This window comes from Luteibacter sp. 329MFSha, assembly GCF_900111665.1.
Classification (GTDB): domain Bacteria; phylum Pseudomonadota; class Gammaproteobacteria; order Xanthomonadales; family Rhodanobacteraceae; genus Luteibacter.
Map to the genome: position 1 here is coordinate 397,089 of NZ_FOJE01000002.1, position 54,789 is coordinate 451,877.

The following is a 54,789-nucleotide window of genomic DNA, read 5'->3' on the forward strand; positions in this document are numbered from 1 at the left end:
CCGGTGGCGCGCGCGCTCCCACGCCCAGCGCGCATGGCGCAGGAAGCGGGCGCGCTCGCCGCGCGGAAGGTCGCGCCACAGCGCCTGCGTGTGCGGTCGAAGGCCGTCGATCACGGTGCGCCAGTCCTCGGCGTGTGCCGTGGCATCGCGCAGGCGCCGCAGCCAGGCGCGCACGTTCGGATCGTCGCGCATCGCATCGACGAGTTCGCCGCCGTCGTCGGCCGGCGCGGAGGCGGCGGCGAGATGCGGCTCGGGGAGTTTGCCGTGGCGCGACAGCGCGTCGAAACGCGCGTTCGGCCAGCGCCTGGAGAGTTCGAGAAGCACGTCGACGGCGGTGAGGCCGAGGCCGATCACCAGCACCCGCAACGGACGGTCGTCATCGACGGCGCCGGCGAGGAACGGCCACGGATCCACCACGTAGCGGCCACTCGCGATCGCGGCGTCCTCCACGCCCGGCAGCGGGCGCGGCGGCAGCGAGCCGATCGCGAGCACGGCCGCGTCGGCGCGCGCTTCGTTGTCGCCGTAGCCGATCGTCACGCCGTCGGAGGAGGGCACGAGCGATTCCGCGGACAACGGGAGGATGTTGATGTCGTGGCCGAGCGCGGGCGCGTTGCGGATCGCCTGCGCCACGCGGGACTGCAGAAAATCGCCGTACAGGCGACGCGGCAGGAAGTCGGATCCTTTGACCGACGGGTCGCGTTCCTGCGCGTATTCGAGGAATCCGCCGGGCTTGCTCACGAACATGCCCATCGACGCCGCGCGGACGTTGAGCAGGTGCTCGCCCGAGGGCGTGCCATAGGCGATGCCGCGCCCCGGCTCCGGGGCGCCCGCATACCAGTCGAGATGGAGCGGGGGCTTCGTGCCTCGCTCGAGGAGTTCGCTCACCAGCGTCGCCGCTGCCGCGCCACCGCCGATGATGGCGACCTTATGAAACATGCGTTGGTCCTTCGCCCTGGGCGTGGGGTGGAGGGCCGTGAGACCGTCAGGCCGTCAGGCGTCCCGCGATGATCGATTGCCGCGGTCGTGCGATCCAGTGTTTCGACGGACCGGGCTGCTCATACGCGAGGTACTGTGCCAGATCGCCACCGTACACGTGAAGCGTGAGCGCGGTCTCGTGCCGCGACAAATTGCGGCAGCGATGGGTATGCGATTCCGATGCGTCGAACCACGTGGCATCGCCCGGACCCAGCCACGTGCGACCGGTGCTGCGCAGGCTGTGGTCGACATCGTCCTTTTCGAACGACTCGACTTCCAGCGCGCCCGCGATGGTGGCCTCGAGGCCCCAGAGTCCGCCGTGATCGTGCACCGGCGTCGAATAGCCCGGCGGCCACGCCATGACCAGCACGCTCACGGGCGGCCGCGAGCGTTCCGCGAGCATCCAGCGCTCGAATCCGCGGCGGCGTTCGCGCAGCGGACCGAGCATCTCGGCCAGTTCGGCCGTTCGCCCGTGCAGCACGCGACCGACCTCGCGCCCCATGGAGGCGAGGTCCGGGTGCGGGGCGTCCGACAGATCGAACGCGATGTCCCGCAAGGTCCTGATGATGGAAGTACGCTTACCCATGGAAGGGCGGCCCTGCTAATGACTCTACTGGCCGCGAGTGGACCATGGGGACCGTTAAGGCGCCGTAACCCCGGCCTCTTAAACCGTTTCGCGCGGAGCCGCATCCAAGCTGGCGACCGTCCCGGAGACGGTCACACCGGACCGGAGTACCTGACCATGATCGTCCTCACCTCGCTCGTCGTCCTCGCCATCGGCTTCTGGGTTGCGTTCGCGCTGCTCGGCGCGGTCCTGAAGCTGGCCTTCGGCATCATCGGTGGCGTCTTCAGCATCGTCGGCGCCGTCCTCGGTGCCGTCATCGGCGGCGTGGCCATGCTCGCCATCGCACCCGTGGTGGTGCTGGCGCTCCTTCCCGTGTTGCTGCCCGTCGCCCTGCTCGCGATCGTCGTCTGGGCCATCGCCCGGGCCACGCGCAAGCCCGACGTGGTGGTCGTGCCGCGCTGAGCCGCGGCACGACCGTTCCGGCGACCCGCGTTCAGATATCCCGCAAGTCGAAACTCACCGGGATCCGGGCCCACGCCTTGACCGCCTGGCCGTTCGCGGTCGCCGGCCGGAACCGCCATGCCGCGAGCACCTGGTCGCGGGCCGCCTTGTCGAGCACCGCGTGTCCGCTGCTCGTTTCGATCAGCACGTCAATGGGCTTGCCCGTCTCGTCCACCAGCACGCGTAGCGTGACCGTGCCCTGCATGCGCGAGGCCTTCGCGATGCGCGGATACGCGGGTGCGGGCGCGGCGACGTAAGCCAGCGTCGCCTCGACCGGCGCGGTGGGCTGGCTGGCCGGGGCGATCGTCACGGGCGTGACCGGCGGCGCGGGCGTCGTGCCTTCATCGGTCGTCGCGGCCGGTGACACCGGTGGCGGTGCGTCGACGGCCCTGGGCTGTGCCCGGGCGGGCGCCCGTTTCACCGGCAGCGGCTTCAGGTCGATGGGAGGCGGCGGCACGACGACGGGCTCGACCGGATGATCGATGAGGCGGATGGTCGGCGCCGGCGGTGGATCGAGCGACAGCGTGGCCACCATCGGCCGCATGACGGCGATGAGGGCGGCGGCGTTGAGGGCGATCGCCGCGCTCATCGCGACGATGCGGACGGTATCCGGATGGACTCCGGCGGGGGACTGCGGACGAGCGAACGACATGGGCCACCTCCTGCAACGTGGGGGAAGGTGATGCGCGGTCGGGAACACGGCCGGTGGGGCCGGCGGGGATCGTGTTCGGGTCCGGTTGCAGATTAGGCGGCGGTCGCGGGAACTTGCAATAGGGCCGTATGGACGGCCAGACGGTCAGTGCGCGACGAGCATCGGCACGTCGGACTGCATGAAGAGGAATCGCGTGGTCCCGCCCAGCACCATTTCGGAGAGCCGCGACCGGCCCCAGGCGCCCATGACGATGAGGTCCGCGTTTTCGGCATGCGCGATGTCGAGCAGCGCCGGCCCCGGGGAGGCGCGCGACGCCTCGTCGAGACGTCGCACCTCGGCCTTCACGCCGTGGGTATCGAGCCAGCCGCAGATGTTGGTATCGGGCAGCGCGCAGGTACCGATGTCCTCGTCGACGCTGCCGTCGATCACGGTGACCCGCGAGGCCTTGCGCAGCATCGGCAGCGACGAGCGAACGGCGAGCGCCGACTCGCGGCTTCCGCTCCAGGCCACGAGTACGTGCTCGCCCAGCGTGTCGACCGTCGCCGCCTCCGGCACCACCAGCACGCCGCGGCTCGACGCGAAGACCGTGCGGGAGACCACGCCGAAACCCACGGGTGCGTCGCCGCGCATGGTCGACGAGCGCTCCATCACCACGAGATCGTAGCCCGCCGACGCGTGCGCGAGCAGCGTCACGGTGTCGCCGTTGCCGACGCGCCAGTTGCCGCGAAGGCCGCGCGAGGCGAGCAGTTCCGCCCAGTCGCCGGCGACGGCTCTGGCATCCGTCGATCGCTGGCGCACCGCATCGAGCTGCATCGGCACCGCCTCGGGAACGGTGAAGGCCGCGGCCGGCAGGTCGACGACATGCATCGCGTCGAGGCGTGCGCCGAGGCGCGACGCCATGGCGAGCGCGGCGCGAAGGCCCGCGCCCTGGGGCGGCAGACGGCCGATGTGCACGAGCAGTTCGAGTGTCATGGGTCCATGGAACAACGTCGGCGTGCCGCGGTCAATGTGTCGCCGCACCGGTTCGGTTACCCTCGACCGGTCCCCGTACCCGAATTCCGGAGCAGTCATGGTCATCGACAGCACGCAGCCGCGTTATCCCCTGGGCGAAGAAGTCGCCAGCAGCGTCATCCACGGGATCGGCCTCGTGCTCAGCATCGCGGGCCTGGCGGTGCTCGTCGCGTTTTCGGCGATGTATGGCGGCGCGCGCGCGGTGGTGGCGAGCTCCGTCTTCGGCACCACGCTCATCCTGCTGTACACGGCGTCGACGCTGTACCACTCGATTCCCGGCGCCATGGCGAAGCGCGTCCTGCGAACGCTCGATCACATCGCCATCTTCCTGCTCATCGCCGGCACGTATACGCCGTTCACGTTGCTCGCGCTCCCGGGTGCGTGGGGCTGGGGCCTGTTCGCGACGATCTGGACGCTCGCGATCGTCGGCAGCGCGGCCGAGCTCGGCCTGCTCAAGCGCTATCGCAAGGCGGCCGTGGCGATGTACGTGGCGATGGGCTGGGTGGCCGTAGTGGCGATCGAACCGTTGCGCGACAACGTGCCCACGGGCGGCCTGCTCCTGCTGTTCGGCGGCGGCGTGGCGTACACGGCCGGCGTGCCCTTCTACATGGCGCGACGCCTGCCGTACCACCACGCGATCTGGCACTTCTTCGTGCTCGCGGGCAGCGTGCTGCATTACCTCGCGGTGTTGCTCTACGTGATTCCGGGCGCGCAGGGCGCCTGACATCGCCGCTACGATCGGCTCCCACCTTCGCCAGGGTGGGAGCCGGCCGCATCCGTGACCCGCGCCTGATCAGCGCGCCGAGATCTTCTTCTCCTGCTCCGGCACGAAACGCGTGCGCACCGCTTCCGCCAGCAGGTCGGGCGGCAGCAGGCCCTGGCTGATCAGGAAATCGTTGAACGCCTTGCGGTCGAACTTCGGACCGAGCTTCGTCTGCGTCTCGGCGCGCAGCTGCAGGATGCGCAGGTAGCCGTAGAAATACGCGGTGGCCTGGCCCGGCGAGTTCAGGGTGTAACGGTCCAGTTCCTGGCGCGCCATCGGCTCGGACAGGCCGACGTCGTGCACGAGGATGTCGTGCGCGCGATCGCGGGTGATCATGCCGAGGTTGAGCATGGGATCGAGGAACGCGCGGGCCGCGCGCAGCAGGCGGAACTGCAACGCGATGAACTGGCCCGCGGGTGGCTCGTACGGAACCATCTCGGCCTCCGCGTAAAGCGCCCACCCTTCGACGTTCACGCTGTTGAAGGCGAACAGGCTACGCGTGAGCGAGACGCCTTGCTCCACCATCGCGGCGAACTGGAGCTCGTGGCCGGGTCGGCCTTCGTGCGCGGTGAGCGTCCATGCGGCGGCCTCGAAGGTGAAGTCGTCGTACGTCTGCGTCTTGTCGCCATCCGCGGGCGGGTTGCCCGTGGTCAGCACGAAGGTGCCGCGCTGGCCCGTGTTGCCGATGAACGGCGGCGGGTCCATGTGCGGGGCCGGCGTGCGCGCGTTCTCCGCTTCCGAGGCGAGGCGCATCGCCATCTTGCGCTTCGGGAGCTCCACGACACGCTGCTTGCGGATGATGTCCTCGATCCTGACGATCACCTCGTGGTACGTCGGCTCGACCTTGTCCTTCGCCAGCTGCTTCTTCTTCAGCGCCTTCAGGACGTCGCGGTAGTCGCCGTCCGGGAGGCCTTCGGCCTTCGCGACCACCGGGGCGAGCATCTGCAGCGCGTAGGTCGTCTCCATGAACTCGAGTTCGGCGCGATCGATCAGGTCGCGCGGCGCGATGTCGAGGCCGACCTGTTCGAGGTTGTACGCGTACAGCGGTTCCGGGAGGCGGAAGTCGGTGCGTGCGCGCGGCAGCACGGTCTTCTTCACCCAGGCGTTGTAATCCTTCAGCTGCTGGTCGAGCTTCGCCATCGCCTCGTCGGCACCGGCGATCTTGTGCTCGGCGAACAGCTTGCGGATGCCGTCGACGTAGCGCTGCGTGTTGCCGAGCTTCTGCTCGACGTCCGCCTTGACCGGACCGAGGAGGCTCTTGTCGCCGAGCTTTTCCGTCGTGCGCGCACGTGCCTGATCGACCAGGGGCGTGCAGCCCGCGGTCATGCCCACGTAGCACTTGAGGCGCCCGAGGGCCGCCTTGTTCTGCTCGGGCGTGCTTTCGGCGTTGAGCAGCGAGAACTCGCCGCCGAAAACGATCTCGCCGGCGTCGTACCAGGGCAGCAGGTACTTCGCGTTGAGGTCGATGCCCTTGATGCTGCCGTCGATCTGCTTGAGCAGGATCTGAAGATCCTGCTTCACGTTCGGATCCTTTTCTTCGGCCAGACGCTTGTTCACCGTCTCGCGCACCTGCACGAGCGCGGCGCGCTGGCGCTTGTCCGTGTCGGGACCGAGGTCGGCCGTCTTCTCGTCGTACCCCTTCACGCCGATCTCGGTGGCGGATTCCGGGCTGAACTTCGCGGTCATGTCGAGCAGCGGCTGCGCGTCGGCGTTGCTGCGTGCGATCCAGGCGGGCTGCGCGGCGCTCTGCGCGTGGAGGCTGCCCACCGCGAGCGTCACGGCGGCGGCGAGGGCGATTCGTCGGAACATGCGTGTCTCCCCATATGGTCAGGCGAGACTAGCGGGTGAGGGCGCTCCCGCCAATGTGACCAATGGTCGGGTCAGGCGAACAGCAGCGCGAGCCCCGCCATGCCGATCATCAGGAACGAGATCACGACCTTGGCGAGGATGCCAATGAGCATGCCGATCCACGTGCTGACGCCGACGTGCGCCGATCGCAGCACGCTCTCGCCCGACCACAACTCGCCCGCCACGGCGCCGGCGAACGGCCCGATGACGAGGCCCGGGATGCCGAAGAACATGCCGATCACGGTGCCGACGCCCGCGCCCCACAGTGCGCGCGGACTCGCGCCGATCTTCTTGGCGCCGATCGAGGCCGAAACGAAATCGAGCGCGATGCCGGCCGCGGCGACGATGCCGATCGCGACGAGCCAGGCCCAGCCGAGGTGGCGGTATTCATCGACGGCGGCGGCGAGCCAAATGCCGCCGAAGATCATGGGGATGCCCGGCAGCACCGGCAGGATCGCGCCCGCCACGCCGCCGACGATCAGCGCGGCCGAGAGCAGGTAGAGGAAGAACTCCATCAGTGGAACGCCTCGCGGTATTCCGGCTTCAGGAAGGACGCGAAGGCCTCGCTCGGTACGTCGATCGCCTGGGGACCCGCGGCATACGACGCCACCTGGTACGGCGGAAAGATGAAGGTGAGACCGTGCACCTTGTTGTCCGGGCCCGTGAGCAGGCTGAACACCCGGTAGTGGCCCTTGCCGGGTTCGGTACCCAGGTCGATCTGCTCGCTGTCGGAGGCCAGCGGCGTGTCCTGGTCGTCGAGCGCGGTGAAGAGCTGGCGCCGCGCCTCGGCCGCGAAGGCGCTTTCGGCGGCATGCGGATCGGCGAACAGTTCGCCGATGCCGACCACGCGCCCTTGCTCCATGTCGTAGGTGAAGCTGTCGACGATGGGCGCGGGATGGGCACCGCCCGTGAAGGCGGACCCGTCGACCTGCACGTTGATGAAGCGGTCCGTGCGCGAGGCCACCGCGATGTCCAGGTTGAGGTCCCAGGGCAGTTCGCGCGCCCTCGCGCGGGCGGCGGGCGTGCCGAGACTGGCCAGGAAGTCGCGCTTCTGCCGTTCCACGTAGCGGTCGATCAGGTCGCGCAACGGCGCCGCGCGCGGCGGCAGGTCGGGCAGCGACAGTTCCATCGTGTAGAGGCCATCGTCGCCGGATTCGGTATCCTTGGCGGCGCTCGCCCGTGCCGGCGGCGGCTTGTCCCCGTCGTTCGCGCGGTCGGCGCCATCGCGGCAGGCGACGAGCCCGGCCGTGGCGAAGACCAGCGACAGGATGTGTCGCACCAGCATCTTGCGTTATCTCCCTGCGAGAACGGGCATCTTAGCCTTTCCCGTCGCGGAGGGCGCGTCAACGAACCGAAGGAGAGGCGTGCATAACGCGATGACGGAATCCGTCACCCTGCTCAAGGCCGACGAACTCGGGCGCATCGAACGCGTCGAGCGCGACGGCGTGCTGCTGATCCGCCGCGACATCGCCGCCGCCCGCTGGTGGGCGCGCTGGTTCGCGCGCCGTGCCGCCGCACGCGAGGCGCGGGCGCTGTCCCGGCTCGACGGTCTCGACGGCGTGCCTCGCCTGCTCGCCTGGGACGGTCGCGTGCTCGAGCGCAGCTACATGGCCGGTCAGCCGATGCAGGTCGGCAAACCGCTCGACGAGGCCTATTACAGGGATGCCCTGCGGCTGCTCGCACGGCTCCATCGGCGCGGCATCGTGCACAACGATCTCGCCAAGGAACCCAACTGGCTGGTGCGCGAGGACGGCTCGCCGGGCCTCGTCGATTTCCAGATCGCCTGGACGCGCGGACGGCGCGGCACGCTGTTCCGCCTGCTGGCGCGCGAGGACCTCCGCCATCTGCTCAAGCACAAGCGGACGTACGCGCCGGAGGCCCTGTCGTCGCGGCAGCGCGCGATCCTCGCCCGTCCGGCGCCGCATTCGCGGCTGTGGCGGGCGACGGGAAAGCGCCTGTACAAGCTGATCGCGCGACGGATCTTCGGCTACTGGGACAACGAAGGGCAGGGCCGCGTCCGCAAGGAGTGAGGCGGTTACTTCTCGACGAACGCCCGCTCGATCACGTAATCGCCCGGCTCGCGCGTGCGCGGCGACGCTTCGAAGCCCTCGCCGTCCAGCAGGACGCAGATGTCTTCCAGCATCGACGGGCTGCCGCAGAGCATCACGCGGTCCTCGGCCGGATTCAGCTGCGGCAGGCCCGTCGCCCGGGCCAGTTCGCCGTCGGCGATGGCGTCGGTGATGCGGCCGCGGTTGCGGAACGGTTCGCGCGTCACCGTGGGGTAGTAGATGAGCTTCTCGCGCACCAGGTCGCCCAGGTATTCGTGCTTCGGCAGCTCGTTCTCGATGTAGTCGGAATAGGCGAGGTCGTCCACGTGGCGGACGCCGTGCGCGAGGACGATCCGGTCGAAGCGCTCGTAGGTGTCCGGGTCGCGGATGATCGACAGGAAGGGCGCGAGGCCCGTGCCGGTGCCGAACAGGTACAGGCGCTTGCCCGGCTTCAGGTCGTTGAGCACCAGCGTGCCGGTCGGCTTGCGGCTGACGATGACGGGATCGCCCGGTTTCAGGTGCTGCAGGCGCGAGGTGAGGGGGCCGTCCTGCACCTTGATGCTGAAGAATTCCAGGTGCTCTTCGTAATGGGCGCTCGCGATCGAGTAGGCGCGCATCAGCGGGCGCCCGTCGACTTCGAGGCCGATCATCACGAAATGCCCGCTCTCGAAGCGGAAACCCGGGTCGCGCGTGGTGCGGAAGCTGAAAAGGCTGTCGTTCCAGTGGTGCACGTCGATGACGTGCTCGGTCGCCAATGCCACCATGGTCTTATCTAACCTCGAAACATGAAGGGACGTGCCGCGAGCGCCGTGCGCGGGCGGATGCCATGGCTGGGGAAGCGGCCGCCGGCCGCGCTGCCTCGCGCAAGCGCCGGACCCCGGAGGGCGCGCTCATGGGCGCAAGTTTAAGCCATATCGCCCCGGGACGTCCGGCAGGCGCCCGCCGGCCCCGGCTGCACTAAGATGCGGGGCCTTGTGAAGCGGGAGGAAGCACCGGTGAAACCCGATTATGCCGTGGGACAGTCCTGGACCTATCGCACCCGTCCGGGCGAGGAGGCGTCCCGCGTCGCCATCCGCCGAATCGAGCGTGAGCCCGAGGACGGCGATGTCTTCCATGTCTCGATCCTCGGCGTGAAGCTGCGCAACCACCGCGTGCCGGGCGGCCTGCAGCCGGCGATGAATCACGCCGCCGTCTCGCGCGGCACCCTGGACGCGAGCCTGCTGGCCCACGACGGCGATGCCGACGGCGACGAAAGCTGGAAGGACGGCTACGCCGTCTGGCGCCAGGCGTACGACAACGGCGATGCCGGCATCTTCGAGATCCCGATCCAGGAGATCCTCGGCTACATCGAGATGGTCGTCGCCGCCTCGGGCGAGGTTCGCTAGGACACCGGGCAAAAAAAGAGCGCCCGGTCCCCGTAAACCGGCTGGGGAGGAGCCGGCTTACGGAGAGGGGCGCAAGTGTCACACAGGGATCTTCAGATCGGCGTCGGTCCTCAGAAGTCGTAGCTGACGGCCAGGCGCGCGTAACGCGGGTCCTGGGTGATGAGCGGTACGCGATAGATCGGGTGCGGCGTGCCGCGCGACTCGTACTGGGTCGGGTAGCGGAACGTCGCGCGCTGCTGGTTGAGCACGTTGAACACGTTCGCGGAGAACGCGAGCTTCGAGCCCGCCCATTCCGGACGGTACGTCACGCCGAGATCCAGCTGGAACGTCCACGGCAGGCGACCCTTGTCGCCCGGCGGCGAACGCTTGCCGTCGCACCAGTGGTAGGAGCTGTTGTAGTGCGCGGGATCCTGCTGGTCGGGGCCGAAGTATCCGAGGCACACTTCCGGGGCGCCAGAGATGGCCTGGAGGTTGCCGGATACCTGCCACTCGGGCGCGAACTGCCAATAGCCGTATGCCTTGAACACATGCGTGTGGTCGTTGCCCAGCGGACCATTGGCGCCGTCCATCACGTAACGGTTGTCCCAATCCACGCTGCCCGCGGCGCCCGACTGACGGGTATCGGTACGCGCCTGGCCTTCGGTGTTGCCGTACGAACGCGAGAACACGTAGTCGAACTTGCCGTACCAGGTGCCGTCGAACTGGTGCTCGGCGTAGAACTCGGCGCTGTAGTACTTGCGCTTCGTCCGGGGCATGCCCATTTCTTCGCGGCTCAGCGGCACGACGAACGGGTTGCCCGCCTGGTCGATCAGCGTGAACTTGTTCGAATGGCCGCCGTTGACGAGGTAGCAGCTGTTCGTGGAACCGACCGTGTAGCCCAGCGCCGTGGCCTTGTTCGTCACGACGTCGAGGTCGCAGAAGTCGTCGATGACCGCATTGAGCTTGCGCTGGGTCAGCTTGACGCCGTAGGTCCAGTTCTCGTTCCACGACTTGTCGAAGCCGAGGATGTACTCGTCCTGGTTCTCCGACTTCAGGTCCTTCGCGGCGACCGTGCGCGGGTCGGGCGGGATGCCGTAGGAGTTGTTGCCCGATACCACGTTGCTGAACTGCGTGAGGCCCGTCGGCGTGCCGTCCACCGGGTTGATGCCGGAGTACGTGAAGTACTGCTGCGTCGCGGTGTAACCCGCGGCGGCGCCCGTGGCCGGGTTCAGCGGCAGGCCGAGGTAGTAACGGCCCGCGTTGGCGTAGACCTTGAAGCTGCCGTCGCCATTCACGTCCCACGAGGCGCCGAGGCGTGGTGCCCACTGCGGACGCGTCTGCTTGATGAACGGCTGGCTGAACTGGTTGTAGTCGGTGAACTGGTCATTGCGAAGACCGATTGAAAGCAGCACGCGATCGTTGATCTGCCACTTGTCCTCGATGTACTGCGCCCTCTGGTCGGAACGCACGTTGACCAGGTTGCTCACGACGCTGCGCTGAACCCAGTAGCCCTGCTGACCGTTGGGGAAGGCGCCCGGCGCCGGGACGAAGTTGCGTCCCGGGGTATCGTCGATCGGTTCGTTGGGATCGGCCGACTGCCCGTAGCTCCAGGTATAGCCGGGACCGGGGCTGGCGGTACCGAAGTCGAGGACGCGGGATCGGACATTGTCGATACCGGCGGAAAGCGTGTGGTCGCCGGCGACGTACTGCACGTCGAAACGCAGGTTGGTCGACTTGTTGCCGCGGCCCGGCGAGCTGATGTCGCCGACCTGGCTGTTCTGGATCGGGGTGCCGCCGTTGAGCGCCGGGTTCTGGCGAACCGGGTTGTCGACGCGGACGAGGTTCGGATCGTAGTTGGTCGGCTGCTCGTAGTTCTTGCTCGACATCTTGCCGTAGGTGGCGCTCACGGTCAGGTCGTCGGTGATGTAGCTGGTGTACTTGCCGATCCACAGATCGCCGCCGGTCTTGGTGTCGTTCACGTCACCGAGGCGGACCGTGCGGGAGAGGTCGCGGTAGTTGTAGCCGTAGCGCGTCCCCGAACCCTCGCGCTTGTCGCCGACGCTGGTCACCTCGAGGATGTTGCTGTCGTTGATGTTCCAGTCGAGCTTGGCGTACCAGCGCGGATTCTCGTACGTGTTCGTCGAGGCGGGCGTGCTGCTGCCGACGGAGTTGACGTTACGCGCGCCCGATTTTTCGAACTCGCCCGCCAGGAAGAAGAACAGCTTGTCCTTGATCAGCGGGCCGCCCGCGTAGGCGCTGACCGTGGTCGTCCATTTGTCGTTCTGGCTCTTCGGCTGGTACAGGTCGCCGGCCGGGGCGGACGCGGGAGTGTTCGCGTAATGCAGGTTCGGACCAGAGGCGCGGGCCCAGTTCGGCTCCCAGATGATCTGGGCGCCGTAATGCCACTGGTTGGTGCCGCGCTTGCCGACCTGGCTGATCACGCCGCCGTCGGAACGCCCGTACTGGGCGCTGTAACCGCCCGTATAGACTTCCTGCTGGTCGATCGCGCCATACGGCAGCTGCAGGCCGCCGAGCGCATTGAGCGGATCGGTGGTGTTGAAGCCGTTGATGTAATACGCGTTCTCGTTGGCCGCGGCGCCGCCGAAGCTGACGACCGACTTGCCGGTATCGCTGGCGAAGCCGCCGCCGTTGTTGACCACGCCCGGCGCGAGGCGCGCGATGGCTTCGGCGGAACGGCCCAGCGGCATGCGGGCGAGCTGCTCGGAAGTGATGACCGTGCGGGAGTCGACCGCGGTGACGTCGATGCTGGGAAGCGCGGTGCCGGTGACCGTCACGCCTTCGAGGCTTTCCGCGTTGCCGGCGGCCGCCGGTGCGGCGAACGAGACGTCGGTGCTCGCGCCGACGCGCAGGGTGACGTTCTTGCGCGAATCGACGGGTGCGCCGTCGCGCATCAGGGTGACGCTGTACGTGCCCAGCGGCAGCTGCGTCGCGCTGTAACGCCCGTTCGCGTCGACCCCGACCTCACGACGGAAACCCGTGCCGCTTTCGAGGACGATCGTCTGGTTGCCACCTGCCGGCACCGTACCGTTGAGGCCGCCGGTAGTGGACTGCGCATACGCGCCTGAAACGCCGCCCAGGCAGGTACAGACCGCCAGTGCGAGTGCGCTCCTGCGAAGAAAATACTTGTTCATGCCTTCCCCGAAATGTAATGCCCCGAAATAACGACGAAGCACGGGGCCGTGGCGCCGGACCCCCGTCCGGTAGCACACGATGGAGCCTCGATGCCCCCGCCCGCGCTCCATCGCCACACCATCCATTTATCACGATCCAAATGGATAAGACGAACGGTTTACAGCACGGGATCGCGGTTGTCCAGCAGGACATTGCGTGTCGCGAACGGCCGTCCAGCCGTCCAAACGACATGCCGCGTCGCAGCAGAAAACGATGTAACTATGGGTTTTTGTGGACTTTCGTGCATGGGCATGCGGCTGCCGAAAACGTGCATATCGTTGGCCACTCCGGTCGCAAAAATTCATGCCCCGCCGGGTTCGTGCGGACGCGATCTCAGGTCGGTTTAGATCGAGGCAAATGTCATGCCAACGGCCACTGCTACGTTTTCACGCCATCACCGGGCGTCGACCGCCGCTCCCGGAAAGTCGCCGCATGAAGATCGCGACGTACAACGTCAACGGCATCCGCTCGCGCCTGCCCCACCTGCTCGAATGGCTGGAACGCGAGGCGCCGGACATCGCCTGCCTCCAGGAACTGAAGGCGACCGACGCCGGCTTCCCCATCGACGCCATCCACGACGCGGGTTACGGCGCCCTGTGGGCCGGACAGTCGTCGTGGAACGGCGTGGCGATCCTGGCGAAGGGCGTCGATCCGGTGGAGAGCCGCCGCGGCCTGCCCGGCGATCCGAAAGACTCGCAGAGCCGATATCTCGAAGCCGCGGCCCATGGGGTGCTGGTAGGGTGCCTCTACCTGCCCAACGGCAATCCCTGGCCGGGACCGAAGTTCGACTACAAGCTCGCCTGGTTCGAGCGGCTGATCAAGCACGCGAAGGGTCTCATCGTGTCCGGCCACCCCGTGGTGCTCGCGGGTGACTACAACGTCGTGCCCACGGACGAGGACATCTACGATCCGAAGCACTGGCGTCGTGACGCGCTCCTGCAACCCGAAAGCCGCGACGCGTACGCGCGCCTGCTGGCGCAGGGCTGGACCGACGCCCTGCGCGCGAGGCATCCGGACGAGCGCATCTACACGTTCTGGGATTACTTCCGCCAGCACTGGCCGCGCAACCGCGGCCTGCGGATCGATCACCTGCTGCTCTCGCCCGACCTCGCCGCGCGCCTCGAGGACGCCGATGTGGATCGCTGGGTCCGCGACCAGCCCAAGGCCAGCGACCACGCCCCGACCTGGGTGCGCCTTGGCAAGGCGGCGGGTCGCCGGAAGGCCACGAAGAAAGCGGCGGTGGCGAAATCGCCGACCGCGGCGAAGAAATCCACCCGTGCCAGGAAGGCGTCCGGTTGATCCGCAGGGCAGGTGTCCCAACGGAGTAAACGTTTTCGGCACGAGTTCTTACTGCGACCGCACTTGCCAGCACGGGCAGAGTTCATAGACTAGGCGGGTATCGGGGGAGTCGGACCAGGCACGCATGAAGATCGATGGCGGTAGCGGCAAGCGCGCCGGGCCAGTGATGCTCAGCGACGTCGCCGAGCGTCTGCGCAACCCGCGCATCGACCGCATCGTGGCGAGCTTCCGCGAATACCACGTCTCGCTGATGCGCACCGTCATCCTCGGCTTCATCGTCGTGTGGAGCGCCGCGTGGCTGCATGGCCCCGTGAAGATGGCCGTCGAAGCGAACCGCGTCGTCCCGGTGGCCGTGTCGCTCTTCGTCCTCAGCACGTTCTGGATGCTCGGCGTCCGTGCGGGCTCGCTGAGGCAGAGCAGCGCGATCGACGCCGTCGGCAGCATCGCGAACTTCGCGATGGTCGCGGTGCTGCTCAAGGTCGGCTTCATGCTGGTCATCACGCTGACCGCCGTGCTGCCCTTCCTTTCGGTCGCGCTCGGCGTGCGCTACAGCCGCCGCGTGTTCATCGCGGGCGTGGTGGCGTCCGTGGGCGTGCTGCTCGTGGTCGCACCCGATGGCTACTGGATCGCGCGCCCGGCCTATGCGCTGTATGCGCTGGCGCTCGTGATCGTGCTGCCGATGACGCTCTACCGCGTGATGGACGCGCTGCGCGAAGTGTCGGCGGAAGCGATCGCCTCGCGCGAAGCGCAGCACCGCTTCATCTCGATGATGAGCCACGAGATGCGCACGCCGCTCAGCACAGTGATCCACTCGGCCTCGCTGATCGACACCTCGGCGATGTCCGACGACCAGCGGCGTCTGGTCGCGTTGCTCTCGACGAATGCGAACGCGCTGCTGCACCGGGTGAACGCCGTCCTCGACGTGGCATCGTTCGCGGGAGGAAGCTTCACGCTGCGCCACCAGCCTTTCGCGTTCGACGAAGTACTCGCCACCGTCGGCGCCGTGTGCCGCTCGTTCGCGGCGGAGAAGCGCGTCGCCTTCAGCCTGGCGCGCGACGCGACCGTCGACGGCATCTTCGCCGGCGATCCGGGACGCATCGAGCAGGTGCTGTCGAACCTCGCCTCGAACGCGGTGAAGTTCACGCCGCCCGGCGGCGCGGTCGACGTGCGCATCGAACTGCTCGCGGGCATCGGCGGCCGGGATCCGACGATCGTCTGCACGGTCACCGACACCGGCATCGGCATCCCCGACGACGACAAGCAGCGCATCTTCGATCCGTTCCACCAGCTAAGCGCCGGCGAGGGACGGCGCCAGGAAGGCGTGGGGCTGGGCCTCTACATCGTGCGCAACGTGTCCGAGCAGATGGGCGGCACGCTGGAGGTCACGGACAACCCGATGGGCGGCTCCGTGTTCACCTGGCGCTTCTCGCTTCCCCACGCAGCGCCCGGTGCGCGCAGCGTCGCGGATACGCCGCTCGTGGAACTGCTGGACGATCATCGCGGGCGCGTCGCGTCGCAGCGTTGCCTCGTCGTCGACGACAACGCGGCAAATCGCGAGATCGTCGGACGCATCCTCGAACGCGCCGGCCACGTCGCGGTGTTCAGCGCGAGCGGCGACGAAGCCCTCGCCCGTCTGGCCGACGAACGTTTCGACATCATCTTCATGGACCTGCACATGCCCGGCAGCTCGGGCTGGGACGTGCTGGGCCGCATCGAGGGCGCGCGGCGCATCGGGGCCGTGCCGCCGATCGTGATGCTGAGCGCGGATTCGAGCCACGATGCGGTGCGCATCGCCTTCCGCGCCGGTGCGCGTGCCTACCTGACCAAGCCCATCGCCGCGCAGCGGCTGCTCGACGTCATCGAGTCGGTCGCCGACGAGCGCCGCCTCGACCATGCCGCGCGACGCTGGCAGGGGAATGCCGAGGCGGGCGACGAGCGGGACGCGAAGACGCCGCTGGACGACATGCGCGCCCTGACGAGCCCCGCGGAATTCGTCGGCTTCGTCGACTTGTGCGCGCGTACGGCCGACGACTACCTCGCCAGCCTGCGCGCCTCGGCCCTGGCGCACGACGTGGCGGTCGCGTCGGAATCGCTGCATTCGCTGCGCAACGTGCTCGGCAACCTCGGCGTTCCCGGCGCAGCGCACGTCTGCGACGACATCGGCGTGCTCATCGAGGCTGGCGGCGACATGCGCGCCGCGGTGCCTGAAGTGGACGCGCTCACGCGTTCCGTGCGCCGGTTCGTCGAAAGCCAGCGCGAAGTCACCCGGTCCGCCGTCGACGCATGACGGCACGCACGGAACTCGACGGTCTCGCCACGCGCATCGCCACCGGCGAGCTCGCCGTTCCGGGTCTGAAGCCCGACAACGAGGCGAGGATCGTTTTCCGGGGCGCGGCGCCGCACGAACGCCGCCCCTTGTCGGTGGTGTACCTGCACGGGTTCACGGCGAGCCAGGCGGAAGGCGCGCCGGCGCATCGCGCCATCGCGGACGCCTGCGACGCGCATCTCTTCCTCAACCGGCTGACGGGACACGGCAGCGCCCTTCCGGACGCGATGGCGGGCATCACGCCCGAGCGCTGGCGTGCCGATGCCGACGCGGCGCTCGACATCGGACTCGCGCTGGGCGAGCGCGTCGTGCTGGTCGCGACGTCCATGGGTGCGTCGCTGGCGCTCGACGTCGCCGCGCGGCGGCCGGAGGCGGTCGCCGCCGTCGTGGCGTGGTCGCCCGGCATCCGCGTGCACGACGCGGCGCAGCTGCGCGCGGCCGTGCTCCTCGAAGGTCCCGTCGAACCACCGGGCGAGCGCTCGCCGTTCCAGCGCCGCTACTGGTCCAGCATCGTCCATTCCGACGCCTATCGGGCGATCGCACGGCTGTTCCTCGAATGGATGCGGCCCGAGCACCTCGCGGCCGTGACGTGTCCCGTGTTCTTCGGCGTCTGGGACGGCGGTGAAGGCGACCGCGACACGCTGACTTCCGTGGCCGCCATGCGCGACGCGTTCGGCTGGCTCGGCACGGCGGCGGATCGCCGTCGGCTGGTGGCCTACGACCACGCCGCCCACGTACTCGCCTCGCCCGAGCGCTCGCCGGCCGCCGGTCGTGTCCTCGCCGATTCGCTGGCGTTCCTCCGCGACATGGGCATCGCCGCGCGCGAAGCGCCCTGAGGCGGCGACGGACGACCCTTGCGCGCGCTATCTTTGCGCTTCGCAACGATCGACGGGGTAGGGGCCATGCGGCGGCCAGTCGCGACATCGCCGTGGAGATGGCTCTGGACGCTGTGCGGCTGGATCGTGTTCGCCGCCGGCGCGTGGGCGATGGACAACCGCGACCGCGACATCGGCCAGTACTACCACACCGCATGGACGGTGCGCGAAGGCGCGCCCGGTCAGGTGACCGCGCTCGCGCAGACGGCGGACGGCTATCTCTGGCTGGGCACGCAGACGGGCCTTTACCGCTTCGACGGCGTCCACTTCGAGCGTTACCGGCCGCGTGAAGGCGGCGACTTCCTCGCGTCGAGCGTCGCCGCGCTCTACGCGCCGCCCTCGGGCGGGCTGTGGATCGGTTTCCGTTATGGCGTGGCGAGCTTCGTGAAAGGCGACCGGGCGACGCACTTCACGGCGGGGTCCGGCCTTCCATCGGGCACGGTGTATGCGATAGCCGGGACACCCGACGGCACGATCTGGGCGGCGACGTTCAACGGCCTGGCGCGTTTCGATCATGGGCGATGGACGGCGGTTGGGACGGCGCTCGGCCTTCCCGGTACGCGGGCGCGCAACCTCGCCGTCGACCGTCAGGGCCGGCTGTGGGTCGCCACGGAGGACGTCCTCGCGTGGCTGCCCCGCGGCGGGACGCGTTTCCAGATCGCGTCACGCGACGTGGGACGCATCAACCGGATCGCCGAAGCGCCCGACGGGGCCATCTGGGTCGCCGAAGCGGACGGCGGCGTGCGCCCCGTCTGGACAGCGACGGGCGATCCCGCCACGGCGGGGCCCGTGTTGCGGATCGCGTCGGCAGGCCTGCTCTTCGATCGCGACGGGGCCCTGTGGATGCCGACGCTCGGCAACGGGATCCGTCGCGTTCCCCGTGTCCACGAACTCGCCGCGAAGGTCCTCGGCCCCGACGATACCGATGCCCAGCGCTTCGTGGAGCGCGACGGCATGAGCTCCGACTACACCAGCGCGGTGCTGCAGGATCGCGAGGGCAACCTCTGGTTCGGCGGTAGCCGCGGCCTCGACCGCTTCCGCGTCAGCCGCCTGCTGCCCGCCGCGCAACTGCCCGGTGCGACCGACTTCGCCATGGTCGCGGCAGCGTCGAAGGGCGTCTGGGTCGGCACGAAGAACCACCCCTTGAGCTATCTCGGGCTCGAAGGCATTACCCCGTCGCGGCTCACCCAGGCGATCACCGCGGCGAGCCGCGGCGTCGACGGCACGTGGCTCGGCGGACCCAACGGGCTATGGAAGCTTCGCGACGGCGCGCCCGAGCCGGTCGCCGCGCTGCCGTACCCCGACTATTCGGGCGTGCAGGCGGTGGTCGGCGACGGTCACGGCGGCGCCTTCGTCTCGTTGAACCGGCCGGGCATCTATCACTTCAGTGACGGCCACTGGACTCACGATCCCCTCGCGACGTTCGCCAACGATCCGGCGCCGCTCGTCCTCGCTCGCGACCGTCGCGAGCGATTGTGGATGGGGTTCGCCCGGAACACGGTGCTGATCCGCGACGGCGCGAAGGACACGGTCGTCGGACTTCGCGAGGGCCTGTCCGTCGGTAACGTCACCGCCCTCCTGGAAGATGGCGAAGCCATGTGGGTAGGCGGCGAACTGGGCGTCGGCGCGATCATCGGCGACCGCGCCCACATGATCGTGACGCGCGGCGAACCGTTGCGCGGGGTCTCCGGCCTGGTGCGCGACCGCCGCGGCGATTTCTGGGCGAGCGCCGCGCAGGGCGTCGTCCGTATCGCCGGGGCGGACATGGCACGCGCGCTCGCGGAGGCCGAGTATCGGCCGCCGGTACAGGTGTTCGATTCCCTCGACGGCCTTCCCGGCACGCCCGCGCAGTTCCGCCCGCTGCCGACGGCGGTCGTCGCCGACGACGGGCGCCTGTGGTTCGCGACCACCAGCGGTATCGTGTCGATCGATCCGGCGGACGTGCCGCGCAACGCGCTCGCGCCCTCGGTCTTCGTGCGCACCGTCGGCACGGACATGGGCACCTGGCCGGCGGACGCGGAGACACGGCTACCCGCGCGAACGGAGCGGCTGCGCATCGCGTTCACGGCCACCAGCCTGACGATGCCGGAGCGGGTGCGCTTCCGCTATCGCATGGAAGGGCTCGACACGCGCTGGCGTGACGCAGGCGACGAACGCGAGGCGGTCTATACCGACCCGCCGCCAGGTCGTTACGTGTTCCGTGTGATCGCGTCGAACGAGGATGGCGTGACGAACGAGGCGGGGGCGTCCGTCGGCATCACCGTGGCGCGCGCGTTCTACCAGATGCCCTGGTTCTACCTGTTCTGCGCGGCGGTGACGGCGCTGCTGATCTGGGCCGCGTTCTTCGTCCGTCTCCGGCGGATCTCCGCCCAGTTGCGCGAACGCCTGCACGAACGGCACGCGGAGCGCGAGCGCATCGCACGCGACCTGCACGACACCTTGCTGCAAAGCGTCCAGGGGCTCGCCATGCGCTTCCAGGCGATCGCCAACCGCGTCCCGCCCGGCGATCCGCTGCGCGTGGCGATGGAGCGGGCGCTGGACCGTGCGGACGAGGCGATGGTCGAGGCGCGCGACCGCGTGCGCGACCTGCGCGCCCACGGGAGCTATTCGGGCCGTCTCGATGTGGCGTTACGCGACATGGCGGCCGCTTTCGCGACCGAGCACACCGTTCCCGTCGTGGTCGACGTGACCGCCGACCTGCGTCACCTCGACGGATTGGTGCGCGACGAGCTCTACGGCATCGCGAGGGAAGCCGTGCACAACGCGATCACCCACGCGAACGCCTCCCGCATCGAGGTCGCGTTGCGCGTCGAGGGCAACGACCTGCTGCTCAGCGTCCGCGACGATGGTCGCGGTATCGACGAGATCGTGCTGCGCGACGGACGCTCGGGGCACTGGGGACTACGCGGCATCCGCGAGCGCGCCCTCGCGGCGGGCGGCGTCCCGTCGATCGCTTCGCGGATCGACGGCGGCACGGAGATCGCGGTGCGCATCCCTCTCGTCCGCGCGTTCCCGGGCCACCACACGCCGCTTCGGCGGTGGTGGCGGAGCGTGCGTCAGCGATAGCACCCGTTCTCGAACTGTCCCTTCGCCATGGGGCACAGGATCGCCGCGAAGCCTCCGTTGACCGGCACGTCGAACGACAGCGAACCGTCGGCCGTGACGTTCTGCCGCGTGTGCACGACATCGCCGCGACCGGCGCCGTCACGCACGATGTCGGCGTGCCAGGGACCGACGCCCAGCGACGCGAGCGGCACGGTGAGCCGGCGCGGCGCGCCTGCCGCGATCGCGCCGATGTACCAGCGGTCGCCGCTGCGGCGGGCGAAGATCGCATCCTGCCCCGGCGTGCCGCCGAGCAACTTCGTCTCGTCCCAGACGGTGGGAATCTGGTCGAGGAAAGCGAGCGCCTGTGGCCGGGCCTCGTAGGCTTCCGGACGGTCCGCGAAGTGCGTCCACCCGGACTCGAACACGATGGGCAGCGCCACTTCGTGGGCGATCGAGGCTTCCTTGCGTCCCGCGTCGAACGCGACCGGCGTGTAATCCATCGAACCCACGACATTGCGCGTGAAGGGCTGAATGGTGTTACCTACGACCGGCGGATCGTTCTCCGCGCCGCGCACGCCCTCCATCGTCATCAGGTGCGGCCAGGTGCGCTGAAGACCGTGCGGGATGGTGGCGCCGTGGAAGTTCAGCATCAGCTGAAGTTTCGCGGTGTCGGCGAGCGTTTCGTCGTACCAGCGGTAACGCGCCTGCGAATCCGACTCCATGAAGTCGACCTTCACGCCCTTCACGCCCCAGCCCTTCACCTTCGTCAGTTCGGCCATGCGCCTGGCGGGCGTGTCGAGCTTCGACCAGTGGTACCAGAGGAGGATGTCGACGTGCTTCGCGTTCGCGTAGCGCACGAGGTCCGGTACCCATGCATCCTTCCAGCCTTCGTCCACCAGCACGTAGGGAATGCGGTTCTTCGCCGCGAAGTCGACATACGCTCGCTGGCGCGTCGCATCCGACGGGCTCGCGTGCTCGCTCAGCCACGACCAGGCCACCTTGCCGGGCCGGATCCACGACGTGTCCGAAAACTTCGCGGGATCGGCCAGGTCGTCGACGAGGGTCGACTCCGTCACGGTCGCGAGGTCGCCGATGATCGCCGTGCGCCATGGCGTGACGCCGGTGCTTTGCACGCTCGTGTCGGCGAGCGTGAGCGCGTAGTCTCCGGTGTTCGCGGCATGCGTGAGGCGGCTGCCGTCGTAGCGGCCGTCCGCGTTCGCTTCGGTGAGCAACACGTAGCTGTCGCCGATGCGGAACAGCGACGGATAGCCGTACTGCCCGGGCGCCGCGCCACCGGCCGTCGTCTGGAAGCGTTCCTTCTCGTACTCTGGGCTGTAGGGCAGCAGCCAGGCCGGCGCGCTCGCGGGCACGGCGAACGACGTCGCCTCGCCCGTCACCGTCGCGCGTGTCGCGCCTGGCAGTTCGTAACGGAACGCGACGCCGTCGTTGCCGATACGCACGACGACGTCGAGCTTCTGGCCCTTCGCGTTCTGCAGGGCATAGCGCGTCTCGGAGAGGTTGGCGGTGCGATCGAGCTTCTTGCCGACCGTCATCCGGTAACGCTCGGTGAGCTGGCGCTGCGTCGTGCCGATGAGGCGAAGGTCGTGCGTCAGGTCGGCGTCGGTGGTGCGCAGGCCGAGGGTCTCATCCACCAGCGCCGCGCCATGCGGATCGGTGATGCTGAGCACCGGACGACCGCCGTCGCGGAACACGAGCGTGGCCAGCGGCGGCGCGGCGAGGGCGGGGAGGCTGACGAAGGTCGCGATGGCGGCGGCGAGACGGCGGGAGGCGTGCTTCATCCGGTGGTTCCTGTCGACGGCGATGCCCGAGCATTCCACACGGTCCTTGCGTACTCAAGGACGCAGGGCACGTTTCGCCCCGGCGCCGTCCCGCCGAACGACGACGCCTGTCGGCGATAATGTCCGCATGGATTCCCTCGCCTCGGCCATCGCACTCCTCGAACACGAGCCCGCCTGGCGCGATCCCTCGTCGTTTCGTTTCCGCGCGGACGCGGCGGATCGTCTCGAGCTGCTCCTGATCGGCGCGCACGATCCGGCGCTCGTGTCGCGCGCCGTGGCGCTGATCGATGCGATGGCATCCATCGACGCGATCGGTTTCGAAACGATGCGCGACGCGATCCGCCGCGGCGAAGGCCGCGCGGCCTTCGCGCCGTGGCTGGACGTGGGGGTGCCGACCGGACAGCATTACGACGTGCTCGACCACGTGCTCGCCGGCGTCCTCGCGCTCGAGGAGCCGGACGTCGCCCAGCCGTCGCCGCCGCGCGAGATGGTCTTCTACCAGCCGAGTCCGGCGCGCCACATCGTCGACGGCATCGCGCGTGCGCGCATCGCGCGCGACGACGTGGTCATGGACCTCGGTGCCGGGCTGGGCCACGTGCCGATCCTCGTCAACGTGCTCACCGGCGCGCGCACGCTGGGCGTCGAACGGGAGCCGGCGTACGTCGAGCGCGCGATGGACGCCGCGCGGTCGCTGGGACTGGCCGACGTGCATCTCGCCACGGGCGACGCGCGCGATGCCGATCTTTCGGCGGCGACCGTGTTCTATCTGTTCACGCCCTTCATCGGAACCGTATTGCGCGACGTGATCGCCGGCATCGAACGGCAGGCGCGCGAGCGTCCTTTGTGCGTCGTCACGCTGGGGCCCTGCACGCGCACGCTCGCACGCATGCCATGGCTGCGCAGCGACGATGCCGATCCGTCAGCCGACGACCGGATCGTCGTGTTCCGCGCCGGATTTCGCGGCGGGTAGCTTCTGGATCAGGCGGCCGCGGAACACGCCGGCCAGCCGGTGAAAGCCCGCCTCGGTCGGATGCATCTCGTCGTTCCAGTCGGCATCGTCGGGCAACAGTCCGCGCAGGTCGACGTAGTCGAACCGGCCGTGCAGCCGCGGATCGTTCTTCAGCGGCTCCAGCACCTGGTCGACGAAGCCGTCGATCAGCAGCCGCGCGAACGCGCGTCCCTTGACGATGTCGTCGCCGAGCGCCTGGCGGATGTTCGGCCCGATCCACGGACCGATGGACTTCTTCAGCAGCGCGGCGACGCCGAGGTTGCGCAATCCGAACTCCGCCCGGCTGCCGATGAGGCGGGGATAGTCGTACGTGTGGGCGAGGAAGGGCACGTCGGGCCGCGCGCGATGGAACGCGCCGACGAAGAACGCGTAGGCGTCGCGTACCTGGTCGAAGCGGCCGGTGGCCTCGATCGCTTCGAAGGCTTCCTGCGGCGTGAGGCCGCTGCGGCCCTTGAGCGCGTTCCCCAGCCATGTGTCGACGAAGTCGTTGCCGCCGGCGCTGAGCAGCACCGCGTCGAAGTCGAACTTCGTGAACCACCCGAGCAGGTCGTCGAGGTTCTCCTGCGTGAACATCGAGCGATCCGGGTGCTCGCGTTGAGGTGCGGCTTGATCGCCGCTGCGCTCGACGCGAAAGAACAGTCCGCCCTGTCCGAACTGCGGCACGCCGCGTTCTTCGTCCTCCGGTGCGGGGGACACGATCCAGTCGAGCAGGTTCATCGCCAGCGGCGTGGAAAACCAGGAATCGCCTTCGCAGAAGATGACCGGCGTGCGATCGAGGCGTCGTTCGTCCTTCAGTCCCTTGTACATCGCGCGGAACTGGCCGCGCTGGGAAAGTGCGCTGGATTGGGGCATGGCGGGTGCTCGTCCGGGCGACCCGCCGATCCTACACCCGGTGCGTTACCAGCGGCCGCGCCCGCGGCCGAAGTTGTCCTGCCCGCCACCGATCGAGATGCTCACGCCGCCCTTCGGGTGGTCGCAGCTGCCGAACGCCTGGCTCAGGTTGACCGTGCCGGCCTGGTAGCTGCCGCCGTAACCGTGGCTGGCGCTGACCACGCCGGTGCTCACGCTGCCATGCACCTGCGGCTTGTTGTACGTGGCGTCGTCGCAGTCCGGGGTGTCGTCCGCGACATCGGCGCCCGCCATCCGGCCGCTGGTGTCGCCGTAGTACGTGCCGGGCGGGTCGAGAGGCCGCGACCGGGTGACCGCCACGCTTTCCTTGCCCGGTGCGCCGGGGGTCGCGCTGGTCGACGCCGGTGCCGGCGCGCTGCTGGCGGCGACCGGCGTCGGCGTGAAGTCCGGCGGCAGGTTGAGGTTGAGCGGCTTCTGCTGTTGGGCCACCGCGGCCGTGGCGAGCAGGGACGTGGCGGCGAGGGCGAGGATGGCTTTCATGGGAAACGCTCCGGTTCAGGCCTACGAACGCTCGAGGCCGCGTCCGGTGTACCGGGGCTTGGAACGCTGGCAGGCCGCCGGAGTTCCCGCCCCACCGACACCTTACTCCGCCAGCGCCTCGTCCGCGTCCTCGGTCACCGGTTCGCCCAGGCGCGCACGCAGGGCGTCGATCTCGCGGCGCAGGTTGCGGTTCTCCGCCTCGAGGTCGGCGATCTGCTCGCGCAAGGCCTTCACCTCGTCGGTCGGCTTCTCGCGCGGCTTGCGCTTCGACTCCCGGACCCGCTTGGCCGCTTCCTTCAGCTCGGCGTCCCCGGCGGTGGCGGCGGCGCGTTGCTCCTCCTCGGGCAGGCTGGCGACGGCGGCGGCCGCGCTGATCGAGAGGGTGCCGGACTTCACGGCGGCGACCACCTCGGGAGCGGCTTCCTTGCGGATCTTCTCGATCATGCCGACCTGGTTGCTGCTGATCCGGGCCTCGCGCGCGACGTCCTTGCGGCTCTCGGCCGGATTCGGGCGGGCCTTGCCGGAGGCGGGCTGGGCACCCGTGGTGTCGAACGGTACGTCCGGGGCGACCTCGCGTCCCTCGGCCTCCGCTTCGGCGAGCTTCGCACGGCGTTCCGCGAGGATCTCGCGCTTGCGCAGGGCCAGCACGCCGCGCTGGAAGTCCGAGACGCTGCGTCGGCCCAGGTGCTGTTCGATCATCCACAGATGCACGTCTTCGATCGATTGGAACCGCTCGTTCTGCACCGTGCGGAAGGGGATGTCGTGCTTGCGGCAGATGCCGTAACGGTTGTGCCCGTCGACGAGCGTGTCGCCCCAGAGCACGAGCGCGTCGCGGCAGCCCTCGGTGAGCAGGCTGCGCTCCAGCGACTCGTACTCGTCCGGCGTGAGCGGGTCGATGTAGGCCTTGAGATCTTCGTTGACGACGATGTGCATGAGCGGCGGGAGTCGGACGGCGGCGGGGGCGGCATTCTAGTGCCTGCGGGGCGGGCGTGCAGGGACGGCCCGTTGGCGCGGTCGCGCCGGGGCGTGCGACCCTTGGGGCAGCAGGCCTTCATGCCGCGAACGGGGAGAAACGGATGGTCAGTCGTCGACAGTTCATGCAGGCCGCGCCGCTGGGTGCCCTTTCCCTCGCCGGCCTCGGGTTGCCGATGGCGGCGCTCGCCGCGGCGCGCACCATCGAGGACATACCGCCCGACCGTATCGTCTCCTTCCTCGGCGACAACGTGCCCTCCCGGCCGGCGCAGCTTCCCGCCCGGCTTCTGGCCGCGATGAAGGGCAGGGAGGACATTGGCGACCTCTACCTCGCCGAGGGCGCCACCGGCGCGCTGGAGCAGCAGTTCGCGCGGATGCTCGGCAAGGAGGACGCCGCGTTCATGCCGAGCGGCACGATGGCGAACCAAATCGCGATCCGGCTGCATTGCGCCGGGCGCTCGCGCGTGTTGCTGCAGGAAGAGAGCCACGTCTACCGTGACGAATCCGATGCCGTCGCCGTCATGAGCTCGATCAATCCCGTGCCCGTCGCCGGCGGCGTCTCGGAAGGTTTGTACGACGGGATGCTGGCGGCCTTCGCACGCAGCGGCGAGGATCCCTTTCCGGTGGACGTGGGCGCGGTGTCCATCGAGAGTCCGGTACGGCGCCTCGATGGCGCCACCGTGAAGCAGGAGACGATCGCCAGGATCGCGGCGTTGGCGCATGGAAAAGGTGCGCGCATGCACCTTGACGGAGCGCGGCTGTTGCTCATGTGCGGCCTGCCGGGATTCGATCTGCGCAGCTATTGCGGTCCGTTCGACTCGGTGTACGTGTCGCTCTACAAATATCTCGGCGCGCCGTTCGGCGCGATTCTCGCGGGCGAGAAGGCCTTCGTCGAGAAGGCGCGGCAGGCGCGCCACGTGTTCGGTGGCGCGCTCTATCACGGCTGGACCGCGGCGATCCTCGCCTCGGCGACACTCGATGGTTTTGAAGCGCGCTTCGCACGTGTGCATGCGGCGGCGGACGACCTGCTCGCACGACTCGCGAAGAAGCCCGGCGTGACCGTCGAACGGGTCGTCGACGGCAGCAACATCGTGTTCCTCCGGTTGGACGACAACGTCGCCACGGGTCTGCGCGAGCGCCTGACCGAGCACGACATCGCTATCCGCAAGGTGCGTGACGGCCGGCTCCAGCTGGTCTTCAACGAGACGATCCTGCGCAAGCCCGTGGCGTCGATCGCCGCGGCCTTCTGATTCGCCGACGCGCCTCCCACACGTCGTCGCGATTCCGTGTCAGGCCGCCGTCATGCCTCCGTCCGCATGCAACTCGGTGCCGTTGACGAACGCGCTGGCGTCCGAGGCAAGGAACAACGCCGCCTCCGCCAGTTCGTCCGGCGTACCCATGCGGCCCGCGGGAATCTGCGCGGTCACCGCATCGAGGAACGCCGGACGATCGGCGTCCGCCACCCCGAGCTTGTCAAGGATGGCGGTATCCACCGGGCCAGGGCTGAGTACGTTCACACGGAGCCGCCGAGCGCGGAACTCCATCGTCCAGTGACGGGCGAACGCCGCGATCGCCGCCTTGCTGCCCGCATAGACGGCATGGCCGTCGAGCGTGCGCGTCGCGGCGAGCGAGCTGGTGAGGATGATGCTGCCGCCGTCGCGCATCACGGGTGCGATCGCCTGGACACCGAAGAAAACCCGCGCGTGTTCACGCCGAACTGGGCATCGTATCCCTCGGGCGTCACGTCTGCCGAGGGCTGGATGGTGATGATTCCAGCGTTGGCCATGTACACGTCGAGCGTGCCGAAGCGCTCGCGAACGGTGCTCGCGACCTGCGCGTGATGCGCGAGGTCCGCGACGTCGCCGACGATGCCGAGGGCGCCGTGGCCGATCACGGCGACCGCCTCGTCCAACGCGTCCTTTCGGCGTGCGGTCACGATCACCTGCGCGCCTTCGCGCGCGAAGAGGCGCGCCGCTGCCAGGCCGATGCCGCTGTTTCCGCCGGTGATCAGGGCGATCTTACCGTCCAAGCGATTCATGGGAATGCCTCGTTACGATGATGATCGCCACGATATGCGGCGCATCCGCGGGGCCGGTAGCCAGCTCGCGGGCACTTCATTTGTGCCAGGAACTCCCAGATGTCCCACCTACTTCATCAGGCCGCCAATCTCGTCGCGTTCGTGCGCTCCGTCGAAGCCGGATCGTTCAGCGCGGCCTCGCGTATCACCGGGACGACGCCGTCCGCGGTTTCGAAAAGCATCGCGCGCCTGGAAGCCGAACTCGGCGTCCGGCTGTTCCGTCGATCGACACGGCAGCTGGACCTCACGCCCGATGGCCTCGTGTTCTTCAACCGGGTGGCGCCCTTGCTGCGCGACCTCGACGACTCCGCCGACGCCATCCGTCCGGAGGGCGAGGCGCGCGGGCGGCTTCGCGTAAGCATGCCGAGCGATCTCGGGCGATTGCTCATGCAGCCGCTGGCGACACGCTTCGTCGCCGCGCATCCTGGGCTCGAACTCGACATGGTGCTCGTCGACCGCCCCGTCGACGTGGTCGGCGAAGGCTTCGACGTGGTGTTCCGTGTCGGGCATCCCGCCGAGAGCGACCTGCGCTCCCGCCTGCTCGCGCAGCTCGACATGGCGCTCGTCGCGTCCCCGACCCTGCTTGCGACGCATGGCACGCCATCGACGGTCGATGAGCTCAGGGAGCTTCCTTTCGTGCGTTACCTCATGAGGGGGCGCTCGTATCCACTGACGTTCGACGACGGGTCGACCTTCGTACCGCGCGGACCCGTGGGCGTGGACACGGGGGTCGCGTTGCGCGAGGCCGCCATCCAGGGCGTCGGCGTGGGCTACCTGATGGCATGCACCGTCCAGGCCGATATCGACGCCGGTCGACTCGTCCGCCTCCTCCCTGCGCAGTCCCTGCCGTCGCTTCCCTTGCATGCGCTGCATGCCTTCGGGCGCCTCACACCGGTGCGCGTGAAGCGACTCACCGAATTCGTGGCGGCCGAGGGCGTTCGGTTCGCTTCAGGCGCCTGAAAGCGGCGACGCGCCGTGCTCCTCCCTTGGTTGCGGCAATGCGTTACTGGTAGAAGAATCGTCCCCGACAAGAGAGGGTAGGACTCATGGCGACGACGAAGACGGCCGGTGGCGCATCGGCGTCCACGCTTATCGACGAACGCATCGCGTCGCTCGGCGACTGGCGGGGCGAGACGCTCGCGCGCATGCGTGGCCTCATCCTCCAGGCGGATCCCGCGGTCGTCGAGGAGTGGAAGTGGATGGGTACGCCGGTCTGGTCGCGCGACGGCATCATCTGCACTGGCGAGTCCTACAAGGCCAAGATCAAGCTGACCTTCGCGAAGGGCGCGTCGCTTCCCGACCCGACGAAGCTCTTCAACGCGAGCCTGGATGGCAACATGCGCCGGGCGATCGATATCGCCGAAGGCGATGCGATCGACGAGAATGCGTTCGTCGCGCTGGTCCGCGAGGCGATCGCGACGAACAGGGAAAGCAAGGCGAAGCGGAAGCCGTCTGCGCGGTAATTCCCGTCGGCTGGGCGCGCGCGCGAACGAACTTGCGTCGCGCTTCACGTCCACGGTGCGTCAGGCGGCCGTCTCGTCCCCATCGTCGGCGGCGCATGTGACCTCGTCGTCGGGCTGGTCCATCCAGCCGCGCGTGAGGCCCATGCTGTGCTCGACACAGCGCGCGAACCACGTGTTGATGTAACTCCCCGTGGCCATCGCCTCGAGGCGATGGCCACCGATGGCGTTCCCGAGGTGGCGTGCCTGGGCATCGTAGGTGTCGATGCCGGATGCGGTGAGGTAGTGCAGAACGCGCTGGAGTCTGGCGCGACGTACGAGTTGCCTGGACATTGAACGGTAACGGTGCGGTAGCGGGATCGTCGTTGTGCGTAAGCACTTACTGATTATTACCTTGGCGAAGCGCCCGCGCTACATGACGAAGGTCCCGTGTCTTCACATCGGTGAAGCGGCCCGCGCGGCGACGGTGCATAGTGCGGCCCTGGGACTTATCGAACCGGAGGCAGCCATGGCACGTGTCACAGGTATCGGCGGCATATTCTTCAGCGCGAAGGACCCGGTCGCCCTGCGCGGCTGGTACGTGAAGCATCTGGGTGTCGACGTCCTCCCATGGGGTGGCGCGGCGTTCCGCTGGACCGATGAGAACGGAGAGCCGAAGGGCGGCACGACGATCTGGTCGATCGGCGCCCAGGGAGAGGAGAACTTCCCACCAGGCCAGCCGGCCTTCGTGATCAATTACCGGGTCGACGACTTGGCGACGCTGATGCAGGCGCTCCGCGACGGAGGCTGCAATGTGCTCGATCGCACCGACGACGGCGAGTTCGGCAAGTTCGGCTGGGTCATCGATCCGGAGGGCAACAAGGTCGAGCTCTGGGAGGCGCCCGCCGGGATGTGAACCGGAACGGCTAAGCCGCGTGCTCCTCGTCGAACGCGCGCCGCGCCTCACGTACGGCATCGACGTGGCGTTCGGCCCAGTCGAGCAGTCCGCGGATCGGTTCGAAGATCGAACGTCCGAGGTCCGTCATGCTGTATTCGACGCTGGGCGGTCGCGTCGGGAAGACTTCGCGATGGACGTATCCCTCGCGCTGCAGTTCGTGCAGCGTCTGCGTGAGCATGCGCTGTGAGATATCGGGCACGAGGCGGCGCAGCTCGCCGAAGCGGTAGGGGCGTTCCGCCAGCGCCATGAGCAGGAGCGTGCTCCACCGGCCTCCGATGACATCGAGGACGTCGCGCACGGGGCAGTCGTTGATGTTGCCGGTGATCGCGCGCTGGCGCGCCAGCATCCGCGACACCCGGGTTTCCGGCGGGGTGGTTCCCATTTTGTGCCTATCGCCAGTCAAAGTGCCTCCTTTACGGAGGCCGTCATATGCCCAATCTTTCAGGCGCTCTCAAAAAGAGAGTATCACTCGACAGGATGCACAGGCATGAGCGACACGATCTTCATCACCGGCGCCGCCGGTCATCTGGGCGGCGCGGTCGTGCGCCATCTCCTCGACCGTGGCGTGGCGCCGGATCGCATCATGGCCGGCACGCGTCACCCGGAGAAGGTCGCCGACCTCGCGGCGCGCGGCGTCACCGTTCGCAAGGCCGATTTCGACGACGTGCCGGGCCTGACGAGCGCGTTCGCGGGAGCCGGGACCGTGCTGATCATCTCCACCGACGTGCTGACGCAGGATGGGCATCGTCTGCGCCAGCATCGCAACGCCGTGCAGGCGGCCGTCGCGGCCGGTGTCCGCCACCTCGCCTATACGTCGCTGCCGGCGCCGGAGACGTCGCCGATCTCGTTCGCGCCGGATCACGCGCTGACGGAAGGAGCGCTGCACGCTACGGGTCTGCCGGTCACCGTGTTCCGCAACGGCTGGTACCACGAGAACCTCTTCATGTCGGTGCCGGCCGCGCTCCGGTCCGGTCATTGGTATACGGCCGGCGAGCAGGGCAGGACGTCGTACGCGGCGCGCGACGAGATCGCGGAGGCCATCGCGGCGGTGCTCGCCGAAGCGCCGTCCGGGAGCCGCACCTATACGCTCACCGGCAGCGAAGCCTTCACCGTCGAAGAGATCGCCGCGCTCGTGCGCACGTCCACCGGCAAGCCGCTCGACGTCGTGCACGTCACGGACGATCAGCTCGCCGCGGGCCTTGCCGCCGCCGGCGTACCCGAGGGCGTCATTCCCATCCTCGTCTCCATGGAAGTCGCGACGCGCGCGGGCAGCCTGGGCATCGTCACCGACGACCTCGCGACGATCCTCGGTCGCACGCCGGCCTCGTTACAGGCATTCATCGCGGACAAGGCGGGTGCCTTGTCGGGCTGACGCATGCTCAACGAAGGTAATCGTTCGGCTCGACGAGCACGAAGCCCGGCGTTTCGCTGACGCACTGGCGAAGCAGGAACGCGTGGCCGGCGCCGAAGAACACGACGATGCGGTCGCCGGGCCGGCTGACCTGCAGCAGTTTCGCGCAGATCAGGAGGTTCCGGCGATACCACGCGCTCAGCAGATCGGCGCCGGGCTGGACGTCGCCCGATCCGACGAACAGCGCGGTCCGGTACCACGCGTTGTTTTTCGACAGCCGTGCGGCGTTGTTGAGATAGCGGAGCTCTGCGCCGATGCTGCCGGTGGCGAGGATGCGGCTTTCCTCGGCGAGGTCGCGCTCGACCGCGGCATCCTGCTCGTCGAGCATCGCCTTCATGCCGTGCGTTTCCGCGTATGCCTTGACCGGCTCAAAAGGAAAGTCGCCATCGGCATCGATGCCGAAGATCGACCTCGATCGCACCCGTTTCGCGAGCCGAAAACCGAGCTGGACGCGCTCGCTGCGCGAAGGCGCCAGACTTCCGTCGAGGTAGCTGGCGTATTGGGCGTCGGCCGCGTCCTTCGCCATCTCGATCGCCACCTTCGTGGGGCCGAAGCGGGCGATCTGTTCGGTCACCGCTTCGATCTCGGCCTGCCGCCTGGGAGCGAGCACGTCGTCATGCGTCATGTTGTGCAGATCGTGGCCGGGATTCGCCATGTGGGACACGCCCACGATCATGACGCGTACCGGATCCGGCGCTTCCCGCGCGAGGCTGGATAGCGGGGCGGAGACAAACGCCACCCCGCCGATCCAGCCGAGCAACGACCACACGTTTCGTCCTTTCCACGATCCCATCGGTATCCCCTGATCCATCGACTGGTATCCGGCCGGACGACGCACGTCCGGCTCCCGCGAGCCGTTCGAAGATGCGTGGAACAGGGAAAAGGTTTAAACGGGACGACCGTGGGCGAACCTAGAGTGTTCTGACGGTGCCGCCGTCGATCCGGTGTTCGGAGCCCGAGATCGACGCGGCGCGCGGCGATGCAAGGAAGACGATGAGGTCGGCCACTTCCCGAGGCGTCGCGGGCCGGCCCAGCGGAATGCCGCCAAGCGCATCCATGATCATCCGCTTGCCACCCTCGTAGTCGGTTCCGGCACTCGATCCCAGACGTTCCGCGAACGTGACGGACACTTCCGTTTCGATCCATCCCGGTGCGACCGACAGCACGCGCACGCCCCTGGGCGTCACTTCCTTCGCCAGCGATTTGCTGTACGTGGTGAGCGCCGCCTTCGCGGCGGCATACGCCGTGGTGGACTCGGGCAGGGGCATCACGCGCTGGATCGAACTCACATGGACGATCACGCCCGAACCTCGCGCGAGCATCGCGGGCAACAGCGCGCGATCGAGGCGTACCGCGGACAGGAGGTTCAGGTTGAGCTCCGCCATCCAGTGCTCGTCGGTGATGGCCGCGTAGCCGCCAGTGGGCGTGGCGGAGCCGCCGACCGCGTCGATCACGATGTCGACGGCGCCCCATTCCAGCAGAACGCTCTGCGCGAGATGCGTCACGCCTTCCGCCGTCGTCAGGTCCGCGGCGATGTACGTGACGCCGTCGATGGGCGCGGCCGGCACGCCACGCGCCGAGGCGACCACGCGGGCGCCGGCATCTGCGAGCGCCTGCACGACGGCCGCGCCGAGGCCCATCGTGCCGCCGGTGACCACGGCACGCAGGCCGTCGAGCTGAAGGTCGAAGCTCATGCGGTGATCTCCAGGCGCGCGATCAGGCCACGTTCGAGGCGGAAGGCGAGCGTCATGTCGATCGGGCTGCCGGCGAAGTCGCCCTCGGTGTGGCTGCGCACCACGTGGAAGCCGTCGATCGTTTCCAGCGAAAAAGGCTCGTTCGTATAGGTGTAGAGCCGCATCGTGCCCGACTTCCACGTCGCGATGGCCTCGCGGCCGACGTGGGTTTCGCGCTTGTCCGTCACGACACCCTGCGGGGTGAAGCAGCGGGCGACGGCGTCGGGGCCTTGCGTGTCCGCCACGAAGTACGCGGCGATCGGTTCGGGGAGGGTGAGGGTCGACATGGTGGACTCCGTGGTGAGGACGGTCCGAGGATGCGCGCTCGCGTCTGTTCAGAGAATCACCTAGTATCCGAATTGGCTATGTAGCAAACGATGTATAATGCGCGGATCCGATTTCGCCGAACTGAAAGCCTTCGTCGCCGTCGTGGAGCGGCAGAGCTTCGCGCGCGCGGCGGAACACCTCGGCATCTCGCCGTCCGCGCTCAGTCAGACGATCCGTCAGCTCGAAGGTCGTATCGGCGCGCGTCTCCTCAATCGCACGACGCGCAGCGTCGCGCCGTCCGCCAGCGGCGAGCGGCTCTACGCGCGGATCGCGCCGTTGTTCCGGGAGATGGACGTCGCCGTCGCCGAAGCCGGCGAGTCGACCGGGCGGATGAGCGGCACCCTTCGCATCAACACCCTGGGCATCGCCGCGCGCACGATCATCGCGCCACGGCTGTCACGCTTCCACCGGGTGCACCCCGACGTCGTGATCGATATCGTGGTCGACGACGCGCTGGCCGACATCGTCAGCGGCCGCTTCGACGCGGGCATCCGCGTGGGCGGGCAACTGGAGAAGGACATGGTGGCCATCCGCCTGACGCCGGATCTGGATATGGTGGCCGTCGCGTCGCCGGATTACCTCGCCCGTCACGGCACGCCGCGGTCACCTTCGGACCTGCATCGGCACGCGTGCATCAACTGGCGCCTGCAGATGGACGGCAGGCGCTATCGCTGGGAGTTCATGAAGCGGGGCAAGCGATTCGAGGTCGAGGTGGATGGCCCCGTGGTCACGAACCATGCCGACATCGGCATCGCGGCCGCGGTCGAGGGCCTCGGCATCGCCTATCACTTCGAGCGCGACGGTGTCGGAGAGCTGCTCGCCCAGGGACGCCTCGTGCAGGTGCTCGCGGACTGGTCGATCTCGCGCCCCGGCCTGTTCCTCTACTACCCGAACCGCGAGCACCGGCCCGCCCCCCTCGCGGCCTTCATCGACTGCCTGCTGGGCCGGGCGCCGTTCGATGGCGCCTGCTGAGTGCTATGTCGCATGTTGCGCGAGCGGATTCGGCCCTGCAGCGAAGCGGGCAAGCATTCGCCAACCCTGGAGCGCGCCTCCCGCACTGCGAAAGTTTTCGACAAGCCGTTGGACCAGGTGTACGGTTGGACGACTGGCTCAGGCAAAGGATCCTCATGAGCATGGAAACCGTTGAAATAAAGGCCTTCGTTCCGGCGAGGGACTTCGAGCTGTCCAAGCGTTTCTATGCCGACCTGGGATTCACCGTGGCATGGTCGTCCGACGACCTCGCTTATCTGCATGCGGGCGAAACGAGTTTCCTCCTACAGAAGTTCTACGAGCAGCGACACGCCGAAAATTTCATGATGCATATGCTCGTGGTCGACGTGGAGGCGTGGTGGCACCACGTGACCTCACAAGGCCTGCCCGAGCGTTACGGCGTGAGGACCGTGCCACCGGGCGACCGCCCGTGGGGTATCCGCGACTTCGTGATCATCGATCCGTCCGGCGTGTTGTGGCGGATTGGCCAGAACACGGAGAAAGTGACGGAAGGCACATACGCGGCATCCTGAAGCCACCTCGCTTGCCGGCTCGTAGTGATTTTAAGGCGAGGCTCGAGGTCTTTGGGCTTGACTTAGGTGGATGCCTGGGTTTCGACGTCCGCTAGAATAGTCGCCATGCAACCGATGTCCTCCTCACCCTTTCGCCTCAGCGTCGCCCCCATGCTCGACTGGACGGACCGGCATTGCCGGTACTTCCACCGGCTGTTGTCGCCCCATGCGCGTCTGTATACCGAGATGGTGACGAGCCCCGCGCTCGTGCGCGGCCACCAGATGCGTCTGCTGGAGCACAGCCACGAGGAGCACCCGGTGGCCCTGCAGCTGGGCGGGAGCGATCCCGTCGAGCTCGCGAAGGCGGCCGTCATGGGAGCGAACGCCGGGTACGACGAGATCAACCTCAACGTGGGTTGCCCGTCCGATCGCGTGCAGTCGGGAAAATTCGGCGCCTGCCTCATGCGCGAGCCGGAGCTGGTCGGCGACTGCGTGCGCGCGATGGCCGACGCGGTGGACGTGCCGGTGACGGTAAAGTGCCGCATCGGGGTCGACGATCAGGACGAATACGCCGATCTGCAGCGCTTCACCACCACGATGGTCGAAGCGGGCGTGCGGATCCTCGTCGTGCATGCGCGCAAGGCGTGGCTCGAGGGCCTCAGCCCGAAGGAGAACCGGGAGATCCCGCCGCTGGACTACCAGCGCGTCTACCGGCTGAAGCGTGAGTTCCCCGAGCTGACCGTCGTCATCAACGGCGGCATCACGACCGTGGACGCCGTGCGCGAACACCTGCGACACGTGGACGGCGTGATGCTCGGCCGGGCCGCCTACCACGACCCGTTCGTGCTGGCGCAGCTCGAGGCCGCGCTGTACGGCACGCCTTTGCCCGATCGCGTCGACGTGCTGGAGCGCATGCGCATCTATATCGATGCCGAGCTGGCGCGTGGCACGCAACTCAAGCACATCACGCGGCACATCCTCGGTCTGTTCCAGGGCGAGCCGGGCGCACGCGGTTTCCGTCGTCAGCTCTCCGAAGGCGCGCACCTTCCGGGTGCCGACTGGGGGCTGATCGAATCCGCGCTCTCGGCCTTCCGGCAGGCCGCCTAGTCACCCGTCGACCTCCATCAAGGCCAGGACCGCATGATCGTCACCGAACGCCTGATCCTCACGCCCTGCGCGCTTTCCGACTTCGACGATTGCAACGTCATGCGGAGCGATCCGAAGGTGATGGCGTTCATCGGTGGCAACGCGCTGCCGGAAGACACCTGGATCAAGCTGCTGCGCAACGTGGGGCACTGGACGTCTTTCGGGTATGGCCTCTTCACCCTCAGGGAGAAGCAGGGCGGACGCTACGTCGGCGAGGTCGGCCTGGCGCACTTCCATCGCGGACTCGGGGATCGCTTCGATCCTTTCCCGGAAGGCGCCTGGGCGCTGGCGAGCGCCGCGCAAGGAAAGGGTTACGGCACCGAGGCCCTCGAGGCGGTCCATGACTGGTTCTTCGAGCGGCGCGACAGGGGCCGCACCGTGTGCATCATCGATCCGGCCAATACGCCGTCGCTGCGCCTCGGCGAGCGCCTGGGCTACCGCCCCTTCGGCCAGGCCGAGTACCGCGGCAAGCCGGTGACGATGCTCGAACGGCTGGGCTGACGGTACCCGTTGGAGCGGACCTGGCCGCGATACGGCGTGGCCCGGGAGCCGCAGGACCCGGGCGCCTCGCGAAAAGCCGTCGCGGCCAGGTCCGCTCCAACAGCCGGGCTGTATCGGGTTTCGTTCAGCTTGGGGCGGGCAGGGCGTCGGCATCATCGGCCGATCGAATCGACCGGCCGCCCCGCGCCAGACATGAAAATCACGTTTCGCCCGCTATTTTTCGCCGCACTCTGCCTCGTCTTGCCCGCCGCCGCCCTCGCCGACCAGTCGCTGACGCTGGAGCAGGCCGTGAGCAAGGTGCAGAAAGATACCGGGGGGAAAGTGCTGTCGGCGGATACGCGGCTCGTCGAGCGCGGCCGGATCACCGAATACCGGGTCAAGGTGCTCACCCTCGACGGACACGTGAAGGTCGTGCCGATCCGAACCGAAACCGCCAAGCCCCTGGACGCCAGCGCCGGGGATAACAAGGAGAAACATTGATGCGAATCCTGCTCGTAGAGGACGAGGCCCCGCTGCGCGAGACCCTCGCCGCGCGCCTGAAGCGCGACGGCTTCGCCGTCGATGCCGCCCAGGATGGCGAAGAAGGCCTGTACCTCGGTCGCGAAGTGCCGTTCGACCTGGCCATCATCGACCTGGGCCTGCCCAAGCTCTCGGGCATGGACCTGGTCAAGGCCCTGCGCGAGCACGGACAGCGCTACCCGATCCTCATCCTCACCGCGCGCGGCAGCTGGCAGGACAAGGTCGAGGGCCTGAAGCACGGCGCCGACGACTACCTGGTGAAGCCGTTCCACGTCGAGGAACTGCTCGCGCGCATCAACGCGCTGGTCCGCCGGGCGAGCGGCTGGTCCAAGCCCGTGCTGGCCTGCGGGCCGATCAAGCTCGACACCACGGCGCAGACGGTCACCGTCGAGGGCCGCCAGGTCGACCTCACCAGCTACGAATACAAGGTGCTGGAGTACCTGATGCTGCATGCGGGCGAGCTCGTCTCGAAGGCCGACCTCACGGAGCACATCTACCAGCAGGATTTCGACCGCGATTCGAACGTGCTCGAGGTCTTCATCGGCCGCCTGCGCCGCAAGCTCGATCCGGAAAGCGCGCTGAAGCCCATCGAAACCGTGCGTGGTCGCGGCTATCGTTTCGCGATCCCGCGTAACGAAGCGGACGAAGACTGATGGACTCGCGGGCGACGCGGCCAAGACGGCGCGTCGCCCCACGGTAATCTCGGAGCATGGACAACGCTTCACCGACCCGACGCCGGCCCCTCTCGCTGGCCGCGCGAGCGGCCCTCGCGACCGGCTTCGCGCTCGCCGCCTTCCTCGGCCTGACCGGTCTCGCCCAGAACAAGGCGAACTACGCGTCCGAGCTGTCGGCGATGCACGATCGCCTGCACAACTACGCCATCGCGTACATCACCGGCACCGACATCACGCGCGCCGGCAAGGTCACGACACCCGACAGCCAGCCGAACCCAGACTTCTCGCGTCCGGGTTCGGGCCTCTACGCGATCATCGTCGGCAACGACGGCTTCCGCTGGGAGTCGTCGTCCGCGCTCGGGCGCGACTTCGACTTCGTGCGGATGCTCTCGCCCGGCGAAACCGCCTTCGAGCCCGTGGAGACCCGCAGTGGCAAGCTCTACGTCTTCAGTTACGGCGTGTCGCTGGACAGCACGGAGAAGCGCAGCGTCCCGCTGACCTTCGCCGTGGCGCAGACCGAAGACCAGTTCGAGCGGCAGGTCGCCACGTACCGCCGCACGCAGTTCCTGTGGCTGGCGATGCTCGGCATGATGCTCATGCTGCTGCAGCTGTTCCTGCTGCGCTGGAGCCTGCTGCCGTTGCGCCGCGTGTCGAGCGATCTCGCGCACATCGAACGCGGCTCGCGCGATCACCTCGACGGCCCGTATCCCGTCGAACTCACGGTGCTGACCCGTCGCCTCAACGCGTTCATCGACAGCGAGCGCGAGCAGCGCACGCGCTACCGCGACACGCTCGCGGACCTCGCGCACAGCCTGAAGACGCCGCTGGCGGTGATCCGCTCGCAGCTGGAAACCGGTGGCGACGCGGGCAATCTTCGCGGCGAGCTGCTCGACCAGGTCCGCCGCATGGACGAGATCGTCGCCTACCAGCTCTCGCGCGCCGCGACGTCGGGCCGACGCACGATCGCGTCCGTCGAACCCATCGCGCCGCACGCCGAGGATCTCGTGCAGAGCCTCGAGAAGGTGTACGCGGCGAAGAACGTGCTGTGCGAGTTCGAGATCGAGGACGGCGTGACGTTCCCGGGCGAGCAGGGCGACCTGCTCGAACTGATGGGCAACCTCGTCGAGAACGCGTTCAAGTGGGCGTCGCACCGCGTGCTGCTCACCGCGCGCTCGGTGGGCAAGATGCGCGGCCGCAGCGGCCTCGAACTCATCGTGGAGGACGACGGCCCGGGCATTCCCGACGACAAGATCGAAAGCATCCTGCAGCGCGGCGTGCGCGGCGACGAACGGGTGCAGGGCCACGGCATCGGTCTGTCGATCGTGCAGGACATCGTCAAGGCGTATCAGGGCGAGCTCAACGTCGATCGCTCGGAGGAACTGGGTGGTGCGCGCTTCTGCGTGAAGCTGCCGCCGCCTTAGCGGCCGCGCAACCCGGGCGAAGGCCCGTAGAAGGCCTCCAGCAGCGCCGCCACCGCGGGCTCCGCCTCCCGCAACGCCTGCGGCTGCGAGAAATGCAGCTCGCTCGTCACCGCGAAATACTCCTCCGGCGCCTCGGCCGCATACGGGTCGATCGTCGTATGCCGGCCACGGTCGAGCGCTTTGGACAGGGTGTCGAAACCGCGCTGCATCGTCGCGATCCATTCGCGTCGGTTCATCGCCGCCGGCAACGGCGGCACGCCGTTCGCCGGTCCCGCGAGCATGTCGAGCTTGTGGGCCATCTCGTGGATCACGACGTTGAACCCGTCCCACGGCGCTTCGAGGTCCAGCGCGACATCGGCCAGCGAGAGGATCATCGGTCCGCGATCCCACGCCTCGCCGATGAGCGTGTCGTCGCTGTCGGTGACGACGCCGGTGCGCGCGTCGCGATGGCTGCGCCGCACGTTGAACTCGCCGGGATAGACGAGCACGTTCGTCCAGCCCTTGAAGGCCCGCGGGCCACGGGGCAGGGCGGGGAGGCTGGCCTGCATCGCGATCGCCAGCCGCCAGAAGTCGTCCAGGGCGGCGTCGCCCATGGCGTGGAAACGCTTGGTGTGCAGGAACGTCGCGGCGAGCTGGCGCAGGTAATGCGCGCGCGGCGCATCGAGGGCGCGCGCGAGCGGGACGCGCGCGATGGCCTGCTTCCACAGCGCATCGTCGATGGGCGGCACGGGCGCGCGAAAGCGCCCGATCAACGACTGAAGAAAGCCCACGACGATCGACCGAAACGAATCAGAGCATGGATCCCGGAAGCAGCGACTGCCAGCTCGGGACCGACGAGCGCAGCGGCGACACGTCGTCGCGCGACATGTCGGCATCCACGGGCGGCGCGACCGTGCCGGCCGAGGTGTCGCGGCGGGAGCTGGACGGGCGGGCGGGCACGATGTCGCCGCCACCGCCGTTGTCCCTGCCGGACTGCGCCGAGCGCGAGCTGCCTTCGAACGACGACGACGCACCGCTGCCGCTCGCGGAGAGCAGACCACTGGGGTCGATGTCGGAAGCGGCGGCGGTGCCGGCGGCACCGACGAGGCACAGACATCCGAAGATGTACGGTCTGGCGTTCATCGGTAAACCCTGCAGCCCCTCGAGGGACGAAGAGGGGGACGGCCGATCCTCGCAGAAATTTCACCCGGCTGCCAGTGCAGGACGTCCCCGGCGGTCGTCCCCGGCCCGATGCGGGCGAAATCCGCGCCGCTGCCCTAGAATCGGCGGATGTCCCGGACCTCCCCACCCCCGACAGCGGCCGCCTGACGGCCCACGGCACCCCATGCTCGCACGCGACCTCCTCGATGCCCTCGCCGGTGGCGACGCCGTGTCCGGCGCGGCCCTGGCCCGCAAGGCCGGCGTCACGCGCGCCGCGGTCTGGAAACAGATCGAAGCCCTGCGACTGAAGGGCGTGCCCGTGGAGGCGAAGGTCGGGGGCGGCTACCGCCTGCCATGGCCGACCGAACTGCTGGACGGCCAGCGCATCCGTGCCGGGCTGGCGCCGGCGACCTCGGCGCAGGTCGGCATGCTCGAGGTGCACTGGGAGATCGACTCCACGTCGAGCGAGATCGCACGCCGCATCCCGGTGCTGGACGATCTCGCGTTCGTCATGGCCGAAACGCAGTCCGCCGGGCGGGGCCGCCGCGGCCGCCCCTGGCTGTCGCCTCCCGGCATGAATCTCTACCTCTCCGTGCTCAAGCGCTTCGACGGCGGCTTCGCGTCGCTGTCCGGCCTGTCGCTCGCCGTCGGGGTGATGCTCGTGCGTGCCCTCGGCGAACTCGGGATCCGCACGGCGGGGCTGAAGTGGCCGAACGACGTGCTCGCCGGCAACGCGAAGCTCGCTGGCATCCTCGTCGAGTTGTCCGGCGAGTATTCCGGTCCGTGCGCCGCCGTGATCGGCGTCGGCCTCAACATCCGCCTTCCCGACAGCGTGCACGAACGGGCCGGCCAGCCGATCACCGACCTCGCCTCGATCGTCGGCGGCGACCCGCCGGGCCGCAACCACATCGCGACGGTCGTGGTCACCGAGCTGGCCGAGGGTCTGCGCACCTTCGAGCGCCATGGCTTCGCCGCCTTCGCTGACGAATACGCGGCGAACGACCTGCTGCGCGACGTGCCGTTGCGCATCCTGGATCCCCGCGGGGACTTCGAGGCGGTGGGCGAAGGCGTCGACGAGCGCGGCGCCCTGCGCGTGCGCGTCGCCGACGGGTCGGTCGTCACCGTCGACAGCGCGGAAGTGTCCGTCCGCCGGAGCGCGCCATGATCCTGTTGCTCGACCTCGGCAACACGCGCCTGAAGTTCGCGCTGCTGGACGGCGACGACTTCGTGCATCGTGGCGCGTTCGGCTGGGACGCCGACATCGCGCACGAACTCGCCACGCTGTGGGCGACGTGGCCGGCACCGGAGCACGTCGTGGGCGCGTCGGTCGTCGACACCGCGCGGGAGACCGCCGTCGCCGTGGCGGCGGGAAAGGCCTTCGATCGCGATCCCGTGTGGGTCCGCACACCGGCGCACGCCTGCGGCGTCACCAACGCCTATCCGGAACATGCACGGCTCGGCGTGGATCGCTTCCTCGCCATGGTGGACGCGTTCGCTGCGGGACGCGCGCCGTGCGTCCTCGCCAGCGTCGGCACCGCACTCACGCTCGATGCGCTGGACGCGACCGGTCGTCATCTGGGTGGCTGGATCGCGCCCGGGCCACTGCTCATGCAGCAGTCGGTGCTTGGCGCGACGGTGCAGGTCCGCCCCGATCGCGGCGGCAGCGTCCTCGACCTCGCCGACAACACGGCGGACGGCCTCGCCTCCGGTTGCTGGCAGGCTTGCGCTGCGCTGGTCGATCGCTTCGTCGATCGCACGGCGCCGATGCTCGGCGGCCATCCGGTCGTGACCCTTGGCGGCGGCGATGCCGACCTGCTCGCGCCGCTGCTCCAGCGCGACGTCGCGGTGGTGCCCGATGCCGTGCTGCGCGGACTCGCGGTGTGGGCGAAGTCGCATGTCGTTTCCGGCAATATCGCCTAGAATCCCGACGCCGCCGGTTCTGACAGGGGAACGCGCGCAGGCCCCTCCGCACCCGAGGCCACCATGCTGCTGCGTTTGCTGTTCGTACTGTTGATCGCCCTCAATATCGCGGTGGCCGCGTGGCTGCTGCTGGGCGATTCGGGTACGCCGGCGATCGATCCGAACGACGGCGGCGTGCCGAAACTCAAGCTGCTCGCCGAGCTACCGGAACCCGCGGCGACGACGCCGGCTCCGGCGACGTCCGCCCGCACCGTCGCACCCGCCGCGCCGGAGAAATCCACGAGCGTCGCGCTTCCCGCGATGCCGGCGAAGGCGGCGTCCGAATCGCCGGTCGTCCCGCCAGCGATCGCCCCGAAGCCTGCCGCGACGGCCGCCGCGCCGAACGCGCCGACCAGTCCGCGTCGCAGCTACCGCTGCCTCGCCATCGGTCCGTTCGCCAACCAGGTGGACCTCCGCGCCGCGCGCGGCGCCATCGCCTCGCGCACCGCGCGCAGCCGGCAGCGCCAGGAGCAGACCAGCGAATCGCGCGGCTGGCGCGTCTTCCTTCCCGCGCAGGCCACGCGCGAGCAGGCGCTGGCGCAGGCGCGTCGCCTGGAAGCGAAAGGCATCAAGGATTACTTCGTCGTCACCGCGCAGGGCGAGCTGCAGAACTCCGTCGCCCTCGGCCTCTTCCACGACCCGGCCAATGCGCGGAAACGCCGAGACGAGGTGGTCGCCGCGGGTTTCCCGGCCCGCATGAGCGAGCGCACGGAAACGACGCCCGTCTGGTGGCTCGACGTCGTCGTCCCCGAGGAAGCCGGCGGCGACATCCGCCGGGGCATCCGCACCCCCGGCGTCGCGGCGCGAACGACCGGTTGCTTCTGATAGAATCCCCGCCTTCGCCGGCATAGCTCAGTTGGTAGAGCAACCGCCTTGTAAGCGGTAGGTCCCCAGTTCGAATCCGGGTGTCGGCACCATCCATCGTGCGACGTCGATCGTATGAAGTAAGGGCTCCCCGCCTTGGCGAGCCCTTTCTCTCCATCGACCGCTGGCCCGTCGTGGCGGTTCACCATGTAGCCCATGGCGGCACGATGAGCCGCTCGCGCCGGACCGGCCTTACGCTCAGTCTCATCCACGTATTGAGCAAGTAGCGTGGCGATCCGCCGAACGCGGTCGTGACTCCCATAAGTTGCTCCGCGTCGGGCACTGCGGGATTGCTCAGCCAGCAGTACATGGCCCAGTGAAAGGCCTGTGGGCCGAAATGCCTGAATGCGTCGGCCTCGGTTATCGGCGGCTGGTGCGGCGCGTACGGGAAGCCCTGCGGAACACTCGACGCGTTGTCGCCGTCCGCCTTGTCGTAGGCGTGTTCTATCCAGCGCTCGCCCGAGTTCAGATTTCGGTAGAGAAGTTCACCGACGTCCAGCGCCGGGATGCCCCAGTCGCTGAAGCCGTCGATCGTGAGGCCACAGATGGCCTTCGCGATCGTGCTGTAAGGTTGGAGGGCTTCGGTGTTCGCCCGGCTATCCGTGCGATGCAAGATCTTCCGAAGTGGATGATTGGGATCCATCTCGTCGATGTCGTCGCAGATCGCGCCGGCCATCTCGTACTGGCGTGGTGCCACGTAATTCTTGTAGAGCACGCCATTTTCCGACGTGATACCGAAGAAGAAGCCTCCGCCACCGGCCTCGCCGATGCGGGGGGCACCACGCACGGGGCGTGTCCGTCGCTGCGGGGTCGACCGGCGCCCCGCACCCGCGTGTCGCCCTTCGCGGCGGGGATGCCTCACCCGTTCACGATCGGTCCGAAGGCCCTCGAGCAGCCGGCCGGTAGCTGATGAACGATCCACAAGCGGAATGTCTCCGTTGATGAGATAGCATCTGTGGTGATCGTATTGGACGGCGATCCCGGTATAGCGGTTTCGCAGTCGCACCGAGAAGAAGGTGAGTTGCGACTGGCCTTCGGGTACCAGACCCAGGTAGCCCCAGGGCAGTTCCACGTCGATCGACGAAACATCCGGGTCGTACTGGAAATCGACCCCGAAACCGAAGAGGCCCACCTCGATATCGAAGGTGGATGGGTCGGTCACGATGCCCCGGACAGTGCAGACGATCGGCTCCCACGGCTTGGGAATCGTGCGGATGTCGAGTGCGTAATTAATCTCGCCGTTGCTGCTTTCGAACCAGGGCACGATGTCGAGCGGAATCGTCAGGTACTCGCCGACGAAGGACTTGGTTCCTGCGGTGCTGATCCTGGACATGTCTGGTCTCCTCCATGAGATGTGTGCCTCGCGGTCGGTTCGCCGCGCGCGATCGATTGTCGACCTCGACCGCGGCCTCGCGCAAAGCGTCGGTTTGCATACGATTCCATGTACCCCAGTGGGGTACGCCGTTCGGACCGAATCCGCATCGAAGTTTTTCGACCGGGTAACGCCAGACCGGACGGACGCGCACGATCAACTTGCTGCGATGGCGCTCAACCTTTGCCGCAGAAAATCCCGCAACCGCTGCACCGCCGGCGTCAGCTGTGAGCGGTGCGCGCTGACGAGATTCAGAGGCGAGCGTTCGCCCTGGTCGGGGAGCAGGTCGACGAGCCGGCCGGCGGCGAGATCGTCGGCGACATCGATCATCGACTTGTAGACGATCCCTTTCCCCGCGACGCCCCAGCGGCGCGTGACTTCGGCGTCGTCGCTGATGCGGTCGCCCGACACCTTCACCGTACGAGGGCCGCCTCGCAGGTCGAACGTCCAGCGGTCGTAGACGATGTCGCCCCAGACGAAGCACAGGCAATTGTGTTCGCCGAGATCGTCGGGATGGGTCGGCGTGCCGTGCTTCGCGAGGTAATCGGGCGACGCGCAGAGCACGCGTCGATTGTCCGGGACGAGCGGCTGCGCGACGAGGCCCGAATCGTCGAGCGTGCCGTAGCGGATCGCCGCGTCGATGGGGTGGCGGTGCAGGTCCGCCGAGCGATCGCTGATGCGCAATTGCAGGCAGATGGCCGGGTGCTCGGCCTGGAACGCGTCGAACCACGGCAGTAGTACGTTGCGTCCGAGATCGGACGGCACGGACAGCCGCAACGGGCCGGCGATCTCGCCGCGACTCTCGGCCAGCGTGCGCGAGCCACCCGCCAGCGCGTCGAGCATCGCCCGCGCATGCGGCAGATAACGCTCGCCGTCGTCGGACAGTCGCATGCTGCGGGTCGAGCGCACGAAGAGCCGCGTGCCGAGTTCGCGCTCGAGCCGCTGCACGGCGTTGCTGACCATGGCCGGCGTGCTGTCGGCGAGCCGGGCGGCCGCCGAGAAGCTGCCCGCGTCGGCGGTCTGGACGAAGAGCTGCACGTCGTCGAGTCGGATCATTTTCGGCGCTTTGCGGAAAGTGTTTGCCCATGGTGCCCGTTTTTCGCGTCCTCGCGGAAGACGACGATGGCAGGGCGACGCGCTGCGCGTGATCGGCTGGATGTGGCGCGCTAGGCGACGGATGGACTGCCGCGCTGCAACGTGGCTGTTTCATGGGCGGGTGTAGACTTCGGGAGTTATCACCGAGCCGTCCCCTCCATGAGTCCTCTCACCCGTTCCGTCGCCCTCGTGGGCGCCCCCACCGATATCGGCGCCGGCCATCGCGGCAGCTCGATGGGGCCGGAGGCGCTTCGCGTCGCCCGGCTCGCCGAGCGCCTCGCGAAGCGCGGCATGCACGTCGTCGATCGCGGCAATTTGGCCGGGCCACTGAATCCGTGGCAGCCCCCGGTCGACGGCTATCGCCACCTCGACGCCGTCGTGGCGTGGAACACGGCGCTGCACGACGCGATCTACGGCGAACTTCGCGAGGGCAGGCTGCCGATCCTCCTGGGCGGTGACCACTGCCTGGCGATCGGTTCGATTTCGGCGGTCGCGCGCCACTGTCGCGAGACGGGGAAGAAGCTGCGCGTGCTCTGGCTCGACGCGCACGCCGACTTCAACACCAGTGCGATCACCCCGTCCGGCAACATCCACGGCATGCCGGTGGCGTGCCTTTGCGGCCATGGCCCGGATGTGCTCACGCGCATCGGTGGCACGGTGCCCGCCACGTCGCCCGATGTATTCCGGCAGGTCGGCATCCGATCGGTGGATGAGGGCGAGAAGCGCTTCGTGCACGAGGTCGGGCTCGACATCTACGACATGCGCTACATCGACGAGATCGGCATCAAGGCGGCGATGGAAGAGGCGCTGGCCGGGGTCGACGAGGACACCCACCTGCACGTGAGCTTCGACGTCGACTTCCTCGATCCGTCGATCGCCCCCGGTGTCGGCACCACGGTGCGCGGCGGGCCGAACTACCGCGAGGCGCAGCTGGTGATGGAGATGATCGCGGATACGGGCCGCGTCGGCTCGCTCGACATCGTCGAGCTGAATCCGGCCTTCGACAAGCGCAACCAGACGGCCAAGCTGGCGGTCGACCTCGTCGAGTCGCTGTTCGGCAAGTCGACCCTGATGCGCTGAGCGAAGCATTGTGGGGGCGGCCCCGGCCGCGACGGCTTCCTGATGCCTTGATCGAAGCATTGTGGGAGCGGACCTGGCCGCGACGGCCTTTCGCGGGGCGTCACAGGCCCTGTCGCTCCTCGCGAAAAACTGTCGCGGCCAGGTCCGCTCCCACAGCGACACGCCGTCGCGGCCAGGTCCGCTCCCACAGCGACACGCCGTCGCGGCCAGGTCCGCTCCCACGGCGACACGCCGTCGCGGCCAGGTCCGCTCCCACAGCGACACGCCATCGCGGCCAGGTTCGCTCCCACAGCGACGGGATGTCGCGGCCGCGGCCGCTCCCACAGGCCGCTCCCCGCGGGCTAGACTTGGACGGTTTCCGTCGTCAGGTTCGAAGGCTTCCCATGCACACCCGCGTTCTCACCGGCATCACCACGACCGGCACGCCGCATCTCGGCAACTACGTCGGTGCCGTCCGGCCGGCGGTCCTTGCCAGCAAGGATCCGAACGTCGACGCGTTCTACTTCATGGCCGACTACCACGCCCTGATCAAGAGCGACGACGCCGATCGCGTGGAGGCCTCCCGCCTCAAGATCGCCGCCACCTGGCTGGCCGCGGGCCTCGACCCGAACACGGCCACCTTCTACCGCCAGTCGGACATCCCCGAGGTGACCGAGCTCATGTGGCTGCTGACGTGCGTCACGGCCAAGGGCCTGCTCAACCGCGCGCACGCGTACAAGGCGGCGGTGGATCGCAACATCGAGAACCAGGAAGACGCCGATGCGGGCGTCACCGCGGGCCTGTACATGTACCCCGTGCTGATGGCGGCCGACATCCTCGCGTTCAACGCGAACAAGGTGCCCGTCGGACGCGACCAGATCCAGCACATCGAAATGGCGCGCGACATCGCGCAGCGCTTCAACCACACCTACGGTCGTGACTTCTTCGTCATGCCCGAAGCGCACATCGAGGAGCAGGTGGCGACGCTGCCGGGCCTCGATGGTCGCAAGATGTCGAAGAGCTACGACAACACGATTCCGCTCTTCGAGGGCGGCGCGAAGGGCATGCGCGAGGCGATCATGAAGATCGTGACCGATTCGCGCCTCCCGGGCGAGCCGAAAGAGACGGACGACTCCTCGCTGTTCACCATCTTCAAGGCGTTCGCGTCGCCGGCGGAAACGGCCGCGTTCGCTGAGGCGTTGCATGGTGGCCTCGGCTGGGGCGACGCGAAGCAGGCCCTGTTCGAGCGCGTGGAGGCCGACATCGGCCCGATGCGCGAGCGGTATGAAGCTCTGATGGCGAAGCCGGACGACATGGAGGACATCCTCCTCGCCGGTGCCGCGAAGGCGCGCGCGATCGCCGGCCCCCTGGTCGAGACGCTGCGGGAGGCCGTCGGTCTGCGCCGATCGAGCTCCGCGTTGAAGGCGGCCGCGGCTCCCGCGGCGGCTCCCTCGATAGCGAAGGCGAAGCCGCCGCGCATCGCCAGCTTCCGCGATACCGACGGCAGCTTCCGTTTCCGCCTGTTCGGCGGCGATGGCGAGGAACTGCTGCTGTCCAGCGCGTTCGTCGACCCGAAGGCGGCCGGCGCGGTGCGCCAGACGCTCGGCACGCTGGGCGGCGCGAACGCCGCCATCGAGGCGCAGGGCGACGCGGTCGTCCTGTCGATCGACGGTAATGCGGTCGCTTCGGGTGCGTTGCCTGCCGACGAGGGCGCCCGTGCGGCGCACGTGCAGCGCGTGCGTGCCGCCCTCGACGCACTCGCCGCCGCGACGGCGGAAGAAGCGGCGGCGAAGCGGAAAGCCTGACATGCGCTACCTCGCGATCATGCTGCTGGCGCCGTGGTTGATCGTGCTGGGCTGGGCCTACTGGGCCTACCCGAAATCGCTGCCGCGGAACGTCACGCGTCGCTCGTTCGACGTGCTCGCGCTGCTCGCGGCGACGGTCGCGGCGATCCAGTCGGCAGTGGTGGCTTACGACGCCGTCGAGCTGCCGGCCGCCGACGAATTTGGGCCGAAGAGCGGAGCGATCTGGCAGCAGGTCGTACCCGCTCTTTACGGCTACGGCGCCTTCCTCGCCGTGCTGCTTGTCGCGCTGATCGTCCGGCAGATGGTGTGGAAGCGTAAGGCTTCGTAGGAATCGCCGATACGATCGGCTCCCACCCTTTGGTAGCGAGCTCACGACCCGAGGGTGGGAGCCGTTCGCATCGGCGATCGCAGGCCCCTCGGTAGCAAGGTCACTACCGGAGGGTGGGAGCCGATCGCATCGGCGATCTCCAGGCCCCTCGGTAGCGAGGTCAATACCGGAGGGAGGAAGCCGATCGCATCGGCGATCTCAGGCCCCTCGGTAGCGAGGTCACTACCGGAGGGTGGGAGCCGATCGCATCGGCGATCTCCAGGCCCCTCGGTAGCGAGGTCAATACCGGAGGGAGGAAGCCGATCGCATCGGCGATCTCCAGGCCCCTCGGTAGCGAGGTCACTACCGGAGGGTGGGAGCCGATCGCATCGGCGATCGCAGGTCGCCTTAGTCCCACCGATTCGTATGCGGCCCGAAGTCCTCGGTCTGCCTGCGCACGATGCAGAAGCGATGGCCCGTCGGCGCCTCCATCACCCACCAGCGCTTCACGAAGCCGATCCGCTTCGCCCCCAGCGCCTCCAGTCGCGCGGCTTCGGCGTCGAGGTCGTCCGTTTCGATGTCCAGATGCACGCGACTGGGATGATCGACGCACTGGATGAGGATCTTCAGCTCGTCCGGTGCCGTCTCCAGCGACGCGTACCGTCCATCGCCATCTTCGTCGGGATTTTCCACCGGCTTACCGAGCGCGCGGCTCCAGAAAGTCGTGGCCGCGGCCAGGTCGGTGCCCTGGCAGTCGATGACGAGGTTGCAGAGCCTGCTGCGGTGCATGGTCGATGCCTCCGTGACACGGAACACCGACGCTAGCAGCGGCCGCGCGGAGACCGCGTGACGCTCAGGCGCCGCGCAGGCGCAGCGTCAGGCCCTTCAGGAAATTGCGCAGGAACTGGTCGCCGCAGAGGCGGAAATTGCTGTGCTTCGGCTGCCGGAAGAGGGCGTTGATCTCCCCCTTCGACACGCGGAAGCCGGCCTCGCCCATGATCGCGAGGATGTCGTCTTCCTTCAGCTCGAACGCCACGCGCAGCTTCTTCAGCACCACGTTGTTGTTGACGCGGGTTTCGACCGGGCGCGGCGGCTGGCTTTCGTCGCGGCCGCGACGATGGACGATGAGGCCATCGAGGAAATGCGCCATGGCGGCGTCGGGCATCTCGACGAAGCCCGGCTCGTCTTCCTTGCGCAACCAGGGTTCGACCTGTTCGCGCGTGGCGGGAAAGCCGGAGAGCTTCATGATCTCGACGACGTGGACGTCGCCGAGGTCGAGCATGTAGCGGACGCTACGGAGGGTGTCGTTGTTGAGCATGGCGGGAAGGATACCGCGCGAGCGGTGGCAGCGTCGCCGGCCCTTGCGTAACCTCCATCGGGACTTGTGACTCGCGGCCTCAAAACATGTCGCGCGCAGGGCGCGCTCCTACAGTGCGGCGTTGTAGGAGCGCGCCCTGCGCGCGAATGAGGGCAGGGCGGCGTCGCCGCGTCTTACTGCGGCAGGCCCAGATCGTCGAGCATCGCCTTCAGGAAGCGCGCGGCTTCCCCGCCCGTGGCGGCGCGGTGGTCGAAGGTCAGCGACAGCGGCATGCGGCGGTGCACTTCGATGCCGCCCATCACGGCGACGACGTCGTGGCTGAGCTTGCCGGCACCGACGATGGCGACCGTCGGCGGCACGACGACCGGCGTGGCGTAGCGGCCGGCGAACATGCCGAAGTTGGACAAGCTGATCGTGTAGCCGGAGAGCTCCGACGCCGGGATGCTGCGATCCTCGACGGAGGTGCGCAGGCGCTTGATCGCGGCGCGGACGCCCGCGCCGTCGAGCACGTCGGCGTTGCGCAGGGCCGGCACGAACAGGCCGTCCTCGGTATCCACGGCGATGCCGACGTCCACGTGCGGGTGCAGGGTGCGGGTCAGCGTCTTGCCGTCGAACCAGGCGTTGAGCGCCGGCACCGTCTTGCAGGCGACCACGATCGCGCGGATCAGGCGGGCGGTGATGTCCTGCTTGCCGATCCAGGCGTGCAGGTCGGCGTCGTCGACGAGCGTGGTCGGGACGACCTGCGCGTGCGCATCGGCCATGACGCGCGCCATGTTGCGGCGAACGCCCTTGAGCTGTTCCGGCTGACCCATCGCGTCCTTGCCCGGGGGCGCGGTGCGGACGGCCTTGCCGGCGAGCGACACGGGCGTGCGCGTCGGTGCCGGGCCCGGCTCGGGCAGTGTCGGCGCGAGGTGCTGCGCGGCGGCCGAACGGACCGGCGCGGCGCCCAGGGCGGCGCTGCCGTTGGCCGCGGCGGCCTTGACGTCGGCCATGGTGATGACGCCGCCGGCGCCCGTGGGCTGCACGCGGGTCAGGTCGACCTTGAGCTTCTTCGCGGCGGCGCGCACGGCCGGCACGGCCTTGACGCCGCCGGCGCTGGACACCTGCTCGGTGTGCACGGCGTTGCCGCTGACCATGGCGCCGACCACGGTGCCTTCGTCTTCGCGCTCGCCGCCGGACTCGATCTCGCCACCGTCGTCGGACGCGACGACCTTGTGGCTATCGTCGGCCGCCGGGCTGCCGACGCCCTTCTTCGGGCCATGGTGGTGGCCGGTGGATTCGGCCTCGGCGCGCTGGCGGGCGTTCGGGTCGATCTCGAACTCGGCCAGTGGCGCGCCGGTCTCGATGATGTCGCCGGCGGCGCCGTGCAGCTTCTTCACGGTGCCGGAGTAGGGCGACGGCACGTCGACGACGGCCTTCGCGGTTTCCATCGACACCAGCGGGGCGTCGAGCTTGATGGTGTCGCCTTCCTTGACGTGCCACTCGACGACGGTCGCGTCGGGCAGGCCTTCGCCGAGGTCCGGCAGGAAAAAGGTCTTGATGTCGGCCATGGGTATCGGTTCCTCAGGAGGCGGCGAGCGTGCGCTCGGCGGCTTCGACGATGCGTTCGACGCTGGGGAGGTACTTCATCTCCAGGCGGAACAGCGGGATGTGGGTATCGAAGCCGGTGACGCGCTCGACCGGCGCGAGCAGGCTGTAGAGGCACTCCTCGGACAGGCGCGCGGCGATCTCGGCGCCGAAGCCGGCGGTCTTCGGGGCTTCGTGCACGATGACGCAGCGGCCGGTCTTCGTGACCGATTCGGCGATCGTGTCGAAGTCGAGCGGGGTCAGCGTCGCGACGTCGATGACTTCGGCGCTGATGCCCTTCTGCGCGAGCTCGTCGGCGGCCTCGAGGCATTCCTTCACCTGCGCGCCCCAGGTCACGAGCGTCACGTCGGTGCCGTCGCGCAGCACGAAGCAGACGTCGAGCGGCAGCGCCTCGCCGTCGTCCGGCACTTCTTCCTTGTACTGGCGATAGATGCGCTTCGGCTCGAAGAAGATCACGGGATCCGGGTCACGGATCGCGGCGAGCAGCAGGCCGTACGCCCGCGCCGGCGACGAAGGCATCACGACGCGCAGGCCCGGGATGTTGGTGAACAGGTGCTCGTTCGCCTCGGAGTGGTGCTCCGGCGCGCGGATGCCGCCACCCCAGGGCGCGCGCCACACGGCGGGCACGGTGATGCGGCCGCGCGTGCGGTTGCGCATGCGGGCGGCGTGGCAGGCGATGTGCTCCATCATCGGGTAGATGAAGCCTTCGAACTGCGCTTCCGCGACGGGCTTCATGCCCTGCGCGGCGAGGCCGACCGTGAGGCCGGCGATGGTGCCTTCGTCCAGCGGCGTGTCGATGACGCGCATGTCGCCGAACTGTTCCTGCAGGCCCTGCGTGGCGCGGAACACGCCGCCGTTGACGCCGACGTCCTCGCCGAGCACCACGACGCTGTCGTCGTTGCGCATCTCGTAGGCGAGCGCCTGGGTCACCGCTTCGATGAGAGTGATTTGTGCCATGGGAAGGGATCCTTACTTGCGATCGAGGGAAGCAACGAGCTCGCGCTGCTTTTCGAGGTCGGCCGGGAGTTCGGCGTACAGGTAGTCGAACATCGCCGTCGCCGGCTGGTTCTTCGTCTCCAGGTACGCGTTGACCTCGTTGTCCATCCAGTCGTCGCACTCGGCCTTCCAGGCCTCTTCCTTCGCGTCGTCCCACTTGCCCTTGGCTTCGAGCCACTTGCGCAGGCGCGGCACCGGGTCGCGTTCCCACGCGTCCTTCACTTCCTGCTCGCCGCGATAACGGCGCGCGTCGTCGGCCGTGGTGTGGTCGCCGAGGCGGTAGGTCACCGCTTCGATCACGCTGCCGCCCTGACCCGAGCGCGCGCGCTCGAGCGCGTCTTCCATCGCCTTGCGCACGGCGATGATGTCGTTGCCGTCCACCTGGACGCAGTACAGGCCGGCCGCGATGCCCTTCTGGGCCAGCGTGCCGGAACCGCTCTGGATGCGGCGGGGCACGGAGATCGCCCACTGGTTGTTCACGATCACCGCCACCAGCGGCAGCTGCTGCGCGCCGGCGACGTTGATGGCGCCGTAGAAGTCGCCCTTCGACGAGCCGCCGTCACCGATCGTGCAGACCGCGACGCGCGGTTCGTTGCGGATCTTGAACGCCAGCGCCGAGCCGGCGGCGTGCAGGCACTGGGTGCCGATGGGCACGCACCAGGCGAAGTCGTGGGCGGGCGCGTCGGCGAAATCGTTGCCGCGCTCGTCGCCGCCCCAGTAGGTGTAGACCTCGCGCGGCTTCACGCCGCGATACAGCTGCGCGCCGTACTCGCGATACGATACGGCGAGGGAATCCTCGCGGCGCATGGCGCTGCCGATGCCCACGTGCGCGGCTTCGTGGCCGAGGCACGAGGCGTAGGTGCCCAGCTTGCCGGTGCGCTGCAGCGCGATCGACTTGGCGTCGAACACGCGGGTGGACACCATGAGCTTGTAGAGCTCGACCATGTGGTCGAGGTCCTTGGCGAATTCGGGGAGTTCCTTACCGGTTTCCTTGCCGTCCTGGTCAAGGTATTGCAGGTATTCGATTTCGAACTTGGCGGCGATGGACACGACTCGCTCCCAGGGGAAGGTTAGAAACGACACGCACGAGTGGGGAAGCGGCCGGGCCCATCCAGCGGGGCGCGACTAGCTTTTGGGTTCTTGCGAGCCGGACTAGATATCAGGGGTATTATGGCCCGGCAAGGTACGGCGCAGCACGATCGACCCTGCGCAGGCGGCCGAAATGGCGGCGTGGCGCGCCCTGCGACCCCGTCAACCCCCGATGTGAAGATGCCCATGGCCAACCCGCAGCGCGACCTCGAACCCGGTATCCGCACCGATCTCGACGGGCGCCTCACCTATGGCGAATACCTGAAGCTCGACCAGGTGCTCACCGCGCAGCACCCCCGCAGCGAGCCGGCGCACCACGACGAGATGCTCTTCATCGTGCAGCACCAGACCTCGGAGCTGTGGCTGAAGCTGATGATCCACGAGCTGGACGCCGCGCTGGCGCGCCTGCGCCGCGACGATGTCGACGGCACGCTGAAAGTTCTTGCGAGGGTGAAGCAGATCCAGCGGCAGCTCTACGAGCAGTGGGGCGTGCTGGAGACCCTCACCCCTGCCGAATACCTGCAGTTCCGCGACGTCCTGGGGCCTTCGTCCGGATTCCAATCGTTGCAGTACCGCATGGTCGAGTTCCTGCTCGGCAACAAGCACGCCGACATGCTGCGCGTGTTCGAGCATGATCCCGTGGCGCACGAGCGGCTCCGGGCCGTGTTCGAGGCCCCGGGCCTGTACGACGAATACCTGCGCTACCTCGCCCGCCGCGGCCATCCCGTGCCCGCCGAACTGCTGGCCCGCGACCTGACCCAGCCGTGGCGCAGCCAGCCGTCGCTCCTGCCCGTCTTCAAGCGCATCTACGAGGACACCGCGAACTTCTGGCCTGAGTACCATCTCAGCGAGGAGCT

General features: G+C 68.4%; 57 protein-coding genes and 1 tRNA gene (2 of these 58 running past the window's edge). 29 read left to right on the plus strand and 29 right to left on the minus strand.

The window, feature by feature from the left end:
- Positions 1-936, minus strand: the 5' portion of a protein-coding gene (locus BMW54_RS13035; RefSeq protein ID WP_090056653.1) for an FAD/NAD(P)-binding protein. The gene continues 447 nt to the left of window position 1, outside the view; 936 of the gene's 1,383 nt are visible here — the first part of the coding sequence; the start codon lies at positions 934-936; its stop codon lies off the left edge, out of view.
- 46 nt (positions 937-982) lie between these two features.
- Complete coding sequence (locus BMW54_RS13040) at positions 983-1,561, minus strand: cysteine dioxygenase (protein ID WP_090056656.1); 579 nt, start codon at positions 1,559-1,561, stop codon at positions 983-985.
- A gap of 156 nt (positions 1,562-1,717) precedes the next feature.
- Here BMW54_RS13040 and BMW54_RS13045 point away from each other — a divergent pair, with 156 nt between their 5' ends.
- Positions 1,718-2,002: a hypothetical protein gene (locus BMW54_RS13045; protein ID WP_090056659.1), complete on the plus strand. Its 285-nt coding sequence runs from the start codon at positions 1,718-1,720 to the stop codon at positions 2,000-2,002.
- 31 nt (positions 2,003-2,033) lie between these two features.
- Here the strand turns inward: BMW54_RS13045 and BMW54_RS13050 are convergent, their stop codons facing one another.
- Positions 2,034-2,693, minus strand: coding sequence for an energy transducer TonB (locus BMW54_RS13050; RefSeq protein ID WP_090056661.1), 660 nt, complete (start codon positions 2,691-2,693; stop codon positions 2,034-2,036).
- Between the two features lie 144 nt (positions 2,694-2,837).
- Positions 2,838-3,665: a universal stress protein gene (locus BMW54_RS13055; protein ID WP_175472863.1), complete on the minus strand. Its 828-nt coding sequence runs from the start codon at positions 3,663-3,665 to the stop codon at positions 2,838-2,840.
- A 97-nt stretch (positions 3,666-3,762) separates the two neighbouring features.
- On the opposite strand from BMW54_RS13055, the gene BMW54_RS13060 reads away from it, so the two are divergent.
- Positions 3,763-4,428, plus strand: a complete 666-nt coding sequence (locus BMW54_RS13060) for a PAQR family membrane homeostasis protein TrhA (RefSeq protein ID WP_090056665.1) — start codon at positions 3,763-3,765, stop codon at positions 4,426-4,428.
- A 69-nt stretch (positions 4,429-4,497) separates the two neighbouring features.
- Here the strand turns inward: BMW54_RS13060 and BMW54_RS13065 are convergent, their stop codons facing one another.
- The 3 genes from BMW54_RS13065 to BMW54_RS13075 all read right to left on the minus strand — a co-directional run bounded on the left by BMW54_RS13065 (position 4,498) and on the right by BMW54_RS13075 (position 7,600).
- Positions 4,498-6,276: a DUF885 domain-containing protein gene (locus tag BMW54_RS13065; RefSeq protein ID WP_090056667.1), complete on the minus strand. Its 1,779-nt coding sequence runs from the start codon at positions 6,274-6,276 to the stop codon at positions 4,498-4,500.
- Between the two features lie 71 nt (positions 6,277-6,347).
- Complete coding sequence (locus BMW54_RS13070; protein ID WP_090056669.1) at positions 6,348-6,830, minus strand: DUF456 domain-containing protein; 483 nt, start codon at positions 6,828-6,830, stop codon at positions 6,348-6,350.
- On the minus strand, positions 6,830-7,600 hold the full coding sequence (locus BMW54_RS13075; protein WP_090056671.1) for a DUF3298 and DUF4163 domain-containing protein: 771 nt from the start codon (positions 7,598-7,600) through the stop codon (positions 6,830-6,832). The genes BMW54_RS13070 and BMW54_RS13075 overlap by 1 nt, the downstream gene beginning before the upstream one ends.
- 91 nt (positions 7,601-7,691) lie before the next feature.
- Here BMW54_RS13075 and BMW54_RS13080 point away from each other — a divergent pair, with 91 nt between their 5' ends.
- Complete coding sequence (locus tag BMW54_RS13080) at positions 7,692-8,345, plus strand: protein kinase family protein (RefSeq protein ID WP_090056673.1); 654 nt, start codon at positions 7,692-7,694, stop codon at positions 8,343-8,345.
- A 5-nt stretch (positions 8,346-8,350) separates the two neighbouring features.
- On the opposite strand, the gene BMW54_RS13085 is transcribed toward BMW54_RS13080, so the two are convergent.
- Positions 8,351-9,127: a ferredoxin--NADP reductase gene (locus BMW54_RS13085; RefSeq protein ID WP_090056675.1), complete on the minus strand. Its 777-nt coding sequence runs from the start codon at positions 9,125-9,127 to the stop codon at positions 8,351-8,353.
- A gap of 231 nt (positions 9,128-9,358) precedes the next feature.
- On the opposite strand from BMW54_RS13085, the gene BMW54_RS13090 reads away from it, so the two are divergent.
- Positions 9,359-9,748, plus strand: a complete 390-nt coding sequence (locus BMW54_RS13090; RefSeq protein WP_090056677.1) for a hypothetical protein — start codon at positions 9,359-9,361, stop codon at positions 9,746-9,748.
- Positions 9,749-9,858: 110 nt separating this feature from the next.
- Here the strand turns inward: BMW54_RS13090 and BMW54_RS13095 are convergent, their stop codons facing one another.
- Positions 9,859-12,879 carry a TonB-dependent receptor gene (locus tag BMW54_RS13095; protein ID WP_090056680.1) on the minus strand — a complete coding sequence of 1,007 codons (3,021 nt, stop codon included), beginning with the start codon at positions 12,877-12,879 and terminating at the stop codon, positions 9,859-9,861.
- A gap of 472 nt (positions 12,880-13,351) precedes the next feature.
- Here BMW54_RS13095 and xth point away from each other — a divergent pair, with 472 nt between their 5' ends.
- The 4 genes from xth (at position 13,352) to BMW54_RS13115 (ending at position 20,485) form a co-directional block, all read left to right on the plus strand.
- Positions 13,352-14,218 carry an exodeoxyribonuclease III gene (gene xth, locus BMW54_RS13100; protein ID WP_090056681.1) on the plus strand — a complete coding sequence of 289 codons (867 nt, stop codon included), beginning with the start codon at positions 13,352-13,354 and terminating at the stop codon, positions 14,216-14,218.
- Positions 14,219-14,342: 124 nt separating this feature from the next.
- Entirely contained in the window at positions 14,343-16,505 is a 2,163-nt protein-coding gene (locus tag BMW54_RS13105; RefSeq protein ID WP_090056684.1) for an ATP-binding response regulator, read from the plus strand.
- Positions 16,502-17,380, plus strand: coding sequence for an alpha/beta hydrolase (locus tag BMW54_RS13110; protein ID WP_090056686.1), 879 nt, complete (start codon positions 16,502-16,504; stop codon positions 17,378-17,380). The genes BMW54_RS13105 and BMW54_RS13110 overlap by 4 nt, the downstream gene beginning before the upstream one ends.
- A 66-nt stretch (positions 17,381-17,446) precedes the next feature.
- The gene (locus tag BMW54_RS13115; RefSeq protein WP_090056688.1) at positions 17,447-20,485 is read left to right on the plus strand and encodes a sensor histidine kinase; all 3,039 of its coding nucleotides are present in this window, start codon (positions 17,447-17,449) and stop codon (positions 20,483-20,485) included.
- On the opposite strand, the gene BMW54_RS13120 is transcribed toward BMW54_RS13115, so the two are convergent.
- A complete protein-coding gene (locus BMW54_RS13120) occupies positions 20,476-22,263 on the minus strand; it encodes a glycoside hydrolase family 97 protein (RefSeq protein ID WP_090056691.1) in 1,788 nt (595 codons plus the stop codon). The two genes, BMW54_RS13115 and BMW54_RS13120, sit on opposite strands and share 10 nt — an antisense overlap.
- Before the next feature lie 127 nt (positions 22,264-22,390).
- Here BMW54_RS13120 and BMW54_RS13125 point away from each other — a divergent pair, with 127 nt between their 5' ends.
- Positions 22,391-23,233, plus strand: coding sequence for a hypothetical protein (locus BMW54_RS13125; protein ID WP_090056693.1), 843 nt, complete (start codon positions 22,391-22,393; stop codon positions 23,231-23,233).
- Here the strand turns inward: BMW54_RS13125 and BMW54_RS13130 are convergent.
- The 3 genes from BMW54_RS13130 to BMW54_RS13140 form a co-directional block, all read right to left on the minus strand.
- Entirely contained in the window at positions 23,183-24,124 is a 942-nt protein-coding gene (locus BMW54_RS13130; RefSeq protein ID WP_090056695.1) for a hypothetical protein, read from the minus strand. The genes BMW54_RS13125 and BMW54_RS13130 overlap by 51 nt on opposite strands.
- A 45-nt stretch (positions 24,125-24,169) precedes the next feature.
- A complete protein-coding gene (locus tag BMW54_RS13135) occupies positions 24,170-24,661 on the minus strand; it encodes a hypothetical protein (protein WP_090056697.1) in 492 nt (163 codons plus the stop codon).
- Positions 24,662-24,763: 102 nt separating this feature from the next.
- Complete coding sequence (locus tag BMW54_RS13140; RefSeq protein ID WP_090056699.1) at positions 24,764-25,594, minus strand: ParB N-terminal domain-containing protein; 831 nt, start codon at positions 25,592-25,594, stop codon at positions 24,764-24,766.
- A gap of 143 nt (positions 25,595-25,737) precedes the next feature.
- Between BMW54_RS13140 and BMW54_RS13145 the strand changes: the two genes are divergently transcribed.
- Positions 25,738-26,883: a threonine aldolase family protein gene (locus BMW54_RS13145; protein WP_090056701.1), complete on the plus strand. Its 1,146-nt coding sequence runs from the start codon at positions 25,738-25,740 to the stop codon at positions 26,881-26,883.
- A gap of 39 nt (positions 26,884-26,922) precedes the next feature.
- Here BMW54_RS13145 and BMW54_RS19050 read toward each other — a convergent pair whose 3' ends face one another.
- Together BMW54_RS19050 and BMW54_RS19055 are read right to left on the minus strand one after the other, a co-directional pair.
- The gene (locus tag BMW54_RS19050) at positions 26,923-27,297 is read right to left on the minus strand and encodes an SDR family oxidoreductase (RefSeq protein ID WP_254779362.1); all 375 of its coding nucleotides are present in this window, start codon (positions 27,295-27,297) and stop codon (positions 26,923-26,925) included.
- Positions 27,297-27,671, minus strand: a complete 375-nt coding sequence (locus BMW54_RS19055) for an SDR family NAD(P)-dependent oxidoreductase (RefSeq protein WP_254779330.1) — start codon at positions 27,669-27,671, stop codon at positions 27,297-27,299. The genes BMW54_RS19050 and BMW54_RS19055 overlap by 1 nt, the downstream gene beginning before the upstream one ends.
- A 99-nt stretch (positions 27,672-27,770) precedes the next feature.
- On the opposite strand from BMW54_RS19055, the gene BMW54_RS13155 reads away from it, so the two are divergent.
- Both BMW54_RS13155 and BMW54_RS13160 read left to right on the plus strand, forming a co-directional pair.
- A complete protein-coding gene (locus BMW54_RS13155; RefSeq protein WP_090056704.1) occupies positions 27,771-28,670 on the plus strand; it encodes a LysR family transcriptional regulator in 900 nt (299 codons plus the stop codon).
- A gap of 86 nt (positions 28,671-28,756) precedes the next feature.
- Complete coding sequence (locus BMW54_RS13160; RefSeq protein ID WP_090056706.1) at positions 28,757-29,173, plus strand: DUF1801 domain-containing protein; 417 nt, start codon at positions 28,757-28,759, stop codon at positions 29,171-29,173.
- Positions 29,174-29,233: 60 nt separating this feature from the next.
- Here BMW54_RS13160 and BMW54_RS13165 read toward each other — a convergent pair whose 3' ends face one another.
- Positions 29,234-29,503: a hypothetical protein gene (locus BMW54_RS13165; RefSeq protein WP_090056708.1), complete on the minus strand. Its 270-nt coding sequence runs from the start codon at positions 29,501-29,503 to the stop codon at positions 29,234-29,236.
- 175 nt (positions 29,504-29,678) lie between these two features.
- Between BMW54_RS13165 and BMW54_RS13170 the strand changes: the two genes are divergently transcribed.
- Positions 29,679-30,065: a VOC family protein gene (locus BMW54_RS13170; RefSeq protein ID WP_090056710.1), complete on the plus strand. Its 387-nt coding sequence runs from the start codon at positions 29,679-29,681 to the stop codon at positions 30,063-30,065.
- Positions 30,066-30,075: 10 nt separating this feature from the next.
- On the opposite strand, the gene BMW54_RS13175 is transcribed toward BMW54_RS13170, so the two are convergent.
- Positions 30,076-30,489: a winged helix-turn-helix transcriptional regulator gene (locus BMW54_RS13175; protein ID WP_090056712.1), complete on the minus strand. Its 414-nt coding sequence runs from the start codon at positions 30,487-30,489 to the stop codon at positions 30,076-30,078.
- A gap of 105 nt (positions 30,490-30,594) precedes the next feature.
- Between BMW54_RS13175 and BMW54_RS13180 the strand changes: the two genes are divergently transcribed.
- Positions 30,595-31,479 carry an NmrA family NAD(P)-binding protein gene (locus tag BMW54_RS13180; protein ID WP_090056715.1) on the plus strand — a complete coding sequence of 295 codons (885 nt, stop codon included), beginning with the start codon at positions 30,595-30,597 and terminating at the stop codon, positions 31,477-31,479.
- Positions 31,480-31,486: 7 nt separating this feature from the next.
- On the opposite strand, the gene BMW54_RS13185 is transcribed toward BMW54_RS13180, so the two are convergent.
- From BMW54_RS13185 to BMW54_RS13195, 3 genes are all read right to left on the minus strand, one after another.
- The gene (locus BMW54_RS13185; protein WP_139206106.1) at positions 31,487-32,287 is read right to left on the minus strand and encodes a DUF5694 domain-containing protein; all 801 of its coding nucleotides are present in this window, start codon (positions 32,285-32,287) and stop codon (positions 31,487-31,489) included.
- A 142-nt stretch (positions 32,288-32,429) separates the two neighbouring features.
- Positions 32,430-33,212 carry an SDR family oxidoreductase gene (locus BMW54_RS13190; protein WP_090056719.1) on the minus strand — a complete coding sequence of 261 codons (783 nt, stop codon included), beginning with the start codon at positions 33,210-33,212 and terminating at the stop codon, positions 32,430-32,432.
- Positions 33,209-33,538 (minus strand): nuclear transport factor 2 family protein, encoded by a 330-nt coding sequence (locus tag BMW54_RS13195; RefSeq protein ID WP_090056722.1) that lies wholly within the window; start codon positions 33,536-33,538, stop codon positions 33,209-33,211. Before BMW54_RS13195 ends, BMW54_RS13190 begins: the two co-directional genes overlap by 4 nt.
- Before the next feature lie 97 nt (positions 33,539-33,635).
- Here BMW54_RS13195 and BMW54_RS13200 point away from each other — a divergent pair, with 97 nt between their 5' ends.
- From BMW54_RS13200 to BMW54_RS13230, 7 genes are all read left to right on the plus strand, one after another.
- The gene (locus BMW54_RS13200) at positions 33,636-34,550 is read left to right on the plus strand and encodes a LysR family transcriptional regulator (RefSeq protein WP_090056724.1); all 915 of its coding nucleotides are present in this window, start codon (positions 33,636-33,638) and stop codon (positions 34,548-34,550) included.
- Between the two features lie 155 nt (positions 34,551-34,705).
- Positions 34,706-35,101 (plus strand): VOC family protein, encoded by a 396-nt coding sequence (locus BMW54_RS13205; protein ID WP_090056726.1) that lies wholly within the window; start codon positions 34,706-34,708, stop codon positions 35,099-35,101.
- A gap of 105 nt (positions 35,102-35,206) precedes the next feature.
- Positions 35,207-36,187: a tRNA dihydrouridine(20/20a) synthase DusA gene (gene dusA / locus BMW54_RS13210; protein ID WP_090056728.1), complete on the plus strand. Its 981-nt coding sequence runs from the start codon at positions 35,207-35,209 to the stop codon at positions 36,185-36,187.
- 33 nt (positions 36,188-36,220) lie between these two features.
- Positions 36,221-36,727, plus strand: a complete 507-nt coding sequence (locus BMW54_RS13215) for a GNAT family N-acetyltransferase (RefSeq protein WP_090056730.1) — start codon at positions 36,221-36,223, stop codon at positions 36,725-36,727.
- Between the two features lie 192 nt (positions 36,728-36,919).
- Positions 36,920-37,207 carry a PepSY domain-containing protein gene (locus tag BMW54_RS13220; protein ID WP_090056732.1) on the plus strand — a complete coding sequence of 96 codons (288 nt, stop codon included), beginning with the start codon at positions 36,920-36,922 and terminating at the stop codon, positions 37,205-37,207.
- Complete coding sequence (locus tag BMW54_RS13225; protein ID WP_036115892.1) at positions 37,207-37,899, plus strand: response regulator transcription factor; 693 nt, start codon at positions 37,207-37,209, stop codon at positions 37,897-37,899. Before BMW54_RS13220 ends, BMW54_RS13225 begins: the two co-directional genes overlap by 1 nt.
- Positions 37,900-37,955: 56 nt before the next feature.
- Positions 37,956-39,341 (plus strand): ATP-binding protein, encoded by a 1,386-nt coding sequence (locus tag BMW54_RS13230; RefSeq protein ID WP_090056734.1) that lies wholly within the window; start codon positions 37,956-37,958, stop codon positions 39,339-39,341.
- On the opposite strand, the gene BMW54_RS13235 is transcribed toward BMW54_RS13230, so the two are convergent.
- Positions 39,338-40,111, minus strand: coding sequence for a M90 family metallopeptidase (locus BMW54_RS13235; protein WP_254779331.1), 774 nt, complete (start codon positions 40,109-40,111; stop codon positions 39,338-39,340). The genes BMW54_RS13230 and BMW54_RS13235 overlap by 4 nt on opposite strands.
- Positions 40,112-40,130: 19 nt before the next feature.
- A complete protein-coding gene (locus BMW54_RS13240) occupies positions 40,131-40,463 on the minus strand; it encodes a hypothetical protein (protein ID WP_090056738.1) in 333 nt (110 codons plus the stop codon).
- Between the two features lie 202 nt (positions 40,464-40,665).
- Between BMW54_RS13240 and BMW54_RS13245 the strand changes: the two genes are divergently transcribed.
- The 4 genes from BMW54_RS13245 to BMW54_RS13260 all read left to right on the plus strand — a co-directional run bounded on the left by BMW54_RS13245 (position 40,666) and on the right by BMW54_RS13260 (position 43,357).
- Positions 40,666-41,646 carry a biotin--[acetyl-CoA-carboxylase] ligase gene (locus BMW54_RS13245; protein ID WP_090056740.1) on the plus strand — a complete coding sequence of 327 codons (981 nt, stop codon included), beginning with the start codon at positions 40,666-40,668 and terminating at the stop codon, positions 41,644-41,646.
- Positions 41,643-42,401, plus strand: coding sequence for a type III pantothenate kinase (locus BMW54_RS13250; protein ID WP_090056743.1), 759 nt, complete (start codon positions 41,643-41,645; stop codon positions 42,399-42,401). The genes BMW54_RS13245 and BMW54_RS13250 overlap by 4 nt, the downstream gene beginning before the upstream one ends.
- Positions 42,402-42,464: 63 nt before the next feature.
- Positions 42,465-43,265 carry an SPOR domain-containing protein gene (locus tag BMW54_RS13255; protein ID WP_090056745.1) on the plus strand — a complete coding sequence of 267 codons (801 nt, stop codon included), beginning with the start codon at positions 42,465-42,467 and terminating at the stop codon, positions 43,263-43,265.
- A 16-nt stretch (positions 43,266-43,281) separates the two neighbouring features.
- Positions 43,282-43,357, plus strand: a tRNA-Thr gene (locus BMW54_RS13260).
- Positions 43,358-43,446: 89 nt separating this feature from the next.
- Here the strand turns inward: BMW54_RS13260 and BMW54_RS13265 are convergent.
- Together BMW54_RS13265 and BMW54_RS13270 are read right to left on the minus strand one after the other, a co-directional pair.
- A complete protein-coding gene (locus BMW54_RS13265) occupies positions 43,447-44,637 on the minus strand; it encodes a hypothetical protein (RefSeq protein WP_090056747.1) in 1,191 nt (396 codons plus the stop codon).
- Between the two features lie 195 nt (positions 44,638-44,832).
- Positions 44,833-45,732: a LysR family transcriptional regulator gene (locus BMW54_RS13270; RefSeq protein ID WP_090056748.1), complete on the minus strand. Its 900-nt coding sequence runs from the start codon at positions 45,730-45,732 to the stop codon at positions 44,833-44,835.
- Positions 45,733-45,930: 198 nt separating this feature from the next.
- Between BMW54_RS13270 and rocF the strand changes: the two genes are divergently transcribed.
- From rocF to BMW54_RS13285, 3 genes are all read left to right on the plus strand, one after another.
- Entirely contained in the window at positions 45,931-46,851 is a 921-nt protein-coding gene (rocF, locus tag BMW54_RS13275) for an arginase (RefSeq protein ID WP_090056751.1), read from the plus strand.
- Positions 46,852-47,150: 299 nt separating this feature from the next.
- The gene (locus tag BMW54_RS13280; protein ID WP_343124119.1) at positions 47,151-48,635 is read left to right on the plus strand and encodes a tryptophan--tRNA ligase; all 1,485 of its coding nucleotides are present in this window, start codon (positions 47,151-47,153) and stop codon (positions 48,633-48,635) included.
- Between the two features lies 1 nt (position 48,636).
- A complete protein-coding gene (locus BMW54_RS13285; protein WP_090056756.1) occupies positions 48,637-48,963 on the plus strand; it encodes a hypothetical protein in 327 nt (108 codons plus the stop codon).
- 387 nt (positions 48,964-49,350) lie between these two features.
- On the opposite strand, the gene BMW54_RS13290 is transcribed toward BMW54_RS13285, so the two are convergent.
- From BMW54_RS13290 to pdhA, 5 genes are all read right to left on the minus strand, one after another.
- Positions 49,351-49,731, minus strand: a complete 381-nt coding sequence (locus BMW54_RS13290; protein WP_090056759.1) for a VOC family protein — start codon at positions 49,729-49,731, stop codon at positions 49,351-49,353.
- Positions 49,732-49,795: 64 nt separating this feature from the next.
- On the minus strand, positions 49,796-50,260 hold the full coding sequence (locus BMW54_RS13295) for a YehS family protein (protein ID WP_090056761.1): 465 nt from the start codon (positions 50,258-50,260) through the stop codon (positions 49,796-49,798).
- 173 nt (positions 50,261-50,433) lie between these two features.
- Entirely contained in the window at positions 50,434-51,810 is a 1,377-nt protein-coding gene (locus BMW54_RS13300; RefSeq protein WP_090056763.1) for a dihydrolipoamide acetyltransferase family protein, read from the minus strand.
- A 13-nt stretch (positions 51,811-51,823) separates the two neighbouring features.
- Complete coding sequence (locus BMW54_RS13305; protein WP_090056766.1) at positions 51,824-52,804, minus strand: alpha-ketoacid dehydrogenase subunit beta; 981 nt, start codon at positions 52,802-52,804, stop codon at positions 51,824-51,826.
- Positions 52,805-52,816: 12 nt separating this feature from the next.
- Positions 52,817-53,893: a pyruvate dehydrogenase (acetyl-transferring) E1 component subunit alpha gene (gene pdhA / locus BMW54_RS13310; RefSeq protein WP_090056769.1), complete on the minus strand. Its 1,077-nt coding sequence runs from the start codon at positions 53,891-53,893 to the stop codon at positions 52,817-52,819.
- Positions 53,894-54,112: 219 nt separating this feature from the next.
- Between pdhA and BMW54_RS13315 the strand changes: the two genes are divergently transcribed.
- Positions 54,113-54,789, plus strand: the 5' portion of a protein-coding gene (locus BMW54_RS13315) for a tryptophan 2,3-dioxygenase (protein WP_175472864.1). It continues 178 nt past the right edge of the window; 677 of the gene's 855 nt are visible here — the first part of the coding sequence; its start codon is at positions 54,113-54,115; its stop codon lies beyond the right edge, outside the window.

Coding starts and splice junctions, on each gene's coding strand:
- xth (WP_090056681.1), top strand. CDS start 13,352: ATGAAGATCGCGACGTACAACGTCAACGGCATCCGCTCGCGCCTGCCC.
- BMW54_RS13065 (WP_090056667.1), bottom strand. CDS start 6,276: ATGTTCCGACGAATCGCCCTCGCCGCCGCCGTGACGCTCGCGGTGGGC.
- BMW54_RS13305 (WP_090056766.1), bottom strand. CDS start 52,804: ATGGCACAAATCACTCTCATCGAAGCGGTGACCCAGGCGCTCGCCTAC.
- BMW54_RS13060 (WP_090056665.1), top strand. CDS start 3,763: ATGGTCATCGACAGCACGCAGCCGCGTTATCCCCTGGGCGAAGAAGTC.
- BMW54_RS13280 (WP_343124119.1), top strand. CDS start 47,151: ATGTCGCGGCCGCGGCCGCTCCCACAGGCCGCTCCCCGCGGGCTAGAC.
- BMW54_RS13110 (WP_090056686.1), top strand. CDS start 16,502: ATGACGGCACGCACGGAACTCGACGGTCTCGCCACGCGCATCGCCACC.
- BMW54_RS13155 (WP_090056704.1), top strand. CDS start 27,771: ATGTCCCACCTACTTCATCAGGCCGCCAATCTCGTCGCGTTCGTGCGC.
- BMW54_RS13175 (WP_090056712.1), bottom strand. CDS start 30,489: ATGGGAACCACCCCGCCGGAAACCCGGGTGTCGCGGATGCTGGCGCGC.
- dusA (WP_090056728.1), top strand. CDS start 35,207: ATGCAACCGATGTCCTCCTCACCCTTTCGCCTCAGCGTCGCCCCCATG.
- BMW54_RS13050 (WP_090056661.1), bottom strand. CDS start 2,693: ATGTCGTTCGCTCGTCCGCAGTCCCCCGCCGGAGTCCATCCGGATACC.
- BMW54_RS13250 (WP_090056743.1), top strand. CDS start 41,643: ATGATCCTGTTGCTCGACCTCGGCAACACGCGCCTGAAGTTCGCGCTG.
- BMW54_RS13080 (WP_090056673.1), top strand. CDS start 7,692: ATGACGGAATCCGTCACCCTGCTCAAGGCCGACGAACTCGGGCGCATC.
- BMW54_RS13070 (WP_090056669.1), bottom strand. CDS start 6,830: ATGGAGTTCTTCCTCTACCTGCTCTCGGCCGCGCTGATCGTCGGCGGC.
- BMW54_RS13130 (WP_090056695.1), bottom strand. CDS start 24,124: ATGCCCCAATCCAGCGCACTTTCCCAGCGCGGCCAGTTCCGCGCGATG.
- BMW54_RS13115 (WP_090056688.1), top strand. CDS start 17,447: ATGCGGCGGCCAGTCGCGACATCGCCGTGGAGATGGCTCTGGACGCTG.
- BMW54_RS13240 (WP_090056738.1), bottom strand. CDS start 40,463: ATGAACGCCAGACCGTACATCTTCGGATGTCTGTGCCTCGTCGGTGCC.
- BMW54_RS13300 (WP_090056763.1), bottom strand. CDS start 51,810: ATGGCCGACATCAAGACCTTTTTCCTGCCGGACCTCGGCGAAGGCCTG.
- BMW54_RS13040 (WP_090056656.1), bottom strand. CDS start 1,561: ATGGGTAAGCGTACTTCCATCATCAGGACCTTGCGGGACATCGCGTTC.
- BMW54_RS13200 (WP_090056724.1), top strand. CDS start 33,636: ATGCGCGGATCCGATTTCGCCGAACTGAAAGCCTTCGTCGCCGTCGTG.
- BMW54_RS13105 (WP_090056684.1), top strand. CDS start 14,343: ATGAAGATCGATGGCGGTAGCGGCAAGCGCGCCGGGCCAGTGATGCTC.
- rocF (WP_090056751.1), top strand. CDS start 45,931: ATGAGTCCTCTCACCCGTTCCGTCGCCCTCGTGGGCGCCCCCACCGAT.
- BMW54_RS13225 (WP_036115892.1), top strand. CDS start 37,207: ATGCGAATCCTGCTCGTAGAGGACGAGGCCCCGCTGCGCGAGACCCTC.
- BMW54_RS13255 (WP_090056745.1), top strand. CDS start 42,465: ATGCTGCTGCGTTTGCTGTTCGTACTGTTGATCGCCCTCAATATCGCG.
- BMW54_RS13215 (WP_090056730.1), top strand. CDS start 36,221: ATGATCGTCACCGAACGCCTGATCCTCACGCCCTGCGCGCTTTCCGAC.
- BMW54_RS13165 (WP_090056708.1), bottom strand. CDS start 29,503: ATGTCCAGGCAACTCGTACGTCGCGCCAGACTCCAGCGCGTTCTGCAC.
- BMW54_RS13230 (WP_090056734.1), top strand. CDS start 37,956: ATGGACAACGCTTCACCGACCCGACGCCGGCCCCTCTCGCTGGCCGCG.
- BMW54_RS13220 (WP_090056732.1), top strand. CDS start 36,920: ATGAAAATCACGTTTCGCCCGCTATTTTTCGCCGCACTCTGCCTCGTC.
- BMW54_RS19055 (WP_254779330.1), bottom strand. CDS start 27,671: ATGAATCGCTTGGACGGTAAGATCGCCCTGATCACCGGCGGAAACAGC.
- BMW54_RS13095 (WP_090056680.1), bottom strand. CDS start 12,879: ATGAACAAGTATTTTCTTCGCAGGAGCGCACTCGCACTGGCGGTCTGT.
- BMW54_RS13190 (WP_090056719.1), bottom strand. CDS start 33,212: ATGAGCTTCGACCTTCAGCTCGACGGCCTGCGTGCCGTGGTCACCGGC.
- BMW54_RS13205 (WP_090056726.1), top strand. CDS start 34,706: ATGAGCATGGAAACCGTTGAAATAAAGGCCTTCGTTCCGGCGAGGGAC.
- BMW54_RS13160 (WP_090056706.1), top strand. CDS start 28,757: ATGGCGACGACGAAGACGGCCGGTGGCGCATCGGCGTCCACGCTTATC.
- BMW54_RS13180 (WP_090056715.1), top strand. CDS start 30,595: ATGAGCGACACGATCTTCATCACCGGCGCCGCCGGTCATCTGGGCGGC.
- BMW54_RS13135 (WP_090056697.1), bottom strand. CDS start 24,661: ATGAAAGCCATCCTCGCCCTCGCCGCCACGTCCCTGCTCGCCACGGCC.
- BMW54_RS13140 (WP_090056699.1), bottom strand. CDS start 25,594: ATGCACATCGTCGTCAACGAAGATCTCAAGGCCTACATCGACCCGCTC.
- BMW54_RS13265 (WP_090056747.1), bottom strand. CDS start 44,637: ATGTCCAGGATCAGCACCGCAGGAACCAAGTCCTTCGTCGGCGAGTAC.
- BMW54_RS13270 (WP_090056748.1), bottom strand. CDS start 45,732: ATGATCCGACTCGACGACGTGCAGCTCTTCGTCCAGACCGCCGACGCG.
- BMW54_RS13290 (WP_090056759.1), bottom strand. CDS start 49,731: ATGCACCGCAGCAGGCTCTGCAACCTCGTCATCGACTGCCAGGGCACC.
- BMW54_RS13145 (WP_090056701.1), top strand. CDS start 25,738: ATGGTCAGTCGTCGACAGTTCATGCAGGCCGCGCCGCTGGGTGCCCTT.
- BMW54_RS13170 (WP_090056710.1), top strand. CDS start 29,679: ATGGCACGTGTCACAGGTATCGGCGGCATATTCTTCAGCGCGAAGGAC.
- BMW54_RS13285 (WP_090056756.1), top strand. CDS start 48,637: ATGCGCTACCTCGCGATCATGCTGCTGGCGCCGTGGTTGATCGTGCTG.
- BMW54_RS19050 (WP_254779362.1), bottom strand. CDS start 27,297: ATGCGCGACGGCGGCAGCATCATCCTCACCAGCTCGCTCGCCGCGACG.
- BMW54_RS13085 (WP_090056675.1), bottom strand. CDS start 9,127: ATGGTGGCATTGGCGACCGAGCACGTCATCGACGTGCACCACTGGAAC.
- BMW54_RS13045 (WP_090056659.1), top strand. CDS start 1,718: ATGATCGTCCTCACCTCGCTCGTCGTCCTCGCCATCGGCTTCTGGGTT.
- BMW54_RS13055 (WP_175472863.1), bottom strand. CDS start 3,665: ATGACACTCGAACTGCTCGTGCACATCGGCCGTCTGCCGCCCCAGGGC.
- BMW54_RS13295 (WP_090056761.1), bottom strand. CDS start 50,260: ATGCTCAACAACGACACCCTCCGTAGCGTCCGCTACATGCTCGACCTC.
- BMW54_RS13195 (WP_090056722.1), bottom strand. CDS start 33,538: ATGTCGACCCTCACCCTCCCCGAACCGATCGCCGCGTACTTCGTGGCG.
- BMW54_RS13120 (WP_090056691.1), bottom strand. CDS start 22,263: ATGAAGCACGCCTCCCGCCGTCTCGCCGCCGCCATCGCGACCTTCGTC.
- BMW54_RS13245 (WP_090056740.1), top strand. CDS start 40,666: ATGCTCGCACGCGACCTCCTCGATGCCCTCGCCGGTGGCGACGCCGTG.
- BMW54_RS13075 (WP_090056671.1), bottom strand. CDS start 7,600: ATGCTGGTGCGACACATCCTGTCGCTGGTCTTCGCCACGGCCGGGCTC.
- BMW54_RS13125 (WP_090056693.1), top strand. CDS start 22,391: ATGGATTCCCTCGCCTCGGCCATCGCACTCCTCGAACACGAGCCCGCC.